Annotated in this window: 55 protein-coding genes (1 of these 55 running past the window's edge); 36 read left to right on the forward strand and 19 right to left on the reverse strand. The window is 64.5% G+C overall.

Annotated elements, in window-relative coordinates:
- The 3 genes from proP to G3N99_RS02740 form a co-directional block, all read right to left on the reverse strand.
- Positions 1-1,351: glycine betaine/L-proline transporter ProP (gene proP / locus G3N99_RS02730; RefSeq protein ID WP_206121575.1), on the reverse strand; the 1,351-nt coding region annotated here is incomplete at its 3' end.
- A 450-nt stretch (positions 1,352-1,801) separates the two neighbouring features.
- Entirely contained in the window at positions 1,802-2,056 is a 255-nt protein-coding gene (locus G3N99_RS02735; RefSeq protein WP_206121576.1) for a hypothetical protein, read from the reverse strand.
- Positions 2,057-2,317: 261 nt separating this feature from the next.
- Positions 2,318-2,752 (reverse strand): hypothetical protein, encoded by a 435-nt coding sequence (locus tag G3N99_RS02740; protein ID WP_206121577.1) that lies wholly within the window; start codon positions 2,750-2,752, stop codon positions 2,318-2,320.
- A 249-nt stretch (positions 2,753-3,001) separates the two neighbouring features.
- On the opposite strand from G3N99_RS02740, the gene G3N99_RS02745 reads away from it, so the two are divergent.
- The 14 genes from G3N99_RS02745 (at position 3,002) to G3N99_RS02810 (ending at position 18,273) form a co-directional block, all read left to right on the forward strand.
- A complete protein-coding gene (locus G3N99_RS02745) occupies positions 3,002-4,072 on the forward strand; it encodes a helix-turn-helix domain-containing protein (RefSeq protein ID WP_174933803.1) in 1,071 nt (356 codons plus the stop codon).
- 809 nt (positions 4,073-4,881) lie between these two features.
- Positions 4,882-5,970 carry a sugar transferase gene (locus G3N99_RS02750; RefSeq protein ID WP_206121578.1) on the forward strand — a complete coding sequence of 363 codons (1,089 nt, stop codon included), beginning with the start codon at positions 4,882-4,884 and terminating at the stop codon, positions 5,968-5,970.
- A 169-nt stretch (positions 5,971-6,139) separates the two neighbouring features.
- Positions 6,140-7,315 (forward strand): polysaccharide biosynthesis/export family protein, encoded by a 1,176-nt coding sequence (locus G3N99_RS02755; protein ID WP_206121579.1) that lies wholly within the window; start codon positions 6,140-6,142, stop codon positions 7,313-7,315.
- Entirely contained in the window at positions 7,312-7,746 is a 435-nt protein-coding gene (locus tag G3N99_RS02760) for a low molecular weight protein-tyrosine-phosphatase (protein ID WP_174933411.1), read from the forward strand. The genes G3N99_RS02755 and G3N99_RS02760 overlap by 4 nt, the downstream gene beginning before the upstream one ends.
- Positions 7,747-7,798: 52 nt before the next feature.
- Entirely contained in the window at positions 7,799-10,036 is a 2,238-nt protein-coding gene (locus G3N99_RS02765) for a polysaccharide biosynthesis tyrosine autokinase (protein WP_206121580.1), read from the forward strand.
- A gap of 51 nt (positions 10,037-10,087) precedes the next feature.
- On the forward strand, positions 10,088-11,320 hold the full coding sequence (locus G3N99_RS02770) for an oligosaccharide flippase family protein (protein WP_206121581.1): 1,233 nt from the start codon (positions 10,088-10,090) through the stop codon (positions 11,318-11,320).
- Between the two features lie 28 nt (positions 11,321-11,348).
- Positions 11,349-12,548, forward strand: coding sequence for a capsular biosynthesis protein (locus tag G3N99_RS02775; RefSeq protein WP_206121582.1), 1,200 nt, complete (start codon positions 11,349-11,351; stop codon positions 12,546-12,548).
- A gap of 1 nt (position 12,549) precedes the next feature.
- Entirely contained in the window at positions 12,550-13,080 is a 531-nt protein-coding gene (locus G3N99_RS02780) for a serine acetyltransferase (protein WP_206121583.1), read from the forward strand.
- Entirely contained in the window at positions 13,077-14,036 is a 960-nt protein-coding gene (locus G3N99_RS02785; protein ID WP_206121584.1) for a glycosyltransferase, read from the forward strand. Before G3N99_RS02780 ends, G3N99_RS02785 begins: the two co-directional genes overlap by 4 nt.
- Positions 14,033-15,112, forward strand: a complete 1,080-nt coding sequence (locus tag G3N99_RS02790) for a glycosyltransferase (RefSeq protein WP_206121585.1) — start codon at positions 14,033-14,035, stop codon at positions 15,110-15,112. Before G3N99_RS02785 ends, G3N99_RS02790 begins: the two co-directional genes overlap by 4 nt.
- Before the next feature lie 73 nt (positions 15,113-15,185).
- Complete coding sequence (gene kdsA, locus G3N99_RS02795; protein ID WP_206121586.1) at positions 15,186-16,031, forward strand: 3-deoxy-8-phosphooctulonate synthase; 846 nt, start codon at positions 15,186-15,188, stop codon at positions 16,029-16,031.
- Positions 16,028-16,579 carry an HAD family hydrolase gene (locus tag G3N99_RS02800; protein ID WP_206121587.1) on the forward strand — a complete coding sequence of 184 codons (552 nt, stop codon included), beginning with the start codon at positions 16,028-16,030 and terminating at the stop codon, positions 16,577-16,579. Before kdsA ends, G3N99_RS02800 begins: the two co-directional genes overlap by 4 nt.
- On the forward strand, positions 16,563-17,360 hold the full coding sequence (gene kdsB, locus G3N99_RS02805) for a 3-deoxy-manno-octulosonate cytidylyltransferase (protein WP_206121588.1): 798 nt from the start codon (positions 16,563-16,565) through the stop codon (positions 17,358-17,360). Before G3N99_RS02800 ends, kdsB begins: the two co-directional genes overlap by 17 nt.
- Entirely contained in the window at positions 17,341-18,273 is a 933-nt protein-coding gene (locus tag G3N99_RS02810) for a KpsF/GutQ family sugar-phosphate isomerase (RefSeq protein ID WP_174938572.1), read from the forward strand. Before kdsB ends, G3N99_RS02810 begins: the two co-directional genes overlap by 20 nt.
- A gap of 42 nt (positions 18,274-18,315) precedes the next feature.
- On the opposite strand, the gene G3N99_RS02815 is transcribed toward G3N99_RS02810, so the two are convergent.
- From G3N99_RS02815 to galU, 4 genes are all read right to left on the reverse strand, one after another.
- On the reverse strand, positions 18,316-19,518 hold the full coding sequence (locus G3N99_RS02815) for a sialidase family protein (protein WP_206121589.1): 1,203 nt from the start codon (positions 19,516-19,518) through the stop codon (positions 18,316-18,318).
- The gene (locus G3N99_RS02820; RefSeq protein ID WP_206121590.1) at positions 19,515-20,708 is read right to left on the reverse strand and encodes a hypothetical protein; all 1,194 of its coding nucleotides are present in this window, start codon (positions 20,706-20,708) and stop codon (positions 19,515-19,517) included. Before G3N99_RS02820 ends, G3N99_RS02815 begins: the two co-directional genes overlap by 4 nt.
- 330 nt (positions 20,709-21,038) lie before the next feature.
- Positions 21,039-21,626 carry a phosphatase PAP2 family protein gene (locus tag G3N99_RS02825; protein WP_206121591.1) on the reverse strand — a complete coding sequence of 196 codons (588 nt, stop codon included), beginning with the start codon at positions 21,624-21,626 and terminating at the stop codon, positions 21,039-21,041.
- Positions 21,627-21,649: 23 nt separating this feature from the next.
- Entirely contained in the window at positions 21,650-22,534 is an 885-nt protein-coding gene (gene galU, locus G3N99_RS02830; protein ID WP_174933802.1) for a UTP--glucose-1-phosphate uridylyltransferase GalU, read from the reverse strand.
- A 429-nt stretch (positions 22,535-22,963) separates the two neighbouring features.
- On the opposite strand from galU, the gene G3N99_RS02835 reads away from it, so the two are divergent.
- Both G3N99_RS02835 and G3N99_RS02840 read left to right on the forward strand, forming a co-directional pair.
- A complete protein-coding gene (locus G3N99_RS02835) occupies positions 22,964-23,125 on the forward strand; it encodes a flagellar transcriptional regulator FlhD (protein ID WP_241011439.1) in 162 nt (53 codons plus the stop codon).
- Between the two features lie 130 nt (positions 23,126-23,255).
- Entirely contained in the window at positions 23,256-23,564 is a 309-nt protein-coding gene (locus G3N99_RS02840; RefSeq protein ID WP_174938580.1) for an H-NS histone family protein, read from the forward strand.
- A 231-nt stretch (positions 23,565-23,795) separates the two neighbouring features.
- On the opposite strand, the gene G3N99_RS02845 is transcribed toward G3N99_RS02840, so the two are convergent.
- A complete protein-coding gene (locus G3N99_RS02845; RefSeq protein WP_206121592.1) occupies positions 23,796-24,719 on the reverse strand; it encodes a LysR family transcriptional regulator in 924 nt (307 codons plus the stop codon).
- Positions 24,720-24,836: 117 nt separating this feature from the next.
- Between G3N99_RS02845 and G3N99_RS02850 the strand changes: the two genes are divergently transcribed.
- The 3 genes from G3N99_RS02850 to G3N99_RS02860 are packed head-to-tail and all read left to right on the forward strand — an operon-like array spanning position 24,837 to position 26,923.
- Positions 24,837-25,415 carry a YceI family protein gene (locus G3N99_RS02850; protein WP_206121593.1) on the forward strand — a complete coding sequence of 193 codons (579 nt, stop codon included), beginning with the start codon at positions 24,837-24,839 and terminating at the stop codon, positions 25,413-25,415.
- Positions 25,416-25,436: 21 nt separating this feature from the next.
- Complete coding sequence (locus tag G3N99_RS02855) at positions 25,437-26,042, forward strand: FMN-dependent NADH-azoreductase (protein ID WP_206121594.1); 606 nt, start codon at positions 25,437-25,439, stop codon at positions 26,040-26,042.
- Between the two features lie 35 nt (positions 26,043-26,077).
- The gene (locus G3N99_RS02860; RefSeq protein WP_174938587.1) at positions 26,078-26,923 is read left to right on the forward strand and encodes a pirin family protein; all 846 of its coding nucleotides are present in this window, start codon (positions 26,078-26,080) and stop codon (positions 26,921-26,923) included.
- A 48-nt stretch (positions 26,924-26,971) separates the two neighbouring features.
- On the opposite strand, the gene G3N99_RS02865 is transcribed toward G3N99_RS02860, so the two are convergent.
- Both G3N99_RS02865 and G3N99_RS02870 read right to left on the reverse strand, forming a co-directional pair.
- Positions 26,972-29,320 (reverse strand): sensor histidine kinase, encoded by a 2,349-nt coding sequence (locus G3N99_RS02865; RefSeq protein ID WP_206121595.1) that lies wholly within the window; start codon positions 29,318-29,320, stop codon positions 26,972-26,974.
- Positions 29,313-30,149: a response regulator gene (locus G3N99_RS02870; RefSeq protein ID WP_011350064.1), complete on the reverse strand. Its 837-nt coding sequence runs from the start codon at positions 30,147-30,149 to the stop codon at positions 29,313-29,315. The genes G3N99_RS02865 and G3N99_RS02870 overlap by 8 nt, the downstream gene beginning before the upstream one ends.
- A gap of 1,442 nt (positions 30,150-31,591) precedes the next feature.
- On the opposite strand from G3N99_RS02870, the gene G3N99_RS02875 reads away from it, so the two are divergent.
- The 6 genes from G3N99_RS02875 (at position 31,592) to G3N99_RS02900 (ending at position 42,042) form a co-directional block, all read left to right on the forward strand.
- A complete protein-coding gene (locus G3N99_RS02875; RefSeq protein WP_206121596.1) occupies positions 31,592-36,523 on the forward strand; it encodes a YadA-like family protein in 4,932 nt (1,643 codons plus the stop codon).
- A 125-nt stretch (positions 36,524-36,648) separates the two neighbouring features.
- Complete coding sequence (locus G3N99_RS02880; protein WP_174983677.1) at positions 36,649-37,311, forward strand: OmpA family protein; 663 nt, start codon at positions 36,649-36,651, stop codon at positions 37,309-37,311.
- Between the two features lie 256 nt (positions 37,312-37,567).
- Complete coding sequence (locus tag G3N99_RS02885) at positions 37,568-38,458, forward strand: LysR family transcriptional regulator (protein ID WP_174933366.1); 891 nt, start codon at positions 37,568-37,570, stop codon at positions 38,456-38,458.
- A 137-nt stretch (positions 38,459-38,595) separates the two neighbouring features.
- Positions 38,596-39,267: an epoxyqueuosine reductase QueH gene (locus G3N99_RS02890; protein WP_206121597.1), complete on the forward strand. Its 672-nt coding sequence runs from the start codon at positions 38,596-38,598 to the stop codon at positions 39,265-39,267.
- 737 nt (positions 39,268-40,004) lie between these two features.
- Entirely contained in the window at positions 40,005-40,988 is a 984-nt protein-coding gene (locus G3N99_RS02895; protein WP_174983673.1) for a DUF1852 domain-containing protein, read from the forward strand.
- Positions 40,989-41,013: 25 nt separating this feature from the next.
- Entirely contained in the window at positions 41,014-42,042 is a 1,029-nt protein-coding gene (locus tag G3N99_RS02900; protein WP_174938597.1) for a methionine synthase, read from the forward strand.
- Between the two features lie 7 nt (positions 42,043-42,049).
- Here G3N99_RS02900 and G3N99_RS02905 read toward each other — a convergent pair whose 3' ends face one another.
- On the reverse strand, positions 42,050-42,304 hold the full coding sequence (locus tag G3N99_RS02905) for a hypothetical protein (protein ID WP_206121598.1): 255 nt from the start codon (positions 42,302-42,304) through the stop codon (positions 42,050-42,052).
- Between G3N99_RS02905 and G3N99_RS02910 the strand changes: the two genes are divergently transcribed.
- Entirely contained in the window at positions 42,303-42,812 is a 510-nt protein-coding gene (locus tag G3N99_RS02910; RefSeq protein ID WP_174933358.1) for a flavin reductase family protein, read from the forward strand. The genes G3N99_RS02905 and G3N99_RS02910 overlap by 2 nt on opposite strands.
- A gap of 323 nt (positions 42,813-43,135) precedes the next feature.
- Positions 43,136-43,471: a hypothetical protein gene (locus G3N99_RS02915; RefSeq protein ID WP_206121599.1), complete on the forward strand. Its 336-nt coding sequence runs from the start codon at positions 43,136-43,138 to the stop codon at positions 43,469-43,471.
- 287 nt (positions 43,472-43,758) lie between these two features.
- Here the strand turns inward: G3N99_RS02915 and G3N99_RS02920 are convergent, their stop codons facing one another.
- The gene (locus G3N99_RS02920; RefSeq protein ID WP_174933354.1) at positions 43,759-43,947 is read right to left on the reverse strand and encodes a hypothetical protein; all 189 of its coding nucleotides are present in this window, start codon (positions 43,945-43,947) and stop codon (positions 43,759-43,761) included.
- A gap of 309 nt (positions 43,948-44,256) precedes the next feature.
- On the opposite strand from G3N99_RS02920, the gene G3N99_RS02925 reads away from it, so the two are divergent.
- From G3N99_RS02925 to G3N99_RS02965, 9 genes are all read left to right on the forward strand, one after another.
- Positions 44,257-44,472 (forward strand): DUF3820 family protein, encoded by a 216-nt coding sequence (locus tag G3N99_RS02925; RefSeq protein ID WP_043184321.1) that lies wholly within the window; start codon positions 44,257-44,259, stop codon positions 44,470-44,472.
- A 209-nt stretch (positions 44,473-44,681) separates the two neighbouring features.
- The gene (locus tag G3N99_RS02930; RefSeq protein WP_174933352.1) at positions 44,682-45,191 is read left to right on the forward strand and encodes a DUF1269 domain-containing protein; all 510 of its coding nucleotides are present in this window, start codon (positions 44,682-44,684) and stop codon (positions 45,189-45,191) included.
- 216 nt (positions 45,192-45,407) lie between these two features.
- A complete protein-coding gene (locus G3N99_RS02935; RefSeq protein WP_174933350.1) occupies positions 45,408-45,923 on the forward strand; it encodes a hypothetical protein in 516 nt (171 codons plus the stop codon).
- A gap of 104 nt (positions 45,924-46,027) precedes the next feature.
- On the forward strand, positions 46,028-47,212 hold the full coding sequence (locus G3N99_RS02940) for a cytochrome c oxidase subunit II (RefSeq protein ID WP_206121600.1): 1,185 nt from the start codon (positions 46,028-46,030) through the stop codon (positions 47,210-47,212).
- The gene (gene ctaD, locus G3N99_RS02945; protein ID WP_174933346.1) at positions 47,209-48,969 is read left to right on the forward strand and encodes a cytochrome c oxidase subunit I; all 1,761 of its coding nucleotides are present in this window, start codon (positions 47,209-47,211) and stop codon (positions 48,967-48,969) included. Before G3N99_RS02940 ends, ctaD begins: the two co-directional genes overlap by 4 nt.
- Positions 48,966-49,577 carry a cytochrome c oxidase subunit 3 gene (locus G3N99_RS02950; protein ID WP_206121601.1) on the forward strand — a complete coding sequence of 204 codons (612 nt, stop codon included), beginning with the start codon at positions 48,966-48,968 and terminating at the stop codon, positions 49,575-49,577. Before ctaD ends, G3N99_RS02950 begins: the two co-directional genes overlap by 4 nt.
- Positions 49,574-50,293, forward strand: a complete 720-nt coding sequence (locus tag G3N99_RS02955; RefSeq protein ID WP_206121602.1) for a heme-copper oxidase subunit III family protein — start codon at positions 49,574-49,576, stop codon at positions 50,291-50,293. The genes G3N99_RS02950 and G3N99_RS02955 overlap by 4 nt, the downstream gene beginning before the upstream one ends.
- An 8-nt stretch (positions 50,294-50,301) precedes the next feature.
- A complete protein-coding gene (locus tag G3N99_RS02960; RefSeq protein WP_174933340.1) occupies positions 50,302-50,643 on the forward strand; it encodes a cytochrome C oxidase subunit IV family protein in 342 nt (113 codons plus the stop codon).
- Positions 50,644-50,812: 169 nt separating this feature from the next.
- Complete coding sequence (locus G3N99_RS02965; protein WP_174933338.1) at positions 50,813-51,133, forward strand: high-potential iron-sulfur protein; 321 nt, start codon at positions 50,813-50,815, stop codon at positions 51,131-51,133.
- 381 nt (positions 51,134-51,514) lie between these two features.
- Here G3N99_RS02965 and G3N99_RS02970 read toward each other — a convergent pair whose 3' ends face one another.
- From G3N99_RS02970 to G3N99_RS03000, 7 genes are all read right to left on the reverse strand, one after another.
- Complete coding sequence (locus tag G3N99_RS02970) at positions 51,515-52,366, reverse strand: hypothetical protein (RefSeq protein ID WP_206121603.1); 852 nt, start codon at positions 52,364-52,366, stop codon at positions 51,515-51,517.
- 425 nt (positions 52,367-52,791) lie between these two features.
- Positions 52,792-53,121 (reverse strand): H-NS histone family protein, encoded by a 330-nt coding sequence (locus G3N99_RS02975; RefSeq protein ID WP_174938807.1) that lies wholly within the window; start codon positions 53,119-53,121, stop codon positions 52,792-52,794.
- Between the two features lie 229 nt (positions 53,122-53,350).
- Positions 53,351-53,497 carry a hypothetical protein gene (locus G3N99_RS02980; RefSeq protein ID WP_174933331.1) on the reverse strand — a complete coding sequence of 49 codons (147 nt, stop codon included), beginning with the start codon at positions 53,495-53,497 and terminating at the stop codon, positions 53,351-53,353.
- Positions 53,498-53,612: 115 nt separating this feature from the next.
- Positions 53,613-54,863 (reverse strand): MFS transporter, encoded by a 1,251-nt coding sequence (locus G3N99_RS02985; protein WP_206121604.1) that lies wholly within the window; start codon positions 54,861-54,863, stop codon positions 53,613-53,615.
- 22 nt (positions 54,864-54,885) lie between these two features.
- A complete protein-coding gene (locus tag G3N99_RS02990) occupies positions 54,886-55,734 on the reverse strand; it encodes a hypothetical protein (protein WP_206121605.1) in 849 nt (282 codons plus the stop codon).
- Between the two features lie 134 nt (positions 55,735-55,868).
- Positions 55,869-56,873 (reverse strand): AraC family transcriptional regulator, encoded by a 1,005-nt coding sequence (locus tag G3N99_RS02995; protein WP_206121606.1) that lies wholly within the window; start codon positions 56,871-56,873, stop codon positions 55,869-55,871.
- Positions 56,874-57,035: 162 nt separating this feature from the next.
- Positions 57,036-57,671: the 3' portion of an alpha/beta hydrolase gene (locus G3N99_RS03000; protein WP_206121607.1), read on the reverse strand. It continues 174 nt past the right edge of the window; only the last 636 of its 810 coding nucleotides appear in the window; its start codon lies off the right edge, out of view; its stop codon occupies positions 57,036-57,038.

Below are 57,671 nucleotides of genomic sequence, written 5' to 3' on the forward strand. Positions count from 1 at the left end.
TCGGCTGGCGCGCGGTCTCGCGCAGCGCGAGCACCGACACGATGCCGATGAACGATGCGCCCATCAGGTAGTACGCGGGCATCATCAGGTCGCCGGTGCGATCGACCAGCCATGCGGTCACGAGCGGCGTCGTGCCGCCGAACAGCGACACCGACACGTTGAAGCCGATCGCGAGCGCGCCATAGCGGATGCGAGTGGGGAACAGCGCGGGCAGCGCCGACGGCATCACGCCGGTAAAGCACGACAGCAACACACCGTAGATCAGCATCCCGCCGAACACGGGCAGCATGCCGCCGGTGCGGATCAGCATCAGCGCCGGCACCGCGAGCACGAGCAGGCCCACGCAGCCGGCCATCATCACCGGCTTGCGGCCGACCTTGTCCGACAGGTGCCCGGCATAGAGCGTCATCGGCATCATCAGCACCATCACGAGCAGCACCAGGAACAGGCCGTGCGATTCGCGGAAGTGCAGCGTCGCCGACAGGTAGCTCGGCAGGTACGACAGCGCCATGTAATCGGTCACGTTGAAGATCAGCACGAGACCGACGCATTGCAGCAGCGGCCTCCACTGTTCGACGAGCAGCGTCGCGAAGCGTTGTTTCGGCCGCGACCGTTCGTCCGCTTCGCGTGCTTCGGCTTCCTTCTTGAAGGCGGGCGTTTCCTCGAGTTTCAGCCGGATATAGAGCCCCACGAGACCGAGCGGACCGGCGATGAAGAACGGCACGCGCCAGCCCCACGACAGCAGCGCTTCCTGCGACAGCGACGCGGTGAGCAGCGCGACCGTCGCCGCGCCGAGCGTATAACCGATCAGCGTGCCGAATTCGAGGAAGCTGCCCATGAAGCCGCGGCGCCTGTCCGTCGAGAATTCGGCGATGAAGGTGGCTGCGCCGCCGTATTCGCCGCCGGTCGAGAAACCCTGCACGAGGCGGGCGACGAGCAGCAGCACGGGGGCCATGATGCCGATCGACGCGTAGCTGGGGATCAGGCCGATCGCGAACGTGCCCACCGCCATCATGATCATGGTTGCGGCCAGCACGCGCTGGCGGCCGATACGGTCGCCGAGCGGGCCGAACACCATGCCGCCGAGCGGACGCACGAGGAACGCGGCCGCGAACGTGCCGAAGGTCGCGAGCAACTGTGCAGACGGGCTGCTGGACGGGAAGAACACCTTGCCGAGCGTGACGGCGATGTAGCTGTACACGCCGAAGTCGAACCATTCCATCGCGTTGCCGAACGCCATGGCGCCGACCGCGCGCTTGAGGACGGCAGGGTCGACGATCGTGATGTCATCCAGCTTGACGGACTTGCGCGAAGACCGGGCTTTCGCGGGGTGCGCTTGCGACGGGCTCAAAGAACTCTCCTGGAATTGCCTTGGCAGCCGGCCGGGCGGGTGAGCAGTGGAGTCGTGCGGGCCGATGGACAGCGAAGGCGGGTGTCTCGGGGCGCCTCGATGTCGGGGGAGTGACGCGCGTTGCGGGCGACACCGGGCAGGTTTGTTGTGAGAACCAGTTTAGAGAAACGGGCGCAGCCGACTATCGGTCATGCGCCCGGAACCCGGTTGTAAACGACATCGACGATGTTGCACGAGAACGTCGGGAATGACCGGGCTGGTTCATGCGGTCGCGCATGCGAGGCGACCGCGCCTTTTCGTGGAATACGACGAGATGCGACACGATGCAGAAAGACGTCGTGCACGATGCGTTGGTACGAATGCATGCCCGCGCAACGACTTTCCGTCATCCGATGGAATTAAAAAGTTAATTCGGAATGCGAATGTTATGTAGAGGCGAGTAAGCGCGGGTCAGGCGGGCGGCCATTCCCGCATCGGAACATGCGGTGGATCCAAGGACTTGCGCCGGCAGTCGGGTCGGTTGCCGAAACACGCATTGTCGATCCCGTGCTCGATGTTCATTGCACCCTGGCTGTTGACCGTCGCGACCTGCTCGGACTGCGCAGCGGCCCTCGTCAGGCTGTAGCGGATGCCGACGGCCTGGCGCTGTCGAATGGGCGAAGGCGGCTCTTGAAGAACATCCGTGCGCGACAACGTCGCGTTCATCACGCTTCGCGACGACGCACGGGGTCGAGATATTCGACAGGAGCGTGACAATCCTGACGTGACGCGACAGGTCTTCAGGGCTGTCCGTCCGTTCGGTCATCAGGCGCGTTTTGTATGAAGAATAGGCGTCGATGGTCGCGATAAATCGCGAGGAATTTCGCACCGCACGAACCCGCGCACTCGGTCATACGCGAATTTTCATAAATGCGAACGTTTGCGTGCCGCTATGCTGGAATATTCGACGATGAAACCGGCATTTCATTACCGATGTGAAGCCGCGGACAATTTGAATGTCCAATAACGTTCGATGAAAATTCCTGTCACGAACACATACACGAAATCGAAGTGTGTACGATGCCGGCACGCCATTGCCGATTCGCATTCAGCGATTCCGGATGGCGCCTGGTCAACGCCACCGACAGCTGCAGTATTACGCCAAATTACGGCGAACCCGGTGTTGACATAAAACTTTCCGAAATGCGCGATTGACCGGCACAGCGATGGGGATCGAGGCCCGGCAGCGCGCGGCGAAGGGCGCCGCGCGGCACGCGTTTTTCCGAACACGATCGATCGATGGCAATGCGTGATTCGCGCGCGACGCTGCAGTGCCTGCGCGTTGATCGCGCATTCATTCGTGCCGGCCGTGCGTGCCGGCAATTGCGGTGCATTCAACGGAATCGGCTTCCTGGCATTCATCCGGAGGTCGATCTGCCGTCGCTATCACGGCGCTAATTCCGAATCATTGAGGCACATCTATTTTTGGTGGATTTGAGTGAATGCGTTGCGGTTGATATGAAGAATCTTTAAAAAAGGGGCCATACCGTCTGCTTGATTGATTCCGACAACAACACGGCGAAAACAGACATTGACAAATCGGCGGACAAAGGCCGCCCATATGATGCGGCGCAGAAAACCAGAAATGTAAGAAATTGTCAAAGGTCCGTAATAATGCAGACAGTGTCGAATCATTCATCGACGGGGTTAAGCGTGAATCGTGGCAGAGGCCCCGGAAACGGGCATCAACGGGCAAGCGTAATCGTACTGCTGCTCGAGGGTTTTCCCATTATGCAGATGGGCAAGCTGGCCGCGGTTTTCGAACTCGCCAATCAGCTTGGCCGTGAGGATGGCGCATTCGTCGACCACTACGAATTACGGCTCTATTCCGTGCATGGCGGGCCGGTTCGCTCGTCGTCGGGTGTCGGGATCTGGACGGAGGCAGCCAGTACGCTGGACGCCAGCACCGTGCATGCGATGTTCGTCCTGAGCGGTCAGGGCGGGATCGACAAACTCGACGAGCAGCTGATCGTGTGGCTGAGGTATGCGCATCAGCGCGCACGCGTCGTGAGGGGCAGCAGTGGCGGGCGGAAGTTGCTGACGCAGATTCACCTGGCCCAAAAAGAGGTGGAGCGCGCATCGCCCGAGATGGACGCCGGCGGCGCATGGCAAGTCAGACGCGACGACTTCGACTACGCGGGCGACGAGGACGATGGGCCGTTCTCGGATGCGCTGTCGATCGTCCGGGTGGACATGGGCTACGAAATCGCGCAGGAAATCGTGATGTGCATGGTGTCCGGCGCGAACCGGAAGCTGACCGACGTGCTGTTCGGCGCACGAGTCGCGCGGGCGAGCACGCTGATTCGCATGGCGGCACATCATCTGCGCGTGAATAGCGAAAACCGCATCTCCATCGCGGACGCGGCGCAGGCCGCGGCGATGAGCGAGCGCAATTTCCTGCGGCGCTTCAAGAATGAAATCGGCGTGACGCCCACCGAGTTCGTGTTGAGGATCCGCCTCGAAAAAGCATGCCGCATGCTGATCGAGACGGATCTTCCGGCGGACAAGGTCGCGAGACGAACCGGCCTGGGCAGCGGCGACCGGATGGCGAAGCTGTTTCGCCAGCACTTGCAGACCTCGCCGACCGAATACCGGGCCGCCGCGCGAAAAGGCGGCGACGCATCGGCCGAGATGTTGTACGCGTCGGATCTGAGCGGCTGGATGAGCGGCGCGACCTCCTAGGTCACACCATCGCGGCTCGCGACCCGCGATCGATCCGCGGAATTCAATACCGTGCGTGTCATCCCTATCGGGATATTCGTATTTCGTTCGAATGACAGGGCCGTCGTTCCGGAATCAAGACCCGGATATCGGCTAATCGAAATGCGACGAAGGCGGATTCAGCCACAATCGTGGCGCAGTCCGACACGGCGCGTCAAAAGCGCGCTTCCACTGGATTAAGTTATCGACTGGCCTTTCGAGGAGGCGGCACCCCGGTACTCCTCGGAATTTTGCCTGCCGTGTCGTCGTGAGCGCACTGTGCAGGCCTTTTTATTCGTCGAGCCAGCATTCGTGCCGATCCTGTTCGGTCGATGCTTGCCCGCATGTTCCGGGCGGCGATCCGGTGATGCGATCGCTGCCCGATGCGCCGAGACGACCGGCGCGATCAATCCACTTTCAACGGTCAATTGCGCGTCGCGATGGCGAGCCCGATTCGGGAATTTCGCATCGCGATCGCTCGGCATTCCCGTCCGGAATTTCATCGCGTCATGCGTGAAACGGATCGAATGATATTGAGTGGAAACCCGCCTTGATTTCTTCCGCCATCAACAAGGCGGATTCGGACGCACGCGATAAAAGCGCGAATCGCGACGAATATGATGCGCTGCGGAAACATTGAAGCAGCGACGTCGCGACGGTCGCGTCGCGTCGAATGCGCTTCGCATCCGGCCGGATCGGCCACGGTGGATTCGAGCGGCATGAGGTGAAGACGTGAGGCGCCGATGCGCCGCGCGAACGGGTGTTGGACGATGAATTAGGAGTTCATATCAATGAATTCGTTGATCAATCGAGCGACCGATATCGGACTGATCGTGCTGGGCGCGTTCATTCCGGCGTTGATCGGCGCCACTGGCGGTGCGCGAGGATCCCTGTTCGACGGTGCGCTGGTTGCGTTCGCCGCGGCGCTGGCATTGTCGGTATTCCCCGCCTGCGGCATCTACGAGCCGGTGCGGACGCGATCGCTGTTGCGCGTGCTCGGCCGGACCGTGCTCGCGTGGATCGTCGTGCAGGGCATGAGCACGGCGCTTCTGTACGTGCTGCATCGTGCCCACGTGCTGTCGAACGAATGGTTCGTGTACTGGACGCTCGCGAGCGGGATCGGCCTGATTGCCTTCCGTGCGCTGACGCTTGCGATCTTCGGGATGATCGCGCGGGCTGGCGGCCAGGTTCGCGCGGCGGCGATCGCGCATGCAGACCGGCACGGCCAGCAGGCGCGCACGCACCGGCCGGCTGCGCGGATCAAGCGGGTGATCAGGCGGACGGTCAAGCGGAGCTTCGACCTGGTCGGTGCGTCGCTGCTTCTCGTGTTGCTGGCGCCCGTGCTGCTGGGCATCGCATGGGCCGTGCGGCGCGATGGCGGCCCGGCGATCTTCGGTCACGAGCGGGTCGGCCGCAATGGCCGGCCGTTCAAATGCCTGAAGTTCCGTTCGATGGTGGCGAACGCCGATGTGGTGCTCAAGGCGCTGCTGGAGCGCGATCCCGACGCTCGCGCGGAATGGGATCGCGAGTTCAAGCTGAAGAACGACGTCCGCATCACGCCGATCGGCCGGCTCCTGCGCAAGACGAGTCTCGACGAGTTGCCGCAACTGATGAACGTGCTGAAAGGCGACATGAGTCTGGTCGGGCCGCGCCCGATCGTCGAAGCCGAGCTCGAGCGTTACGGAACCGACGTGCGCTACTACCTGATGGCGAAGCCGGGCATGACCGGGCTCTGGCAGGTCAGCGGCAGAAACGACATCGACTATTCGACGCGTGTATCGCTCGACGTGTCATACGTTCGCGAATGGTCGTTGCGTCGCGACATCGGGATTTTGTTCAGGACGATCAACGTGGTGTTGCGAGGGTCGGGCGCGTACTAGGCGTCGCGGGGCCGCCGGGCGGGATGCCCACCGGCGGCGCGTCGCGGCGGCACGCGCCGGGTTTGGCAGTGCAGGCAGCAGGTCCGATCTCGACAGGGGTGCTGTACGCGCGTCGACACGGCGCGCGGCGATCGGAGCAATTTCCAATTAAAACAGGTGTGAGGTCGTCATGCAGAGGTTGCGTCAAATGGAGTCGGTGCGCTCGTCCGCGCCGCGATGGCCGGTGCGTGCCGGTTCGCTGGCGGCGATCCTGCCGCTGTGTGCGTTGCTCGGCGCGTGCGGCATCGCGCCGGGCATGCGCATGGAGCAGCCTGCGTCGATTCCGCTGCAGAGCGGCGCCACGCCGGCCGACAGCGTCGCGCTGCCGGTTCCGGTCACGAACATCGACGTGTCGCTGATCCGGCGCATGCGTGAGGCGGAACGCGGCCCGCGCGGCGACGCGCACGATATCGTCGCGCCGCCGGACACATACACCATCGGGCGCGGCGACGTGCTGCAGATCACGGTATGGGACCACCCCGAACTGGCGGCCGCGCTCGGCGCGCCCGCACAGGCCGCGCCGCGCGCGGCAGATGCGCCGCCGGGTTTCGTCGTCGACCAGGACGGCACGCTGCAGTTTCCCTATGCGGGCCGGGTGCAGGTTGCCGGACTGACGGCCGAGCAGGTGCAGACGCAGCTCACGCGCCGTCTCGACAAGACCTTCCGGAATCCGCAGGTGACGGTGCGCATCGCGTCGTTTCGCGCGAAGCAGGTCTATATCGAGGGCGAAGTGCACACGCCGGGCTCGCAGCCGGTGAACGACATCCCGATGACGCTGTACGACGCGATCGGCCGCGCGGGCGGCTTTGCGGCGACGGCCGACCAGAGCCGGATCGTCCTCGTGCGCGACGGCGTCGAGCGCCGGATCGACCTGACCGAGATGGCCGAGCAAGGGCGCAACCCGTCGAAGATCGTGCTGAGGAACGGCGACCTGGTACGCGTGCTGCCGCGCGATGAAAGCGGCGTGTTCGTGATGGGCGAAGTCAACAAGCCCGTGACGGCATTGCCGATGCGCAATGGCCGCCTGACGCTGAGCGAGGCGATCTCGCAGGCCGGCAGCCTCAATGCGAACACGGCCGATGCCGCGCAACTGTACGTGGTGCGCGGCATGCAGGACGAGCAACCGCAGGTCTATCACCTCGATGCCCGATCGCCGGTGGCCATGGTGCTGGCGAATCAGTTCCAGCTGAAGCCGAAGGACGTCGTGTACGTCGACGGCAACGGGCTCGTCCGGTTCAGCCGCGTGCTCAGCCTGTTGCTGCCGGCCATCAATGCCGGCCTGACCGCGGCGATTGCGACCAAATGATCGAATCCATCCTGATCGTCTGCGAGGGAAACATCTGCCGCAGCCCGATGGCCGAAGCGATGCTGCGCGGGGCGATGCCCGGGCGCCGCATCGTGTCCGCCGGCCTGAACGCACTCGTCGGCATGCCGGTCGCGCCGTATGTGCACGACGTGATGCGCCTGCGCGGCTTCGACGTGTCGACGCATCGTGCGCAGCAAATCGGCCTGTCGCTGTGTACCGACGCCGACCTGATTCTCGTGATGGACCGGCGGCAGCGCACGTCGCTCGAAGGCCGGTTCCCGTTCGTGCGCGGCCGCGTGTTCCGCATCGGCGAGTACACGGATTTCGACGTGCACGACCCTTACCGCCAGCCCCGGTTCGTCTTCGAACGCTGCGCGCGACTGATCGAGCTCGGCGTATCCGAGTGGTCGAAGCGCCTTCGCATCGTCTGAACCGGCCGCCGGTCGACGCCCCACTGGAACCCATTCGCTCCCTATCGTTGCCATGACTCAACCCTCCGCCCCGCCGCAGCAAGCCGCCGAAGACGGCAGCGAGACCGATTTCGTCGCGGTGCTCGACATCCTGATGGAAAGCCGCTGGCTGATCGCGACCATCACGTGCATCGTCCTGGCCGCGGGCCTGGCGTACGCGATACTCGGCAAGCCGGTGTTCGAAGCGAACATCATGGTCCAGGTCGAGGACAGCCCCGATACGTCCGCCGCGAAGTCGTTGCTGGGCGACGTGTCCGCGCTGTTCGACGTCAAGTCGTCGGCCGCCGCCGAGCAGCAGATTCTGGCGTCGAGGCTCGTCGTCGAACGCGCGGTGGACAAGCTCCACCTCTTCATCGACGCATCGCCCAAGCGCTTTCCGGTGATCGGCGACTGGATCGCGCGCCACGGCGACGGCCTGTCCGATCCCGGCCTCGCCGGAATCGGCGGATACGCATGGGGCCGCGAGCGCATCGACGTGCCGCAGTTCGACGTGCCGCGAAAGAACGAAGGCGACACGTTCACGCTGACGAGCCTGGGCGGCAAGCGCTACCGGCTCGAAGGCGGCGATTTCGACGCCCCGGTCGAGGGCACGGTCGGTACGCTCGAGCGGTTCCGGTCGCCGCGCGGCCCGATCCTGCTGCGCGTCGACGCGATCGTCGCGAAACCCGGCGCCGAGTTCGTGCTCGTTCGCAACTCGCGGTTGAAGACGATCGAGGATATCCGGGACCGCCTCAACGTCCAGGAGCGCGTCAAGCAATCGGACGTCGTCGTCGCCAGCCTGCAGGACACCGATCCGAAATGGGTAAGCGACACGATGAACGAGATCGGCCGCCAGTACGTCCGCCAGAACATCGAGCGGAAATCGGCCGAGGCCGCCCAGTCGCTCGAGTTCCTCAACGCGCAATTGCCGCAGCTCAAGCAACAGTTGACCGATTCCGAGGCGCGTCTGACGAAGGTGCGAAACGAGCGCGGGACGGTCGACCTGACCGAGGAAGCGAAGCTCGCGCTGGCCCAGACCGCGGACGCGAAGACGCGCCTGCTCGAACTGCAGCAGAAGCGGCAGGAGCTGATGTCCCGCTTTACCGAACGGCACCCGAGCGTGACCGCGATCGACGAACAGATCGCGGCGCTGAGCGGCTATCGGAACGCCGCGGAGCTGCAGATCCGGCGCCTGCCGGACCTGCAGCAGGAAACCGTGCGCCTGATGCTCGATGTGAGGGTCAATACCGATCTCTACACGGCCTTGCTGAACAACATGCAGCAGTTGCAGCTCGTGCAGGCCGGCAAGGTCGGCAACGTACGCCTCGTCGACACCGCGGCGGTGCCGGAAGTGGCGGTGCGGCCGAAGAAGGCGCTCGTCGCGGTGGCGGCGCTGCTGCTCGGGCTGCTCGCCGGCTGCGGCACCGCAGTCGTTCGCTCGATGCTGTTCCACGGCATCTCGGACCACAACGAGATCGAGCGCCGGCTCGGCCTCGCGGTCTACACGACCGTGCCGATCAGCGACCACCAGCGCGACCTGGCCGAAGAGGCCGCGCGCAAGAGCGGCCACAAGTCGATCCTGTCGATCGACTTCCCGAACGAGCCGGCGGTCGAGTGCCTGAGAAGCCTGCGGACCGCGCTGCAATTCGCGATGCTCGAGGCGAAGAACAACGTCGTGCTGATCGCCGGCCCGGCGCCGGGCGTCGGCAAGACGTTCATCTCGTCGAACCTCGCGGTCGTGATGGCCAGTGCCGGGAAGCGTGTGCTGCTGATCGACGGCGACATCCGCAAGGGGCGCCTGCACGACTATCTCGGCTTTTCACGCGGCCGCGGCTTGACGGAACTGATCGCCGGCAGCGCGCGCGTGGACGACGTGCTGCATCGCGAGGTGGTCGAGGGCCTCGATTTCCTCTCGACCGGGACGATGCCGAAGAACCCCGCCGAGCTGCTGCTGAACCGGAACCTCGCGTCGCTGGTCGCCGATCTGTCGTCGCGTTACGACATCGTCATCGTCGACTCGGCGCCGGTCCTTGCCGTGCCCGATACCGGGATTCTCGGCGCGTTCGCCGGCACGACGCTGCTCGTCGCGATGGCGGGCAAGACGAAGCTCGGCGAGATCGGCGAATCGTCGAAACGATTCGCGCAAAACGGCATCCGGCTGAACGGCGTCATCTTCAACGGCGTCAATCCGCGGCTCGGCCAGTACGGGTACGGCTCGAAGTACGGCGGGTACCGGTACGTCGCTTACGAATACGGGATGCACGATGCGTGACGCGCGCATGACCGCAGGCGGCCCGGCACGCGAGCGCTGCAGGGGGGCGCGATGATCAATCCCCGGGATTCGGTCGTGTCGCTGGCCGGTGTCGTGATCGGGCAGATCGCGCTGTTCGCGTGCATCTTCGTGATCGGGCGACGGTTCGGGCCGGAATCGCTCGGCCACTTCAACTACCTGCTCGCGCTGGCGACCTTCGGCGGCACGCTGCTCGCCTTCCGCTACGAACTCGCGTGCGTCGACGACAACCCGCGCGAGTCGTTCAATGCGTTCGTCAACGTGACGGCGCTGGGGCTGGCCGTCGTGGCCGTGTCGGTGGCGGCGATCCGCATCGCCGGTCGCCCCGACCTGGTCATCGTCGCGGTCTATGCGCTGGCGTCGTTCGTGCAACTGGCCGCGGCTTCGTACCTGAACAGCATGAGGCGGTACGGCTGGATCGCGCTGTCGCGCGTGGTCGTCAACGGCGCGTTTCTCGTCGGGCTCGTGCCGGCGCTGGCGTGTCACGCCTGCGCGGGCACTGGCGTATTCGACCTGTATGCGTGGGTGAGCGCGGCGGCCTCGCTGGCGATGGCCGGTGCGATCCTGCTGACCGGCTACCGGGCCGGCCATTCGTTCCGGCTGTCGCGCGGCTTCTTCGTGCGGAACCGCCGCTTTGCGCTGTACATCCTGCCATCGACGCTGTGCGCGTCGGTGCTGACGTACGCGTTGTCGATCGCGATACCGCACTGGTTCGACGCGCAGAGCGCCGGCTACTTTGCCGCGGCTTACCGGTTCGGCTTCTTTCCGGTTTCGCTGATCGCGCAGAGCGTCGGCGGGGTGTTCCGGCGCGATGCCATCGGCGCGATGGCGCGGCCGGATGCGGCCACGACGGTGCCGCAGGTGTACCGCACCTACGCCCGCGCGCTCGCGGGGCTCGCGGCCGTGTACATGGCGGGCGGGCTGCTGCTGTTCGGGCCGCTGGTCGGCCTGTTCTTCGGCGAAAGCTGGCGGGGCGCGGTCGGGTTCTATCAGAGCCTGATGCCGCTCTTCGCGCTGCAACTGATCTACGTGCCGCTGTCGCAGATCTTCCTCGCCACGCGCGCGCAGCGCGTCGATTTCCTGTTTCAGCTCGCTTGCGGCACCTGTCTCGCCGGCGCGCTGGGCGTGGCGAGACTGATGCACCTGTCGGCGCCCGCAAGCGTGCAGATCTTCTCGCTGACGGGCGCGGCGCTGATGGCGGGCGGCATCGCGCTCACGTACCGGGTACTTGGCGCGAACCTGTCCCGATCCCGCGCGCCGGCGTGACGGCGCCGCTACGAAGAACGAACCCACCATGATCCTGATAGTCGTCGATTCCCTCGAGCGGTACTTCTTCGTCACCCGCCTGGTGAGCCCGGTCAGGCACGAGTACGAGTTCGCGTTCCTGACGAGCGAGCCCGTCGCGCATCTCGGCCTGCTGCTGGGCGGCTATCGGTCGGTGTACCTGAACCGCCTGATGCCGATCGACATGCCGGACGCGCAGGCTGCCGACCGGACGCCGTACCGGCTGTCGATCGAGGTGCTGAACGGGCAAATGACGGAGGCGCGCGCGAAGCGCGAGTCGGCGGCGATTTTCCATCTCGCGTCCGAGCTGTTGCGCAGCCGGCGAGTCGAGCAGTGCGTGATGTGGAACGGGCAACAACTCGTGTGCCGGGCGGTTCGCCAGGCATGCACCGTGTACGGCGTGGCGACGCGGTTCATCGAGATCTCGAATCTCCCGGGCAAGCTGTTCGTCGACTCGCTGGGCGTCAATGCGCTGTCGACGATCAGCCACCACCCCGAAGTCATCGATGGCCTGCCGCTGCCCGACGAGGAGACGCATGCGCGGTGGCTGTCGCGCTACGAGCGCGACAAGCGGATGCCGTTGCCGCAGGCGCGGACGTCGCTTGCACGCAAGGCGATGTCCGCGACCAACTACCTGCTGAAGGTGGTCAGCCGCGGGGTGGCCCGCAAGCGCCTCGCCAGCGTGCGCGCGCGCAACGGGATGCCGGCGCCCCGGCAGGCGGCGAATCTGTCGACCGATACGCTGTCGACCAGCCGCTACGTGTTTCTGCCGCTCCAGGTGTCCGGCGACACGCAGATCAAGCTGCATTCGGACGTCGGCAATCTCGAGGCGATCCGTCACGCGTTCGAGTTCGCGGGGAACGAGAGCGCCGACCTGTTCGTGAAGCTTCATCCGGCCGAGACCGATGCGGCCGAGATCGACGCGATCGTGCGCCTGCAGGACACCTACCACTTCGAGATCGTCACGTCGCCGACCACGGATCTGCTCAAGCACGCGTATGCGGTCGTCACGATCAATTCGACGGTCGGGCTGGAGGCGATGCTGTACGGCAAGCGCGTGGTGTCGCTCGGCCGGTGTTTCTACAAGGAATTCGACCGCGAGCGCCTGCTGAAGTACATCCATTCGTTCCTGGTCGACGGAATCGACTACTTCGGCACCTCGCGCATCCCGGCCGACGCGGCCCGGCGCGTGTTCGCGAGGCCCCATTGAGATGACCGTCACGTTGCGACAGACCGCCGAGGCGATCGCCGAAGACTGCCGCCGCAATGCGTTCGTCAAGACGCGCTGCGTCGTGGTGTTCTACCGGATCGTGCATTACCTCGCATGCAGGAGCCGGCTCACGCTGCTGGCCGGCGCGCCGCTCATCGTGCTCTACATCGTGCTGTGCGACTGGCTGATGGGCATCGAGATTCCCGTGAAGACGAGGATCGGCAAGGGGCTCACGATCTATCACGGCACCGGCCTCGTGATCAACGGTTTCGCGGTGATCGGCGACTACTGCACGCTGCGTCACGGCGTGACCATCGGCAACACCACCCGGCAGGACGGCACGATCGACGGCGTGCCTACGATCGGCGATCACGTGGAGTTCGGCGTGCACAGCGTCGTGCTCGGCCCGGTTCGGGTCGGCGATCGCGTGCGCATTGGCGCCGGGGCCGTGGTGCTGAGGGACGTGCCCGACGGCCGCGTCGCCGTCGGCGTCCCGGCGCGCATTCTCGACAACGGACAGGAGCCGCAATGAAGGTGTTCATTCTGCATCCCGGCAAGGCGAACTACCCCGAGATCGCCGCCTACGGGCATTGCCTGGGTGCGCACGGATTCGAGGTGTTCGATGGCGATCTCGACGCCTACGCGCGTTTTCCGGATCGGGACGCCTGCATCCTGTGGTGCATCATGGGCTTCTATCGCGCGTTGCCGCCTGCCCGGTACGTGATTCACGACTATCGCTCGCTGTCGGTCGGGCGGCTCGCCGCCGTCAAGGATCGCGTGAAGCGCGCGCTCAATGTCCGCCCCGATCTGCGGATCTTCCAGAATGCGCAGATGCGCGACGCGATGGCGTTCCGCGACGACGTGCGGACGTTGTTGCTGCCGATGGGCGTGCCGGACTGGATCTTCGATCCGGACGGCGCCGACGCAGGTGCCGCGCACACGCCGTCGGGCCGGTTCTGCTACATCGGCGAAATGAGCCGCGAGCGCGGTTTCCACAAGGTGCTGGCGGCCTATCGCGATGCGCGGCGCGACGAGACGGACACGCTCGTGCTGGTCGGCCAGCCGGAGCCCGAGATCCGCGCGGCGTTCGGCGATACGCCGGGCATCCGGTTCGTCGGCCGCGTGCCGCAGCCGGAGGCGTTGCGCATCGTCCGCGAAAGCGAATACGCGGTGTGCTTCTTTCCGTATCACCGGCCGCACTGCTTCCAGACGCCGACGAAGCTGCTCGAATACGCATCGCTCGGCAAGAAGATCGTCTGCAACGACGCGCCGTCGAACGTGCGTACTGCGAACGAGCTCGGCATCCAGTGCCACGTCACCGGCGCGACGATTTTCGACGAGCTGTTTCCGCTGTCGCGGATTCGCGCGAACGGCACCGACCCGGCCGCGATGAGGTCGCTCGAATGGGGGCGCGTCATCGAGCGCTCGGGCGTGCTTGCGTATCTCGGCGCGGCCGCGGCGCATCGTTCACGAGGCGCAATCCGATGAAGATCGTCCACCTCGTCGAATCCAGCGCCACCGGCACGTTGTCGATGGTGTGCCTGATCGCGAATCGTCTCGCCCGCGACGGCCATGACGTGCACGTCGTCTACTCGGTGCGGCCGGATACGCCCCCCGGGCTCGCCGCACTGTTCGATGCGCGCGTGGCGTTGCATCACGTCCAGATGAAGGGGGCCGGCCCGTTGCGGACCGTGTTCCGGCTGCGCGCGACGCTGACGGCGCTCGAGCCCGACGTCGTGCATCTGCATTCGTCGTTCGCCGGTTTTCTCGGGCGGCTGTCGACGCTGTTCGCGCTGCGGAAGGCGGCGTTCTTCTACAGCCCGCACTGCATTTCGTTCATGCGCCGCGACATCTCGACCCTGAAGCGGCTGGCATTCGTCGCGCTGGAGAGGATCGCGTGTGCGCGGAAGTGTCTTTACGTGGCCTGCTCGGAAAGCGAAGGCCGCGCGATCCGCGCATGGCTGCGTCAGCCGGTCGTGGTGATCGAGAACGCGGTCGGCGGCGCGCCGCACGTTCGTCCGGACGACGCCGCGCGGCCGTCGAGCGGCCCCCTGTGCGTGACGACCGTCGGCGGCATTCGCACGCAGAAGGATCCGGTGCTGTTCGCGCAGATCGCGCAGGGCATGCGCGCGCGCGGCATGCGCTTCGTCTGGATCGGCGACGGCGACGATGCGTTGAAGGCGCGGCTGGCCGAGGCCGGCGTCGAGGTGACCGGGTGGTTGCCGCACGACGAAGTGGCGCGCCGGCTCGACCGCGCGGACGTGTATCTGTCGACGTCGTCGTGGGAAGGCATGCCGGTGTCGGTCATCGAGGCGATGCTGGCCGGCCGGCCCGTCGTCGTGTCCGACTGCGCCGGCAACGTCGACGTCGTGCGCCATCTGCAAACTGGTGTGGTCTATGCGACGGCAGCCGAGGCGGTCGCGTGGCTGGCGCGCCTCACCGGCGACCGTGCCTTGCGCGGGGAGCTGGGCCGGCGGGCCGGCCGCGAGGCGCGCGTGCGCTTCGGCGAGGAACGCCTGTATGGAGAGCTCGCGCCGCTCTATGCGGCCTGGGCCGCCCGTTGACCGTTGTCGCCGGCAGCGCGATCGGGCGGTGTCCGCCGGCGCTCGACGCCGATTCAATTTCGTGGAGAACTGTATGAATGTTTCGATTACGCCGGACGTCACGGTCGGCAACAGCTTGCCGTTCGTGCTCTTCGGCGGCCTCAACGTGCTCGAGAGCGTCGAGTTCACGCTGTACGTCTGCAGCCGCTATGTGGAAGTCACGCGCCGCCTCGGCATTCCGCTGGTGTTCAAGGCTTCCTTCGACAAGGCGAACCGCTCGTCGATCCACTCGTATCGCGGCGTCGGGTTCGACGAGGGGCTCAGGATCTTCGAAGAGATCAAGTTGCGGTTTGGCGTACCCGTGATCACGGACGTGCACGAGGTGTGGCAGGCCGAACCGGCCTCGCACGTCGTGGACGTGCTGCAGGTGCCGGCGTTCCTCGCGCGCCAGACGGATCTCGTGGTCGCGATCGCGCGGACCGGCAACGCGGTCAACATCAAGAAGCCGCAGTTCATGAGCCCGACGCAGATCGAGCACGTCGTATCGAAGTGTCGTGAAGCCGGCAACGACAAGGTGATCCTGTGCGAGCGCGGGGCGTCCTTCGGCTACGACAATCTCGTCGTGGACATGCTGGGGTTCCGCCAGATGCGCGACGCGACGGGCGACTGCCCGGTGATCTTCGATGTCACGCACAGCCTCCAGATGCGCGATCCGCACGGCGCCGCATCGGGCGGCCGGCGGCGCCAGGTGCTCGATCTCTCGCGCGCCGGGATGGCGGTCGGGCTGGCCGGCCTGTTCCTCGAAGCGCATCCGGAGCCCGACCACGCGCGCTGCGACGGCCCGAGCGCGCTGCCGCTCGCGCAACTCGACGCGTTCCTGCAGCAGGTCAAGGCGGTGGACGATCTGGTCAAGCGGTTTCCGCCGCTCGATATCCGGTGAGCGGCGCGACGTATCGCGGGCCCGTGCGCCTGGTGCTGTTCGACGTCGACGGCGTGCTGACCGACGGCACGTTGCACGTGACGGCCGACGGCGAGGTCATGAAGCGCTTTCACGCGCATGACGGCGTGGCGGTGGCGCTGCTGCGCGCGCACGGCATCCGCAGCGGCATCCTGTCGGGCAAGCACAGCGGCGCGCTGGCGTGGCGGGCGGCGCAGCTTCGCGTCGACGTGCTGGTGACCGGGTGCGACGACAAGGCGGCCGGCTACGCGGACATCAAGGCGCGGGAGCGGATCGACGACCGCGAGATCGCGTATGTCGGCGACGACGTGAACGATCTGCCGGTCATCGAACGCGTCGGCGTGTCGTATGCGCCGGCCGACGCGCATCACCTCGTCCGGGCGCGCGTCGATCATGTCGCCGGCACGGCCGGCGGCCGCGGCGTGGCGCGCGAGGTGGCCGAACATGTGTTGGTCGGCGCGGGCTTGTCGCTCGACGATGCGTACCGGCCGTTGCTCGAACAATGGAGCGGTCATGACGTCATTCAATAACGGGCGCCCGCTTCATGTCGTGATTCCGGCCCGGTACGGTTCGACCCGCCTGCCGGGCAAGCCGCTCGTCGACCTGGACGGCGAGCCGATGATCGCCCGCGTGCATGCCCGTGTGAGCCGCGCGCTGCCCGGTGCGGACATCGTCGTCGCGATCGACGACGCCCGCATCGCGGAAGCGCTCGACGCGCGCGGCATCCGTTTCGCGATGACCGGCGCCCATCATGCGTCGGGCACCGACCGCGCGGCGGAACTCGCGCGTGCGTCCGGCTGGCCCGACACCGACGTGGTGCTCAACGTGCAGGGCGACGAGCCGCTCGTGCCTGAGACGCTGCTGAAGGCCTTCGCAGGTTTCTGCGTGGCGGCGCCGGACCTCGGCATCGCGACGGTGGCGTGCCCGATCGGCGATGCCGCGCTGCTCGACGAACCGGGCATCGTCAAGCTCGTCGTCGATCGCCGCGGCCGTGCGCTGTACTTCTCGCGCGCGGCGATCCCGTTCTGTCGCGACGGCCGGCCGGCGGGTGCGAACCTCGGCGGGCACCTGCGGCATATCGGTCTGTACGGTTATGCCAATGCAGCGTTGCAGGCACTGGCGCATACCGCGCCCTGCGAACTCGAGCAACTGGAGCAGCTCGAGCAGTTGCGCGCACTGTGGCTCGGCATGCCGATCGACGTGATGCGCTGGCCCGATGCGCCGCCGGCCGGCGTCGATACGCCCGACGACGTGGCTCGCGTCGTCTCCCTTCTCAAACGGCAAACCCAAGATGAGACAGAACCATATTGAATCCGCCCGGCAGGTCTTCGAGATCGAATCGCGGGCATTGGCCGGCGTCGCCGCGCGTCTCGACGCGAATTTCGACGCGGCGGTCGAGACCATCCTCGGGTCGCGCGGCCGCGTCGTCGTGTGCGGCATGGGCAAGTCCGGTATCGTCGGCCGGAAGATCGCCGCGACGCTGTCGAGTACGGGGACGCCCGGCTTCTTCATGCATCCGGGGGAGGCCTATCACGGCGATCTGGGCATGGTGACGCCGGACGATACGTTTCTCGCGATCTCGAATTCGGGAGAAACCGACGAGGTGATCAAGCTGATTCCGTTCCTGCGGAACAACGGCAACGACCTGATCGCGCTGACCGGCAATCCGTCGTCGACGCTCGCGAGCGCCGCGCGGGTCCATCTCGACATTGGCGTCGAACGCGAGGCGTGCCCGCTGCAGCTCGCGCCGACCGCGTCGACGACGGCGACGCTCGCGATGGGCGACGCACTGGCGGTCACGCTGATGCGGGCGCGCGGTTTCCAGCCCGAACACTTCGCACGCTTCCATCCCGGCGGCTCGCTCGGCCGCCGGCTGCTGTCCACCGTCGACGACGAAATGGCGTGCGGGGACCTGCCGTTCGTGACGGAGGACACGTCGACGCTCGACGTGCTGGACGCGATGACGCGCGGGCGGCTCGGGCTCGCCATCGTGAAGCGGGACACCGGCTGGGGCATCGTGACCGACGGCGATGTCCGCCGCGCGATCGAGCGGCACGGCGATGGCGTCCTGCGGCGCACGGCGGCCGACCTGATGTCGATCGAGCCGTCCACGGTGCCGCCCGGCACGCGGGTCGAGGATGCGTTGCTGCTGATGCAGCAGCAGCGGATCGGCGCGTTGCTGGTGTCCGACGGCACACGCATCGTCGGCGTATTCAAGAAGTAGGCGCGGGCGCTCGACGCGCGCCCGTGCACGGGCGGCGGCGTGCTACTGCAGGCTTTGCGTCAGCGCCCTGGATGCGGCGTCCTGGCGAAAGCGGGGGACGCGCAGGAACGTAATGAAATTCGAGTCGTGCTGGCTCGCCGCACCGCCTTCCGGGTCGTCGAACGCGACGCGGAGCACCGCGACGAGGTCGTCGCCGTCGAATTGCCAGTCGACGTACTGGAAGCCGTGCCGTTTTGCGTCGGCGTGTTGCAGCAGGACCCGCCGGGCGGTCCACTGCCTGAGATCGGCGGAGGACAACAGCACCAGCGTGTTGCGGACGCGCTCGAGGTTCGTCTGGCCGACGCTTTTCGGCACCGCGTTCGTGATCGTCCAGTACTGTTTCGACCGCGGGTCGAAGCGAATCGTGAATTTCTTTCCGGCGCCCGGCAGGTCGACGAAGTCGCGCGCCGGGTCGAACGACAGCGTCCGGCCGTCCCCGCCGGTCGCGACCAGCGCGGCCTTCTCCGGGCCGTTCGCGGTATTCACGCGAAGCATGACGGCGGGTGCAGCGCCTGGCCTGCCGACGACGTTGCCTTCTTCCCACGATTCGAACTTGCCGTCGAGCCAGCGCTTGTCCGACGGCAGATGAACGGACGCGCGCCAGTTGCGCGCATCGAGCAGATCGCGATCGGCGGGCGCGGACATCACCAGCGCGCGCAGGTCGCCGTCCTCGACGCTTTCGTACGCGCGCCAGACCCGCCCGCGGTCGACGAGCACCGGAACCGGCCCGGTGATATAGCGGCCCGGATACGGCAGCATCCCGGTGGCCGCATCGACCGGTGTGGTCCAGGTTGCGCCGCCGTCGTCGGATCGGCGAATCGACGGCGTGCCCATCGAGCGGTTGGTGCCCATCAGGTACAGCGCGCCGTTCAGCACGAACAGCGACGACCAGTATTGATCCGGCACGTCGCCGAGCCTGGACCACGTCGCGCCTTTGTCGTGCGACGTGAACACGGACACGTGGTTTTGCGACGCGGCGGCGCCGAACGTGTCGAAGGTCGCGACATAGTCGCCGTTCGGCAGCACGGCCAGCGACGGCGAGCCGAGATAAACGCGCGTGGCCGCCCGGCTGTGCGCGACGACCTGGCCCGGCGGCGCGGGCACGGGCTCGGCGTGCGATGCCGTCACCGTGCCGCACACGCACAGCACCGCGAGGATCGACCGCGTCGCCGCGACCAGGGACGGCGGATATCGGTATGAGGTCATGTCATGTGTACCAGCGGTGTGCCGCCGGACGCGCTCGGGCCCGGGCGTTCGACGATGCGCCTGCGTGGCGCGTCCTGGTCGGCCAGCACGACGAACAGCAGCAGGGTGAGCCAGAGCATGCCATAGAGGACGTGATACTTGAACAGCAGGATCGGCAGCAGATAGAGCAGGTATTTCCGTCTGCCCTTGCGACGAAACAGCACGAACAGCGTACCGAAGAACGCGGCGAAACCGCCGGCGCCCGCGGCGAACACGAGGTAGATGTAGAACGAGCTGTCCCGCACCTGGTAGCCGCGCAGGTGCGTTTTCCCGACGTTGTTCCGTTCGTCCCAGAACAGGCCGCCGCCGAACACGCCGGCGACCGCGTCGCGCTCGGTCAGTTCGGTCAGCACGAGCGTCCGGCTGCCGACCGCATCGTAGTCGACGGACTGGTTGACGCGCTGGTCGTACACGCTGTAGAGCCATGGCACGCAGGCGAGCGCGACGACGATGACGGCGATCCGGGTCCGCAGCCGCCCGCGCCCGGTGAGGACGTGCAGCCCGCACAGCGCCGCGCATACGGCCATCGATGCGACCGAGAAGCTGAGCAGCGCGGTGGCGAACCCAACGATCGGCGCGAGCGTCATGCGTCGCTGCGACAGCAGCAGGATCACCGCGCTCGGCACGACGGTCATCGCATAGAAGGACGGTTCGGAATACAGGCCCAACGCGCGGATCGAAATCAGGCTGTCGCTCAGTGCCTTGGTCGCGTAGAGCGCTTCGGAGTCGGATTCGCGGATATAGCTGTCGAAGTCGATGAAGTTGCCGGTCGCGAGGTAGTAGACGAGTTGAAACGTGAAGAACACGGCGTGGACGTAAATCAGCGTCCTGCACGCCACGTCGAGCGAGTGCCGCGTGAGTACGCCGCCGGCAAACATCCAGTAACTCAGTGCGATATACGTCTGGATCAGCAGGAACTTGATGTAGAAGTTCACGTAGAAATCGCCGAACGCGGACAGGATGAACGCGACACAGGTGCTGATCAGCCAGTACGCGCAAACCGGAAACAGGTGCCGCTGGCGCGTCATCAAGGTCGGCGCCCGGAGAAACGCGAGCGCGCAGAGCAGGAAGTACGCGACGAAGGTCGCCCGTACGCTGAACGCATTGAGGGAGAAGAACAATACGCTGGCTGAAAATAGCAAGGTCGACATGCGTGCGCCCGATCGGGGAATCCGGATGTGCCGCATGCCGGCCGTTCCGGCGCCGCGCGGCGAGTGGCCGTGCGACATGGGCGGGACGCCCGTCAGGCAGGGCGGGCTCGCCGGTTCGCACGAGGCATGCGCGCCCGCGGTGCGGGACGGCGGGCGCGCATTCAGGCGAACAAGCATAGATGGCTCGACGGCCGGGCGAGCCAGGTTGTCCGATCGCGGCGAGGTTCTGTCTCTTTCCGGCGGGATCGGCCACGCGGATCGGGCGCGCGCCCGCCGGTCGAGCGGACACTTCGCGTCGTCGCACGGCACGGCCACGCGGAGTTGCGACCGTCAGGGCGGCATGACGAAGCGCCCGCACAGAAATGGCGAGTACAGCTCGATCGCGGCCTGGATCGGCGCGTGACGGCCATAGGCGACGGCCGACACGGCAAGCAGCGACCCGGTGGCGAGCAGGCGATACCGGGCGTCGACGCGCGGTGCACCGTGCCGCCACACGAACGACAGCGCGACCATGGAGCCGACGATCCAGCCGGCGACGACTTCCGACGGCGTATGCGCATCGTCGAACACGCGGGCGACGCCGATCAGCGCACCGAGCGCCAGCCCGAGCGACAGCGACGTGCCCGGCCGGATCGGCGTGCAGCCGGCCAGCGCAAACGCACAGGTCATCGGCCATACCGCCGACGCCAGCATCGTGTGTCCGCTGATCACGCGGAAATCGAGCGCGCGAACCTGGATGCCGCAGCCGGCATACAGCAACTTGGTGGCGCCGACCAGCGCCATGCCCGCGGCCAGCATCAGCGTCCACGCCGCCGCGCCGTGCCGCCCGGCGTTCGAGCGCGTCAGCCAGACGATGCACGCGACGGCAAGCGGCAGGGTCAATGCCGCGTCGCCGAGATCGCTGACGGCCGCCCACATGACTGCGTTTCCGACGGACGCGCTCAGGCAGCCTGCAGCGCCGACAGGCGCATGGCCAGATAACTCTCGAAATCCGCGGCCACCTCCGGGTGACGCAACGCGAACTCGACCGTCGCCTTCAGATAGCCGAGCTTGCTGCCGCAATCGAAGCGCGTGCCGTCGTAGCGATGCGCGAGCACCTGCTCGTCGGTCAGCAGCGACTGGATCGCGTCCGTCAACTGCAGTTCGCCGCCGGCGCCCGGCCGCAATGCACGCAGATGTTCGAACACCTTCGGCTTCAGCACGTAGCGGCCGACCACGCCGAAATTCGACGGCGCCTTCGCAGGCTCCGGCTTCTCGACGATCCCGGACAGCTTGAAGAGGTTGTCCTCCCAGCGCTTGCCGTCGATGACGCCATAGGATTTCGATGCCTCGGGCGCGATTTCCTCCACGCCGATCACCGACGCGTGATAGTGATCGAATACGTCGATCATCTGGCGCAGCACGGGCGTGGGGCCGTCCAGCAAGTCGTCGGCGAGGATCACCGCGAACGGCTGGTCGCCGACGAGCTTTTCCGCGCACAGCACGGCATGGCCGAGCCCCAGCGCTTCGGCCTGGCGCACGTAGAAGCAGTCGACGTGGCTCGGTTTGATGCTGCGCACGAGCGACAGCAGTTTTTCCTTGCCGCGCGCTTCGAGTTCGGCCTCGATCTCATAGGATTTGTCGAAGTGGTCTTCGATCGCCCGCTTGCTGCGGCCGGTCACGAAGATCATTTCGGTGATGCCGGCGTCGATGGCTTCTTCGACCGCATATTGAATGAGCGGTTTGTCCACGACAGGCAGCATCTCTTTCGGGCTGGCCTTGGTCGCAGGCAGAAATCGCGTGCCGAGACCGGCAACCGGAAATACGGCTTTCGTCACTTTCAACATGATTTTCGGATTCCATCCGTTCAGGACTGTTACCAACAATGCCGATGGCAGGCGGCGACGCGCGAATACCGTCGTCGGTCGCCGGCGCTGCGCCGATCGCGCGAACGGGTCCGCGCGCCGTCGGAAAATCGTAGGGGCGTTCGGGTTTCCGGAGGTGACCGAATCTAGGCTGAATCCGCCAGCGGCGAATGTCGATTCGCGAAATGCGAATGCCGGTTTCCAGTGTGTCGGATGCCATCTAGGAATTGTCGGGATGACGCCGGCCGCATGACATAGATTCGGGCATCTACTATTGGACGGAACGGTCGCGGCGCCACATTTGGCGGCCACGGAACCGCCGTCGGCTCGGGAGCGGCCATGACCGGACAGGGCGATATCTTTGATGCAATCGCGGAATTCAACCGCGCCTATCTCGTGTTGGCGCAGCGCATGTTGCGAGCCGATTACGAGCAGGGCAAGCGGCAATTGGGTATCTCGGACGACATTGCCGCGTCCATCGTTACATTGACGCCGGATCAGATCGAGGCAATTGCGGCGAGCGGCGAGTTGTTCTGTGAATTTCGCATCGAGCACGCGCCGGGGCGCGCGTGATCCGCTTTCCGGGTTTCCCGAATGGACGTTCCGGCTTCGCGAGTCGCGACACCGCGTTGCGCATCGCCGGCGCCACGTCGGTCGCGCCCATTCGGTCTTTTATAACGCAATGAAAGTGTGGAGGAAGTGCATGTCCGGTTATCGCGAATTGAAGGCGCAAGCCGACGAGTTGATGAAGCGTGTCGAGGAAGCGCGGCTCGCCGAACTCGAGGTCGTCATACAGGAGGTTCGCAACCGTGTCGCCGAATACGGGCTGACCGCGAGTCAGATATTCGGCCGCCCGGGCGGCACCGGAAAGAGGGGCGCGCGAGGGACCGCGTCGGTGCCCAGGTATCGCGATCCGAAGACCGGCGCGACCTGGAACGGGCGCGGTCGTGAGCCCGGCTGGATCAAGGGTGGGCGCCGGGAACGCTTCCTGATCGAGCACAACGCCGGTTGAGCGCGTAACGGCGAAGCGGGCGGCGGCGCGTACGGCGAAGCGTCGATCTGGCGAACGGGGCATCTGCTGATTGTCGGCCGCGGGATGGCCCGTTGCCGGGGGCGATCGACGCCGTCGCCGCCACGCAGTTGCGCGAACCGAGCGAACTCAGCGAACTCAGCGAACTCAGCGAACAACTCGCGGATCGTCGCTGAACCGCGACGTCGGCGTTGCCGTAGCAACTACGGAACGTTATCGACCAGCAGCATTCTTCACCTGCCCGGGCATTGCTTCGCCCAGCTTTTCCAGCAGGAAATCGGCAAACACCGTGACGGCGGGCGCCAACGGCGGCCGGCTCGTATAGACGAGCTGCAGCCCGAGGTCGCTGCTCGACCGTCGATAGGAAGGCAGCACGCGCACCAGCTTGCCCTGCTCGATGCCCGGTTCGGCGAGCAACTGCGGCAGCAGCGCGACCCCGAGCCCGGCGATGCAGGCCTGCACCACCACGCGCATGTCGTTGACCGAGAAGCGGCTGTCGATCGAGATTTCCTGGGTGCCGCGCGGCCCTTGCAGGCGCCACATGCTGCGGCCCTGGCGGCCGGACACCGTCAGGCAGTCGTGGTCGGCCAGGTCGCGCGGCGTGCGCGGCGCCCCGCGCCGTTCCAGATACGCGGGGCTGGCGGCGAGGATCATCGTGCCCGGTGCGATCCGGCGCACGCGGAAGCTGCCGCCGGTCTCGATCCCCATGCGCAAGGCGAGATCAATGCGCTCGCCGATCAGGTCGGACGGCGTGTCGTCGAGCAGGAAGTCGATGCTGATCTGCGGATAGCGCGCATAGAACTCCGCCAGCCATTCCAGCCGGAAAATTTCGAACAGGCCGGCCATCGCGGTCACGCGCACCGTGCCGGACGGTTCCTGCCCGTCCGCATGCAGTCGTTCGATCTCGAAGATCCGGTCGAGCGCCGGCGCATAGCGCTCGAACAGCGCCTGCCCCTCGGTGCTCGGCGCGAGCTTGCGGGTCGAGCGATGCAGCAGGCGCGTGCCGAGCTGCCCCTCGAGCTGGTCGATGCGCCGGCTCAGCGTATTGGCCGGCATGCGCAGGCGGCGCGCGGCCTCCGAGAAGCTGCCGGCGCGGACGACCTGGACGAACAGCGCGAGGTCATTCAGATCGAGCATCGGATTCCTCCAAAAATGGATTAATCAAATCCTATTTATCCGTCTAGTGTAAAGCAGCTTCCATCGCCATACTCCTCTCACGCTACAGACGAACCTTTACGTTCCAGGGAGAAAGAGTTGAAGAAGCATTGGATGATTGCAGCGGGCGCACTGGCCGCTTCGCTGTCGCTGTCGGCCTTTGCCGAAAGCGCGACCTACCAGTTCGACCCGAGCCACACGTACCCGAGCTTCGAGGCCGACCATATGGGCGGCGTGTCGGTCTGGCGCGGCAAGTTCGACAAGTCGAGCGGCACCGTGACGCTCGACCGCGCAGCGAAGACGGGCACCGTCGACGTGACGACCGACATCGCGTCGATCCACACCGGCAGCACGAAGCTCGACGAGCATCTGCAGACGGCCGAGTTCTTCGACGTCGCCAGGTTCCCGCAGGCGAACTACAAGGGCGCGATCAAGTTCGACGGCGACAAGCCGGTGTCGGTGGTCGGCAACCTGACGCTGCACGGCGTCACGAAGCCGGTCACGCTGAAGATCGATTCGTTCAAGTGCATGCCGCACCCGATGCTCAAGCGTGAAGTGTGCGGTGTCGACGCCGTCGGCGAATTCGACCGCAGCGATTTCGGCCTCGACTACGGCAAGCAGTACGGCTTCAGGATGAAGACGAAGCTGCTGATCACGGCCGAAGCGCTCAAGCAGTAATTCCGTTCGGAGAACACACGTATGAACCTGCTCCATATCGATTCCAGCATCCTCGGCCAGGGCTCCGTCAGCCGCGAACTGTCGGCGGAAGTCGTCGCGACGTTCCGTGCCCGCGATCCGGGCCTTACGGTCACGCGCCTCGATCTCGCCGCCACGCCGATCGGCCATCTGACGGCGGACCATCTGGCCGCCGCGCAAGGCGCCCCGATTTCCGACGCGCTGAAGGCGGACGTCGAGATCGGCCAGCGCGCGCTCGACGCATTTCTCGCGGCGGACATCGTCGTGATCGGCGCACCGATGTACAACTTCGGCATCGCCTCGCAACTGAAGGCGTGGATCGACCGCATCTCGGTGGCCGGCACGACGTTCCGTTACGGCGAGAACGGGCCGGTCGGGTTGTGCGGCGGCAAGAAGCTGGTCGTCGCATCGTCGCGCGGCGGCGTGTACAGCGAAGGGTCGCCTGCTGCGGCGTTCGATCATCAGGAAACCTATCTGAAAACCGCGTTCGGGTTCCTGGGCATCACGGACATCACGTTCATCCGTGCGGAAGGCGTGGCGATGGGGCCCGACCTGCGCAGCGGCGCCATCGCCTCGGCGAAGGAAGCGGCGGCCGCGCTCGCGGCCTGACGCCACGCGACCGAGCCGACCACCGGAGAATCACCATGTCACATGCCACGCAGCCCGCCGACGTTGCCGTCGCCGGCCGTCACGTCATCTTCCGCACACGCGGCCGCGCACACGGGCCGATCGTGCGGATGGTGAGCCCGTCCGACGTCGGCGAGATGATCAAGCCGTTCGTCTTTCTCGATCTGGTCGATACGCAGGCGTCGCTCGGGTCGGGCTTCGGCTGGCATCCGCATTCGGGGATCGCCACGCTCACGCTCGTGATCGACGGTCGAGGCAGCTATGCCGAATCCACTGGCCACCAAGGCACGACCGTCGCGGGCGACATCGAATGGATGAGCGCCGGGCGCGGAGTCTGGCATACCGGCACCGTCGTGCCGCCGGTCAAGGTGTTCCAGCTGTGGGTCGCGTTGCCGCCGGAACGCGAGCTGGCGCCGGCCTTCAGTCAGCACCTGTCGATCGCCGACATCCCGTCGGACGGCCCGGCGCGCGTGCTGCTCGGCCGCAGCGGCGACGCGGTCAGCCCGATCGATGCGCCGCCGGGCATGCACTACGTCGTCGTGCAGCTCAAGGCCGGCGAGCGCTGGACCTGCCGGCCGCAGCCGGGCTGCACCGTCGGCTGGACCGCGGTGATGGACGGCAGCTTGCGCGTTCCGGATCCGGTCGGGCAGGGCGAACTGGTGGTGTTCGATGCGTCCGACGCCCCGATCGAATTCGAGGCGGCGACCGATGTGCGCTTCGTGGTCGGCACGGCCGTCCCGCATCCGCACGACCTGCATCTGGGCAACTACTCGGTGCACACGAGTGCAGCCGCGCTGGTGGAGGGCGAGCGCGAAATCGTGCGCATCGGCCACGAACTGCGCGCGAAGGGCGCGTTGCGCTGATTCGCCCGCGCGGCATCCGGTCCGTATGGAACCGGGTGCGCGACGGATTCAGGCCGGCCCGGCGGTGTCCGTTTCGGCGTCGAACGACGTAGCGGCGCCGCGCGCCTCTTTCAGCGAGCCGGCCAGCTTCCCGATCGCGTCCAGGTCCAGTGCATCGAGGTGTTCGCGCACGTCCTGCACGAAGGCCGCGTAATCCGGCTCGTCCGCATACTGGCCGAGCCATTCCTCGATATCGGTCAACTGCCCGTTGTCGGCCAGCAGGATCAGTTGGTCGAGCGCCGCGTCGGGCGGGCACGGCATCGCGGGCGCGGGGAGCGCCGGTTCGCCATCGCTGTCCGGATCAAACCGCCGGACGAGTTCCGATACCGGCACGAGCGCGTGCCCGACGGCCGGCGCGACGATCGCGAACGAGAAGGCCGTGCCGACGCCCGGCTGACTGGCCACGGCCAGCTCGCCACCCATCGCGCCGACGATGCGCTGCGCGATGAACAGGCCGAGCCCGGTGCCGCCGTTCACGGCCTGCACCTGCTGGTACGCACGGAAGATGTCGCGGTTTCCGCTGATGTCGATCCCGATGCCCGTATCGGCCACTTCGAACCGCACGCGCCACGTGTCGCCTTCGCGCGCGGCATGAATCGACAGCGTGACCGTGCCGTCGCGCGTGAACTTCGACGCATTGGACAGCAGGTTGAGCAGCACCTGCTGCAGCCGCATGCCGTCGATCGACACCGTGCGCGGCAGCGGCGTGGCCGGCCGGTAGACGAACCGGTTGTCCTGCTGCGCGCACAGCGCGACCGCGTAGTGGCCGATGTCGTCGAGCAGGCCGGGCAGGTCGGTTGCATCCGGCGACACGCCGAGCGGCTGCAGCTCGGCCTTCGTGAACGCGAGCAGCTCGTCGATCAGCGTGAGCTGGTAGCGGATGCTGCGGTCGATCGACCGGATCAGCCGCGCCTGACCGTGCGTCGCGCCTTGCAGCAGCAGCTTCGCGTAACCGTTGATCGTGGACAGCGGCGCGCGCAGGTCGTGACTGACGTAGCCGAGCGTCTCGATCTTCTGCTGCATGTGGGTCGTCACCTGTTGCAGCGCGTCGTTGAGCGCGAGCGTGCGTCGTGCGACTTCGTCGCGCAGGCGATCCTGTTCGGTGAGCTGCCAGTGCTCGAGCCGCTTCCTCGCCTCGGTGCGCTGGCGGCCGACGTGGTGGATCCATGCGGCCAGCACCAGCAGGTGCGTGGCGAGACCGATGACCGCGATGACGGGGTTCGGGAAGATGTCGGATTTCAGCCAGTTGAGCGCGGGCGGCAGCGTGTTCATGCCGTCGAGCACGCGGATCAGCATGTTGAAGGTGGCGATCGCGATGGCAATCAGCATCACGCGGCCGGTCGGCGTCCGGCGGATCGCGAGCATCAGCGCGAGGCTGATGTTGACGATCCCGACCAGCGCGTTCAGCCGCAGACAGAACCACGTGAACGTCAGCAGGTCGCCGCACGCGGCGCCGACCAGGCCGACGGCTTCGAGCGCGAGGAACGCCATGTAGATCGCGCGCATCGGCAGCTTCGTCTGCTCGCGCCGGGCGACCATCAGGATGAACACGATGAAGCAGGAGACCGCCAGGTACGCGAAGATCACTTCGCCGCGCGCCGACCATTCACGCAGCGCAGGCGGCAAGGCCATCGCCAGATAGCCGCGGTAAGCCGCTTCGAACAGCGTCGTGCCCAGCGCCAGCGCGGCCAGCACGTGGAACACGCCGCTGCGCGAAAAGAACCCGACCAGCAGCGCGCACCACATGAGCGCGAGCAGCCCGCCGAAGAAGCCGAAGTCCCACATCGTCGCGCGCCGTTCGAGCGCATCCCACGCCGCATGCGTGAACGCGGCCGGCGCGAGCCGCATTTCCTTGCGCGACGTGACGCGGATCAGCACGGGGAGGCTTTCGCCGGCGCGCAGCGTGACGTCGAGCGTCGGGTAGCGCGACGGCGGCCCGGCGACATCACCGCCGGCGCTGGTGGCCGGGAAGCGGCTGTCGAGTGTCCACCGGCCGTTCTGGCCGATATAGAAATCCACCTGGTCGACGCGCGCGTCGCGAATCGCGAGCACCAGCGGGCGCGCGGCGCTGTCGCGGTTGGTCAGCGTGGCGCGGATCCACCACGCCGATCGCGAGAACTCGACGTTGAACGACGACGTGCCGGCCACCGGCGTGCCATGAACCGGATCGGCGAGCCGTGCGGCGACCTGATCGGCGGACATCGTCGTGCTCGCGTCCTCGAATACCGACACGGCGTCCAGTTGCGCGGGATTCGGCGTCGACGCGGCGCGCGCCGTCGCGCAGGTGACGGCCATCGCGAGCAGAAGCAGCAGCATCGCGCGACATCCGGCTGCCCATGCCGCGTGGCGCCTAAACATCGTGGTGGTGCTCCCCGGGTGTGGCGGGCGGGGCATTGACCGCATGGCGCTGGCGCCGCCAGTCGGACGGCGTGATGCCGAAGCGTTCACGGAAGGCGGTCGCGAAGTTGCCGGGCGTGGAAAAGCCGATTTCCTCGGCGATGTCGCCGATCCCCATCGACGTCTCCGCGAGGAAGTGCATCGCGGCGCGCAGGCGCGTGTCGCGCAGATATTCGAACACGGTCTGGCCGAGATGGTCGCGGAACACGCGGGACAGGCGCTTTTCGTGCGTGCCGACCTGTCGGGCGAGCTCCTCGAGCGCCGGCGGATGGCGCAGGTCGCGCAGCAGGACCTCGGACGCCGCGCGCACGAGGGCCGCATCGGGGTTGTCGGGCAACTCGGGCAGATGCGCGAACGGCTGGCTGCGCCGCGCCCGTTTCAGGTGATTGCGGATCCGGGCCAGCACTTCGGTCGGCTCGAACGGCTTGATGATGTAGTCGATCGCGCCGGTTTCGAGCCCGGCGATCCGATCCTCGAGATCGCCCGCGGCCGTCAGGATGATGACCGGAATCGATTGCGTCGAAGGCGTCGACGCCAGCAGGCGGCACGCTGCGAAGCCGTCCATGCGCGGCATGCGGACATCCATCAGGATCAGGTCGGGCGCGATCGCCTGGGCGCGGTGATACGCCTGCAGCCCGTCGAACGCGACGCTGATCCGGCACCGTGCGGCGCGCAGGATTTCGGTCAGGAGCCGCAGGTCGTTCGGGCGATCGTCGACGACAAGAATATGTGCGTCAGCAAGATCAGGCGTGGGACGAGGCGACGCCGAACTGGACGAGCGGGATGACATGGTTGCGGATGCGGTGGAAGGGTGGCCGGTCAGGATGAGGCATCGCTGTCTGCGCGATTGTTGCGAAAAATTATATGCCGACAACAGCTCATATTGTGAGGATTCCGCGCGCCCCGTGGGGGCTTGTGCGACAGGGCGTTGCGTGTCGGTCGCCTCGGCGTTCCGTCAAATGAAATGGGGGCGGAAAAACGTGCCGAATTGATTTTTAATGATCGGTCTTTATTTCCGGATTAATTTGTAGCAAATTGAATTGCCGCAGGTGAGGAATCAATTTCTCGGGCGTCTGCAAGTTGATGCGTTCCATGTAAAGAATATGAAGTAGATGTGGTTTGATTGATTAATTTTTTTACAATGAATGATTGGAATCGTGTTAGTCAGGAAATCGCAATTTGCTCCGGAATGTATTAATGCAAATGCCGTCCGCTCCGGAAAAGTATTTTTCCGCTCTGGAAAAGGTTCGTTCCGGCGGATGCCCGCACACTAGCCCCGGCGCGGCTGGAATCGGTTCTTTGAAACGGTCTGGATCGCGTGGGTCGCAGGCCGAGGTTCAATTCCGATGCATGCGATACCAATGAGACATTGATTGATGCGCGATCCCATGATATGGGATCGCATCGACAAACGAATGGCGGGCACGAGGATAAAGCAGATTTCATCATTCACCCAATACGTTGCTATATAAGAGAAGTTGGTGAGTGGTGGAGTGTGGTTGGGTATGGGGCGCCGGTCGAGACGAAATCGTCAAGGAAATTCGCTCGATTAATTCGGTGCAGGGGTCGTCCGGCAAGTCATCGATGCTGTTCCGGGAATCCGGAAAATGCGTTTGAATGCCGGACGGAAAGGGTGAGTGGCTGCGCATGGGCCGTCCGAGGGTTCGATCCATCGGGGGACGGTCGCGCGCGGCGCGCTTTCGAATCAGGCGGGCACGAAAACGATGAATACAGCAGGCATGACAGGCCAACGCACCGGTTCGCACGATCCGGCGGCGCGTGCTTCAGTCCCGGGGATCGCATGGCGTCATCCTCCTCCTGAATGAAACAGGGCGGGCCGCCCTCGGGTGCGGGCCGGCTTCCGCCCATCTGGCGTCCGAGTGACGCTTTCCCATGAGATTCGAGGTCGTCGCGGGTTCGGCGCGATGGCGCACGCGCGTGCGGTTGAACTGCACGCCCAGCGTCTTGCTGCCGGGCTTGCCGTGTCGGCTTCCGTGATTCGATAACCGGCGATCGTCGCCTTGCATCGTGTCGACCGGCACGGGCGGCGCACGATTGCGTGATCGCGATATCCATCGCGCGTGTCGTGCAGCGTTACCCGGCTGTTTAGTTAGTGATCCAAAGTGAGTAGCGGGGCGTCGCGAGACGGATGGGAATGTGTAGAGGACGTTCTCGCCGGCTGCCGTGTTCGCCGTTGCGTCATCCAGCACATGAGAACCGAGGGAAGACAAGATGAACAAGTCGTTCAAGTCGATCTGGAACGAAGCATTGGGAGCCTGGGTTGCGGCTTCGGAGCTTGATCGTGCGCGCGGCAAGCGCGTCGCGTCGTCGCGTGGCACGCCGGAGCGTGCGGTGGACGGAGGAGCCGCGGCGCGCGCGGGCACGCCTTCGGCTCCGACGCTCAGGCGGCTCACCGCGCTGATGGCGTCCGCGTATTTCGCGCTGTTCCATGCCGGCGCGCACGCGCAGTACAACCCGGATGGCGGCACGGCCACTGGCGGCGTCTCGTCGATCGCGATCGGTGTCGGCTCGAGTGCCGCGCAGACGAATTCCACCGCATTGGGCAACCTGTCGACGGCACAGGGCGTGTCGGCCACGGCACTCGGCCCGGGCGCGCATGCGATGGGTGATGCATCGACGGCCGTCGGCATCAACGCGCAGGCGACCGGCGTCAACAGCGCGTCGATGGGCGTGCAGGCGATCGGGTCGGGCGATTACTCGGTTGCCATCGGCAACCTCGCCAGTGCGACGCAAAGCGGGGCGACGGCGATGGGCAGCGGCGCGGCGGCGACCGGCGTGTCGGCCATCGGGCTCGGCAACAATGCGCTGGCTTCCGGCCAGTACTCGGCCGCGCTCGGGCTCGGGGCGAGCGCGGTCGGTGCGCAAAGCGTCGCGCTCGGCTATGCGACGCACGCGACCGGTACGGGCAACGTCGCGATCGGCAACCAGGCGACGAGCACGGGCGCGTCAGGCGTCGCCGTGGGGAGCGGCTCATTGGTGACCGGGAATTCCAGCATCGCGATGGGCATCAACAGCGGCGCGAAGGGCGTGACGTCGATCGCGATCGGCTGGGGCGGGACGGCCGGCGTACCGGGGTCGGGCACGCAGTCGCTCGGCACCAGTTCGATCGCGCTGGGCTCGGCCACGACGGCCGGCGCCGATACCGCGATGGCGTTCGGCCTGAACGCCAACGCGTCCGGCGTCAGTTCGATCGCGATGGGCGTGCAGTCGAGCGCGACGCAGCAGTTTGCGACCGCGCTCGGCAATCTCGCGCTTGCGAGCGGCGTGTCGGCGAGCGCCCTGGGGCCCGGTGCGACGGCGTCGGCCACGAATGCGACGGCCATCGGCATCAACAGCGTCGCGGCGGCGGGTTCCACCGTGGCGATCGGCGATAGCAACTCGGTCGCGGCCGCGGCGGGCGCAGGCTCGATTGCCGGGGGCAACAACTCGAAGGTGCTGGGCGGCCTCGGTGCCGTTGCGCTCGGTCTGGGACAGACGGTTAGCGGCAACGGTGCGGTGGCGATCGGCGACCCGAGCACCGCGATCGGCACCGGCGCGGTCACGGCCGGGTCGAACAATACGGCGAACGGCGACGGCGCGGTTGCCATCGGCAATTCGAACATCGCGCAGGGCACCGGCTCGCTCGCGCTCGGCAATACGTCGACGGCCGCGGCGGCCGGTGCGGTCGCGTTCGGTGCGTCGGCCGTCGCGAACAATGCGGGCGATGTCGCGCTCGGTTCGGGTTCGACGACGGCCGCGCCGAATCCGACCGCAAGCGCGACGATCGGCGGCGTGACGTACACGTTCAAGGGCACGACGCCGACCAGCGTCGTCAGCGTCGGGGCGGCAGGCACCGAGCGTCAGATCACCAATGTCGCGGCCGGGCGCATCAGTTCGACGAGCACGGATGCGATCAACGGGTCGCAGCTCGATGCGACGAATCAGGCGGTGAATTCGCTGTCGACTTCGACGGCGTCGAGTGTCAGTTCGTTGTCGACGGGGGTGTCGTCGTTGTCGACCGGGTTGAGTTCGACCAACAGCGCGGTGACTTCGTTGTCGACTTCGACGTCGACGGGGTTGTCGTCGGCCAATAGCGCGATCACGTCGCTTTCGACGTCGACTTCGACGGGCATCAGCTCGCTGTCGACGGGGTTGAGTTCGACCAATAGCTCGGTGACGTCGTTGTCGACTTCCACGTCGACGGGCCTGTCGACGGCCAATAGCGCGATCACGTCGCTTTCAACGTCGACTTCAACGGGCATCAGCTCGCTGTCGACGGGGTTGAGTTCGACCAACAGCTCGGTGACGTCATTGTCGACGTCCACGTCTACCGGATTGTCATCGGCCAATAGTGCGATCACGTCGCTGTCGACGTCGACCTCGACCGGCATCAGCTCGTTGTCGACGGGCTTGAGCTCGACCAACAGTTCGGTGACTTCGCTGTCCACCTCGACCTCGACGGGTATCAACTCGCTGTCTACCGGCCTGAGCTCGACCAACAGCGCAGTGACGTCATTGTCGACGTCCACCTCAACCGGCCTGTCGTCGGCCAACAGTTCGATCGCATCGCTGTCCACGTCGACGTCGACAGGCATCACGTCGTTGTCGACGGGGTTGAGTTCGACGAACAGCGCCGTTAGCTCATTGTCGACGTCCACGTCGACCGGTCTGTCTTCGACCAATAGCGCGATTACGTCACTGTCCACGTCGGCTTCGACCGGCTTGAGTTCGACCAACAGCTCGGTGGCTTCACTGTCGACATCCACGTCGACCGGCGTCAGTTCGCTGTCCACGGGCCTGAGTTCGACCAACAGTTCGGTGACGTCGCTGTCGACTTCGACGTCGACCGGCATCAGTTCGCTGTCCACGGGCCTGAGTTCGACCAACAGTTCGGTGACGTCGTTGTCCACATCCACGTCGACGGGCATCAGTTCGCTGTCCACGGGCCTGAGTTCGACCAACAGTTCGGTGACGTCGCTGTCCACATCCACGTCGACGGGCATCAGTTCACTGTCCACGGGCCTGAGCTCGACCAACAGTTCGGTCACGTCGCTGTCGACATCGACCTCGACCGGCATCAGCTCGTTGTCCACGGGCCTGAGTTCGACCAACAGCACGGTCACGTCGCTGTCGACTTCGACGTCGACCAGCATCAACTCGCTGTCCACCGGCCTGAGCACGACGAACAGCAACGTCACGTCGCTGTCGACCGCGACCTCGACGAGCATCGGGTCGCTGTCGACCGGGCTCAGTTCGACCACGAGCTCGATCGCGTCGCTGTCGACGTCGACCTCGACGACCGTCGGCTCGCTGTCAACCGGCCTGTCGAGCACGAACAGCAACCTGACGTCGCTGTCCACCGCGACGTCGACCGGCATCGGTTCGCTGTCGACCGGCCTCAGCTCGATCGCCAACAACAACACCAACCTCGGCAACAGCACGGCGGGCGCGATCGGCGGCGGGGCCACCTACGATCCGACGACCGGGAAGATTTCCGCGCCGTCTTACGTGACGTACAACAGCGACGGCTCGACGACGATCAACAACAACGTCGGCTCGGCGATCGACAACCTCAACGCGCACGGCATCAAGTATTTCCACGCGAACTCGACCGCGCCGGACAGCCAGGCGCTCGGCGTCGACAGCGTCGCGATCGGCCCGAATGCGATCTCGAAGGTGGACGGCAGCATCGCGCTCGGTTCGGGTTCGGTATCCGACCGTGCGACGACGCCGGCGTCGGGCATCATCCGCAACGGCACCGCAGCGATCCCGTTCAACACGACGGACCAGACGCTGCTCGGCGCGGTGTCGGTCGGCGACGCGACCAGCAAGACGTATCGCCAGATCACCAACGTCGCGGACGGCACCGGCCAGCAGGACGCGGTCACCGTGCGGCAGCTCACCGGTGCATTGCAGTCGTTCGCGGTCACGGGCCAGAAGTATTTCCACGCGAATTCGACGGCGGCGGATTCGCTCGCCGTCGGCGCGGAATCGGTCGCGGTGGGGCCGACGACGGTCGTCAACGGCGACAACGGCGTGGGCATCGGCAACGGTGCGATCGTCGACCAGACCGCCCCTGGCGGCGTCGCGATCGGGCAGGCGGCGAGTTCCGCGCAGGCCGACGCGGTCGCGCTCGGCAGCGGCGCGACGGCGTTGGGCGCGCAGTCGGTTGCACAAGGCGCCAATGCGAAGGCGGTCAGCGTGGGCAGCGTTGCACTGGGTTCCGGCGCGCTCGGCAACGCGACCGATGCGCTCGCGCTCGGCGCCGGTGCGTCCGCGACGTTCGCGAACAGCGTGGCGTTGGGCGCAGGTTCGTTGACGACGGTCGGCGCGCTGACGAACTACGTTGCGTACGGCCTGAGCAGCCCGCAATCGTCGGCCGGCGAAGTGAACATCGGCAACCGGCAGATCACGGGCCTCGCGGCCGGCAAGAACGGCACGGACGCGGTGAACGTATCGCAGCTCGATTCGGTCGCGAACCAGCTGACGACGCTGATCGACCAGCGCACGACCAACCTCGGCGGGCAGTACACGACGAACCCGAACGGCACGAACGTGCCGCCGGGTTCGACCGGCCCGAATTCGTCGGCGGGTGGGTCGGGCGCGGTGGCATCGGGCTCGAACAGCACGGCGGTCGGCAACAATGCGCTCGCATCGGGCAACGGTTCCACCGCCATCGGCGTGGGCTCGACGGCGTCGGGCAACAATTCGGCCGCGATCGGCACGGGCAGCAACGACGGCGGGCGGTCGAACGTCGTCGCGGTCGGTTCGACGGAGTCGGCGCGCCAGGTCGTCAACGTCGCAGCCGGCACGCAGGGCACGGATGCAGTGAACGTGAATCAGCTGAATGCGGTGTCGAACCAGTTCACGCAGTCGCTGAACACGGTCAACAACCAGCTCACGCAGATGCAGCAGCAGATCCAGCAGACCGATTCGATGGCACGTGAGGGGATTGCGGCAACCGCCGCGATGGCGTCGATCCCGCACATGGACCGCGACTCGAACTTTGCGATGGGGGTCGGTACGGCGACGTTCCAGGGGCAGAAGGCCATGGCGGTCGGCGTGCAGGCGCGCGTCACGGAGAACCTGAAGGCGACGCTGAACGGCGGCTTCGCCGGCAGCCAGCGCGTCGTCGGCGCGGGCATGCTGTATCAGTGGAAGTGATCGCGCGCTGCGGTTCGTTCCGGCACGCACTGCCGGGGCGGACCGCGCCGAACGCAAACGCACGCGGACGCGGCTGCGCCAATGCGCCGCACGCGCCATGCCCATCGCATTTTCGGAGTAATCAAGTGAAAAACATCCATCTTGCCCTGCTGGCGTCCGTCGTTTCCCTCGCGGCCTGTTCGAGCGCATCGGGACCGACGTACAACGCATACGAGCTTCAGCCGCGCGACGGCATCCGGACTTTCCGCGTCGACTGCCACGGCATCCTGTCGAGCGCCAATACCTGCATGAAGGTCGCGACGCGCATGTGCGGCAACGAGGCCGTGCGCACGGTCGATTCCACGACGCCGTACCGCGACGGCGCCGATCCACACTCGATCGTATTTCAGTGCGGTGCGGCACCCGCGCCGGTCGCTGCGGCGGCCGCGCCTGCGCCCGCCGCGGTCGAGAAGGTGAGCCTGACCGGCGATGCGTACTTCGCGACCGACTCCGCCGTGCTGACGTCCGCCGCCACCGCCGCGCTCGACACGCTGCTGAACCAGCAGGGCGACAAGCATTTCTCGCGCGTGGAAGTGGACGGTTATACCGACGCGACCGGCTCGGATGCGCACAATCAGGCGCTGTCGAAGCGCCGCGCCGATGCGGTCGCGGGGTATCTGCGCGAACACGGGCTGAAGGCGGAATCCTTCGCGGCGACGGGGCATGGAGAAACCAATCCGGCCGCATCGAACGAGACCGCCGAAGGGCGGGCGCGCAATCGCCGGGTGGAAATCTCGCTGCAGAAGTAAGACGTCGCTATCGGGTGGCCGCAGGCGTGGTCGTCGCGACCGGACGGCTCGCTTGCGGCTGCGGCGTTTCGCCCGCCCCGTACGACGCCTGTGCAGATATCAGTTCACGCTTCGAGCGCGATGCGCGGAAAGCCGACGGTGTGACTGGTGGCCGTGGCCCGCTCCCCAAGCATCGTTGAACCGGCGGATCGCAACGACGCAAACGATGAAGTAAAATTGCCATATCTCAATAAAGTATGAATTTTACTCATCCACCATGCTTGATCGTATTCACTTATCCATCGTGCAAGAGGTGGAAAAGCAAGGTTCGCTGACCGCAGCCGCAGGCGTCCTGCACGTGACGCAGTCGGCTTTGAGTCACAGCATGAAGAAGCTGGAGCAGCAGCTCGGCACCGACATCTGGCTGCGCGAAGGCCGCAGTCTGCGCCTGACGCAGGCCGGCCAATACTTGCTGGCGGTGGCCAACCGGGTGCTGCCACAGCTGAACCTGGCCGAAGAACGCTTGCAGCAGTTCGCCCAGGGTGAGCGAGGCACGCTGCGCATCGGCATGGAATGTCACCCGTGTTACCAGTGGCTGTTGAAAGTCGTGTCGCCTTATCTGGCCGCGTGGCCGGATGTGGACGTAGACGTCAAACAGAAATTCCAGTTTGGCGGCATCGGCGCGCTGTTCGGTTACGAGATCGACCTGCTGGTCACCCCCGATCCGCTGGACAAGCCGGGCCTCGTATTCGAACCGGTATTCGACTACGAGCAAGTCCTGGTCGTGGCCGGCAATCACAAGCTGGCCAAGGAGGAATACGTCCAGCCCAAGCAGTTGAGCAACGAGGTGCTGGTGAGCTACCCGGTGCCGGTCGACCGCCTGGATATCTACAGCATGTTCCTCACGCCAGCCGGAATCACGCCCAAACGGCATAAGGCCATCGAGACCACCGACATCATGCTGCAGATGGTCGCCAGCGGCCGCGGCGTGGCTGCGCTGCCACGCTGGCTGGTGCTGGAGTACGCGGACAAGATGGATGTGGTGCCAGTACGGCTGGGTGAAAACGGCATTGCGAAACACATCTATCTGGGTGCTCGCGAGGCGGACGTGGGGACTGATTATCTGCGTGCATTCATCGAGCAAGCGAAGGGGCGTGGCACGGCTTGATTCGTCGTGGCAGCCGATTCCATGAATGGCGCTCATGGGAACATGAAAATATATCCATTTTCATTTGTCCCGGTCGGAGGCCACAATTCGCGGCTGCCCAGTTCGATGGACGCGGGTGTTATTTCAAGGGTCTTCTCATGGCATCCACGATCGAACGCAAGCCGTTGGCTTTACCCGGCGGGCACAAGAAAGTGCTGCTGCATTCCTGCTGCGCGCCTTGCTCGGGCGAAGTGATGGAGGCGATGCAGGCGTCCGGCATCGATTTCACGATCTTCTTCTACAACCCGAATATCCACCCGCTGAAGGAATACGAGCTACGCAAGCAGGAAAACATCCGGTTTGCAGAGCAATTCGGTATTCCATTCATCGATGCCGACTACGATCGCGACAACTGGTTCGAGCGTGCCAAGGGCATGGAAAACGAGCCGGAGCGCGGCATCCGCTGCACCATGTGCTTCGACATGCGTTTCGAGCGCACGGCGTTGTATGCGCATGAACACGGCTTCCCCGTCATCACCAGCTCGTTGGGCATCTCGCGGTGGAAGAACATGCAGCAGATCAACGAGTGCGGTGTGCGCGCGGCGTCGCACTATCCCGACATGCTGTATTGGGAATACAACTGGCGCAAAGGCGGCGGCTCGGCGCGCATGATCGAGATCAGCAAGCGAGAAAACTTCTACCAGCAAGAATATTGCGGCTGCGTCTACTCGCTGCGCGACACCAATCGACATCGCGTTGAAAGCGGCCGGGAACGCATTCAGCTGGGTGTGAAATTCTACGGCGACGACGACTCCGCCATCGAATCCTGAGCTTGTCATCCGTACCCGGACGAGTGAGCAGGGCGGTTTGAAAGCGCCGTACCTTGGCAAGCCCTTGGTCGTGCCGCGTACCGTGTTCTGTCCGACACCTGTCACGTAGCGCCGTGGCGCAGGCCTCGATGCTCCGCTGGAGCATCCGACGCGACGCGAAACTGACCTGCGCCTCTTATCTGCTGCGATTCAGCACGGGATCGAACCGGCTTTCGGCCATTCCATTCGCCGCTCCTGGTCCACGCCGTGAGGGGCGTCTCTTCCACGCGCGCCTCATTTCATGGTTCGCCGTCAGATTCAATCCGAAGCAAACGAACCCTCTTGTCGCGCAGGCATTCGCCAAGCACGCTCCATGACTTCGCCATCAGGCTTTCTGCCTGGCTGATCGCCGGGGCGGTCAAACCCTGCAAGCCAGGCCTCTGAGGCGGATGCGTCTGGACTCGAGCGCGTTGGGGCATGAAGGGGCGTATCCGCGCAGCTGCCTTGGGCAGGCCATGAAGCGGTGAATCGAGGGGCTGGTCTGCGGGCAAGCCAGCCGGCACGCCACACCATGAACGTGGCTAATGGGTCGATGAGATTAATTCACTTTTTTTCATCGATGGCTCCGCATAGAATTTGTCTTCAATGCCGATATCGCAAAGATTTCTGAGCAAAGATCAGAAAATAAAATCGGAAAGCATCGAATAACCAAGGGATGAATCCAGTCTTCATCTCGGAAATCAGGGCGTCAGATCAAAATGAGTAAAGATTTTACTTTTGCCATCAAGCGCATTTGCTTCGATGAAGACTATCGGCCGTCTGACAGTACGCGTATCACGACCAACTTCGCCAACCTGGCCAGAGGAGAGAGTCGTCAAGAGAATTTGCGCAACACGTTCAGGATGATCGACAATCGTTTCAATGCCCTGGCGCATTGGGACAATCCTGAAGGTGATCGCTATGCCGTCAAGCTGGAAATCATTTCCGTCGAAATGAGCATTGATGGCGAGGGCAGTGGCAGCTCCCTCCCTCTGATCGAAGTATTGAAAACGAATATTGTCGATCGAAAGACCGGTGAGCGCATCGAGGGCATCGTAGGGAACAACTTCTCCTCTTACGTGCGAGACTATGACTTCAGCGTCCTGTTGCTGGAGCACACGAAGGACCAGGCCAAATTCAGCACGCCGGAGAATTTTGGGGATCTGCACGGGAAGCTGTTCAAGTGCTTCGTGAATTCAAGCGCCTACAAGGCCAATTTCAACAAGCAGCCCGTCATCTGCCTGAGTGTCTCCAGCAGCAAGACCTATCATCGGACCGCCAATCAGCACCCGGTATTGGGCATCGAATACTTGCAGGACGAGTACTCCCTGACTGACGAGTACTTCAGGAAGATGGGCTTGAAGGTTCGCTACTTCATGCCGCCGAACAGTGTTGCGCCTTTGGCTTTCTATTTTTCCGGCGACCTGCTTGGCGACTACAGCGATCTCGAGCTGATCGGCACCATCAGCACGATGGATACGTTCCAGAAGATCTACCGGCCCGAGATTTACAACGCGAATTCCGCGGCAGGGAAATCCTATCAGCCAAGTTTGAAGCACCAGGATTTTTCGTTGACTCGAATTGTTTACGATCGGGAAGAACGCAGCCGGCTGGCGATCGAGCAGGGAAAGTTTGTCGAGGAGCACTTCATCAAACCGTACCACGCTGTTCTTGAGCAGTGGTCCGCTAACTACGCTCTTTGATTATTCAAAAAACAAGGTCACTATTGTGAAGAAATTGCTACCGACTTCTACTGCTGGCAGCTTGCCCAAACCCTCCTGGCTCGCACAGCCCGAGACACTGTGGTCACCCTGGAAATTGCAGGATGAGGGGTTGGTCGAGGGCAAGCAGGATGCGTTGCGTTTGTCATTGCAAGAGCAACAACATGCAGGCATCGACATCGTCAGCGACGGCGAGCAAACGCGCCAGCATTTTGTGACGACGTTTATCGAGCATCTCGACGGCGTCGATTTTGCGAACCGCAAGACCGTTCGAATCCGTGATCGCTATGATGCAAGCGTGCCGACGGTCGTTGGTGACGTTGCTCGACAAAAGCCGGTGTTTGTTGAAGATGCCAAATTCTTGCGCCAGCAAACCAAGCAACCCATCAAATGGGCGCTGCCTGGCCCGATGACGATGATCGATACGCTTTATGACGATCATTACAAGAGTCGCGAAAAGCTGGCTTGGGAGTTCGCCAAGATCCTGAACCAGGAAGCGAAGGAACTGGAGGCCGCCGGCGTCGATATCATTCAGTTCGACGAGCCCGCCTTCAACGTCTTCTTTGACGAGGTGAATGAATGGGGCGTTGCGACCCTGGAGCGGGCCATTGAAGGTCTCAAGTGTGAGACCGCCGTGCATATCTGCTATGGCTATGGCATCAAGGCCAATACGGATTGGAAGAAGACGCTGGGGTCGGAGTGGCGGCAGTACGAAGAAGCCTTCCCCAAGCTGCAAAAATCCAGTATCGGGATGGTTTCGCTGGAATGCCACAATTCGCATGTTCCAATGGAGCTGATCGAGCTGATTCGAGGCAAGAAGGTGATGGTCGGGGCCATCGATGTCGCAACCGATACCGTTGAAACGCCCGAGGAAGTCGCCAACACGTTGCGAAAAGCCCTTCAGTTTGTCGATGCCGACAAGCTTTATCCTTGCACCAACTGCGGCATGGCCCCGTTGTCCCGTGCAATCGCACGAGGCAAGCTCGAAGCTTTGAGTGCAGGCGCAGAAATCGTCCGACAGGAACTCTCGAGCTGATTTCGAGCTAACGCGGGAAATGATGCCCGGGAGGATTGAGGGCGGTGTGGGTTTCAGGGCGTGTCTCGCGGAGACGCCCTGAATCTCTTTGAATACGCTTCGGTTGCCCGAGTATCCAGATGAAGCAAGGATCCTCGCCGACTTCGATTGATCCGATAAGCGCAGGCACGCCCGTACGTTGTTTCTGATCGAAATGGATCGGGCGACGTGGCAGGGTTTGCTTGCGCTGATCGAGCCGCACCCAGCATTCAGTATCTACCATGTCACTTTCCAGCACTGCCATCGAACCGTTGAGCTTTCGCGAAGCGCTCGGGCACTATGCATCCGGTATCACGGTGATTACATCGCACACGGATGGCGAGCCGATTGGCTTCACTTGCCAGTCGTTCTACAGCGTGTCGATGAGCCCGCCGCTGGTGTCATTCAGCGTCATGTCCAGTTCGGGCAGCTATCCAGGAATCCGCCAGGCAGGTCGGTTCGCAGTCAATATCCTGTCGGATGAGCAAGTCGCGATTTCCAACCAATTCGCGCGACGGGGCACGGACAAGTGGCGCGGAGTCGAATGGCACGAATCGCCGCTGGGCAATCCGATCATCGCCGGCAGCCTCCACTGGGTCGACTGCGAAATTTATGCCGAACACGCCGCAGGTGATCACCTGATCGTGATTGGTGAAGTGAAAGCGTTGAACCTGAAAGAAGCGGCTGCTACGCAGCCATTGCTGTATTTCAAAGGGCAGTATCGCAACATCGCCGAGCATGGCGCGGTTTGAGCGTTGACCTCCATCGGCCTCTTCGAAGCGTCAAGCGATTGAGCGCGTGACCCTCTCCGTGCGTTTGCTTGACACCGGAGCAAACGCGGCACTAAATACTCCCGTCAAACGGTGAGCCGGGTGGCGATCACGCCCGGTATTCCGTCGGTCTCGAGCGGAACCACCCTTGCCAGACATTCGAAGGATTCCAGAGTACGTCGGTGGCTGGCCGCTGCTTGCCTGTCGAGCCCGCGCATTTGATTCGACGCAAGCGCGCAGCAATTGCGTCTCGCGTGTTCGCAATGGCGAGTACACTGAAAATGCCCTAGAAACAGGAGAATGCGATGATCGACGCTGGCCCCCAAAGCACCTTCCGAGGGCTGCCGCTGACCGTGGAGCAGGACTCGGAAGTGAGGCACTACATCAAGGATCGGACTCGGCGTGGGCTGCCATGGGACACGTCGGAGTTGAGCGCGATGCTCAAGGACATGCTGCATCCCCCGGGCGACGGCGACGATGATGGCGAAGGTGAGGGTGATGCTGCCACCGCGCCAGACGAAACCAGAGCCGCCGCCGAGCGCGCGACGGCTTCGATTGACGAAGCGATGGACCCCATCGAGGCGAATGAGGAGTGGAATGCGGCCATGGAATCGGAGGGCATGAAAGGGCCCAGACGATAAAACCGACGCAGCGACGCTCCGGTTTCCGGTAGCGCCGCATACGGCGCGTGTGCGACGGATGCCAAGCGTTTCAGGAACGGCACGTTCCGCGTTGCGTGTGCGCTGCGTCGTACTGGATACGGCAGGACTGCCGACGCGCCCGGCGCCCCCATCGTGCGCATCCCGACACGCCATCCGTCCGTTCGCAGGTCATTTCGGACGCAACCAACCGCGGCACCCATGTTGCACGGCGCCAGCGGAGCTGCGAACTGTATCTCTTCGCCTAGCGCCCGGCAGCGGGCGCGATCTCAGTGTCTGAGCACGCAGACGGCCACGATTTCGTATCCGGGGTCGGCATGCACGTGCGCCGTCTTTTCCGCTTCCTCATACGAATGAAACGACGTGGCATCTTCAACCGCCGGTGCCATGCCGATATCGCCATCCTCGGCGGTGCAGAGGAACTGCTCGCCGGTCTTCACGACGTAGACGGACAACATGATTCCCTCCATCGTTTGCAGGGGGGAATTCCAGTCTAGCAGGCCAGAAAAGGGGCGCAGGCGGTTTGCAGCGTCCTTTCCGTGAGGTCTCCGCGGGAGGCATGCCTGCCTCGATGTCCGTGCGTGATTCCGGTCTACTCGCCTGTCTTCATCGGGGCTCGATCTGACGGGTAATCGGCCAGCATTCGCCGGACGTGAGCGATGACCATCGACCCGATTCGGCCCCCGTGAAAGACCGGATTCACGACCTCCATCCGGCCGGACTGACGCGGCACGCGACAGGACCGAAAAGCCGTGCACAATACCTGCATGCAAAATCCAGACCTCGAACACCTCGTCACCGTCACCATGCCCTTTGGAAAGTACAAGGGCCGGCTCATTGCCGACCTGCCCGGGCCGTACCTCAATTGGCTGGCGCGCGAAGGGTTCCCGCGCGGCGAAATCGGCCGGCAGCTTGCGCTGATGCACGAGATCGATCACAACGGCCTGCGGGACTTGCTGGAGCCGTTGCGCAAGCGCGGATAAAGTCAATCCGGGGGAACGCCCCAGGCGCCCGCATCGATCGACCGTGACCGACGACCACCCCCGCTCTCCAGCCACACCTGCGAAGCGTGCTCAACGCACGCGTGCGGCCCTGGCGCTGGCCCGCGCGCACCTAGCGCGCCGCCGATGCTGACATAGAATAGAAAACAGTCCCTTGAGGACGAGTTGATGGCAAGAAAAGGGGTGCCAACATGAGACGCCTTTATTTCCTCGTACCCGATACGCAGATGGCGAAGGCCATCGTCGACGACCTATTGCGCGCACGCATCATCTGGCGCCATATCCACGTTCTCGCCGACCACAGCGTCGCACTCGATCAGTTGCCCGAAGCATCGTTGCTGCAAAGCAGCGATGTCGTGCATGCGCTCGAGCGCGGCGTCGCGCTCGGCGGCGCGGCCGGTGCGCTGATCGGCCTCGTCGCGCTGGTATTTCCGCCGGCGGAACTCGTGATCGCGGGCGGCGCCGTCGTCGGGTTGACGTTGGCCGGAGCCGGTTTCGGGGCGTGGACCGCCGCGATGATCGGCATCGCCGAGCCGAACGCGCGACTCCAGCGATTTCGCGAGGCCATCCAGGAAGGCCAGATCCTGATCATGGCCGACGTGCCGGCATTGCGAGAGCAGGAAATCGAAGAGATGGTCGCCCAGCATTTTCCGAAGGCGGACCTGGAAGGCGCCGAGCCTACGACACCGATCTTCCCCTGACGCGCGACAGCAAGCCGGCCTGCCCGACCCCCGCGTTCATCGACGCGTGTCGTCGAGCGCACGGCCGCGACCACAGGCCGCGCGCGGAGCGGGTCGTTCGCACGTTGCGCAGGCAACCCTGCTCGCCATTCCGAATCGCGCAAGAGACGCAGGCCCGACCCGCGTGACGCCTTCGGAACCGAAGCGCCGACGTCGAACCGTCGGCAAGGAGGTCGTATGGAACTGCACATTCAATCGCACCATTGGGAGCGTCGCAAGCCCGACTGGGTCGCCGCTGCCGTGGCCGGTCTCGCGGGCGGCGCGCTGGTGATCGCGCTGGAATTCGTCTGGTCGACCCTCGTGCTCGGCTCGAGCCCGTGGCAACCGACCCACAAGATTGCGGCGATGGTGATGGGCCTCAGCGCGCTCGGCCAGATGACGCAATTCAACCTCGAAATCGTGGCGATGGCGCTGCTGCTGCACTACGTGCTCGGCGCGATCATGGGGATGATGCTTGCCGCGATCATGGCGCCCTTCCGCTTCGATTCGAGCGTGGGCATGGAAGCCGCCATCGGGCTGGCGTTCGGGATCGTCGCGTATGGGTGGAACTTCTACGTCATGACGGCCGTGTTCCCGTGGTTCGTCTCCGAGCGGGGTTCCGGGCCGTTGCTGGCCAACCTGTTGTTCGGCGTGGTGGCGGCCATCACCTACGGCAGGCTGGAGCGATTGCGCAAGCAGAACGCGGACGACTGACCCATCGCGTTTCCCGCCGCGCCGAGCCTGACCACGCGGCGCCCGCGGGAGACGCGGAACCTGGTGTCGGCGGCTCCGGCGAGTGACATGCAGCGAGGCGGCCTATGGCCCTTGCGATTGCCCTGGTCCTGATCATCCTGTTGGCGGTGGGGTTTCACTTTGCCAGTCCATGGTGGATCACGCCGATCGCGTCGAACTGGGTGCGCATGGACGACATGCTGACGATCACGCTCGTCATCACCGGCGCATTCTTCATCGCCATCAACCTGTTCATCGTGGTCGCGCTGGTGCGTTATCGCCACCGCAGCGGGCACCGTGCGGCCTACGAGCCGCACAACCGGAAACTGGAATGGTGGCTGATCGGCCTGACCGCCATTGGCGTCGCAGCATTGCTGGCGCCGGGGCTGTTCGTCTACGCGGACTACATCCGGCCGCCGCGCAACGTGCTGCAGATGGAAGTGCTCGGCCAGCAATGGCAATGGCGCTTCCGCTTCGCCGGCCCCGGCGGCAAGCTGGGCACGACCGACGTGCGCTACATCAGCAACGACAACCCGTTCGGCCTGAATCCCGCCGACCCCAACGGCCGTGACAACTACCTGATCGAAAGTCCCGAGGTGCACCTGCCGCTCAACCGGCCGATCCAGGTCCTGACACGGTCGCGCGACGTGCTGCACGACTTCTACGTCCCGCCGTTCCGCGCGCGGATGAACATGGTGCCGGGCATGGTGACCACCTTCTGGTTCACGCCGACCAAGGCAGGGCGTTACGACATCCTGTGCGCGCAGCTTTGCGGGATCGGGCACTCCGGGATGCGCGGCGTGGTGGTGGTGGAAGACGAAGCCGCGTTCTCGCGCTGGCTGGCGCAGCAGACCACGTTCGCGCAGCAACAGATGGCCCACGTGCAGGCTGCACCGGCTGCGGCCGGCGGCAGCGCGCAGGCGCTGGCCAACCTGGGCAAGACGCTCGCGGCGGCCAAGGGCTGCGTCGCCTGTCATACCGTGGACGGCAGCCCGCTCGTGGGCCCGACCTGGAAAGGCCTGTACGGCAAGACCGAAACGATGGCCGACGGCAGCACCGCGAAGGTGGACGAAGCCTATCTGCGCGCGTTCATCCGAAATCCGACGGCGCGCGTCGTGAAGGGCTTCTCGCCGATCATGCCGCACTTCGACCTGAGCGAGCAGGAACTGACCGCGCTGGTGGCCTATATCAAGGCGCAAGGCGGGACGCCCGCCGGCGCCGCGGCCCAGCCCGTGGCGGAGCAGACGAAGCAGACGGAGCAGACGCCATGACCTACGCGCACACCGACCACGTCCCGCACAGCTTCTGGACCCGCTATGTGTGGAGCCAGGACCACAAGGTGATCGCCGTGCAATACGCGCTGACGGCCATCGCGATCGGCCTGGTCGGCCTCGTCCTGTCGGACCTGATGCGGCTGCAGCTCGGCTTTCCGGGCAAGTTCGCGTTCATCGACGCGAACCACTACTACCAGTTCGTCACCATGCACGGAATGATCATGGTGATCTACCTGCTGACCGCGCTGTTCCTGGGCGGCTTCGGCAACTACCTGATCCCGCTGATGCTCGGCGCGCGCGACATGGTGTTCCCGTTTCTCAACATGCTGAGCTACTGGGTCTACCTGCTGGCCGTGCTGGTGCTGGTGTCGAGCTTCTTCGTGCCGGGCGGGCCGACCGGCGCGGGCTGGACGCTGTATCCGCCGCAGGCGATCCTGCCGGGTACGCCGGGCGTGGAATGGGGCATCGTGCTGATGCTCGTATCGCTGGCGATCTTCATCGTCGCGGCCACGATGGGCGGCCTGAACTACGTGACCACCACGCTGCAGGCGCGCACGCGCGGCATGACGCTGATGCGCATGCCGCTCACGGTGTGGGGCATCTTCATCGCGACCATCATGGCGCTGCTGGCGTTTCCGGCGCTGTTCGTGTCGGCGGTGATGATGCTGTTCGACCGGACGCTCGGCACCAGCTTCTTCATCCCGGCCGTGGTGTCGATGGGGCAGACGCTCAAGCATGCCGGCGGCAGCCCGCTGCTGTTCCAGCACCTGTTCTGGTTCTTCGGGCATCCGGAGGTCTACATCGTCGCGCTGCCGGCCTTCGGCATCGCGTCGGATCTCATCAGCACGCACGCGCGCAAGAGCATCTTCGGCTACCGGATGATGGTGTGGGCGATCGTCATCATTGGCGCGCTGAGCTTCGTGGTCTGGGCGCACCACATGTTCATCGCCGGCATGAATCCGTACTTCGGTTTTTTCTTCGCCACCACGACGCTCATCATCGCCGTCCCGACCGCGCTCAAGGTCTACAACTGGGTGCTGACGCTGTGGCGCGGCGACATCCACCTGACGGTGCCGATGCTGTTCGCCATCGGCTTCATCAGCACCTTCGTGCTGGGCGGGCTGACCGGGCTCTACCTCGGCAACGTGAGTGTGGACATCCCGCTGTCGAACACGTATTTCGTGGTCGCGCACTTCCATATGGTGATGGCCGTGTCGCCGATCCTCGTGGTGTTCGGCGGCCTCTATCACTGGTACCCGAAGGTGACGGGCCGCATGCTCGACGACACGCTCGGGCGCGCGCACTTCTGGATCACGTTCGTCGGCACCTATGCGATCTACTTCCCGATGCACTATCTCGGCATCCTGGGCATGCCGCGGCGGTATTACGCGTATCAGGGCTACAGCTTCATTCCGCATTCGGCGCAGACGCTCAACACGTTCATCACCCTCGTCGCGCTGATCGTCGCGGCGGCACAGTTGCTGTTCCTGTTCAACCTCGCGTGGAGCCTCAGGCACGGCCGGCGTGCGGACGGCAACCCGTGGCGGGCCACCACGCTCGAATGGCAGACGCCGCAAACGCCGCCGGTGCACGGCAACTGGGGGCCGACGCTCCCCGTCGTCTACCGTTGGGCGTACGAATACAGTCCGCCCGGGCAAGAGGAAGACTTCGTGCCGCAGAACCAGCCGCCGGCGACGGCCCCTGAACCTGAAGCGCCCCATCCGACGCTGCACCCCGGTGAGGCACACGAATGACCACGCTGCCGCGCCCCTTCGTTCCCGACGCGCCCCCCGGCTTGCCGAACGCGGGCCGCACCGGCCTGGTCGTTTTCATGGCGGTTGCCACGACGCTGTTTTCGCTGCTGTTGCTCGCCTATGCGATGCGCATGCGTGAATCCGACTGGCAACCGATCCCGCATCCGGCGCTGCTGTGGTGGAACACCGGCGCACTGGCGCTGGCCAGCATCGCGATGCAGCGCGCCCGGCGGATAGGCCCGTACCGCACGGTGTGGCTGGTATCCGGCGGCATGCTGGCGGCCGTGTTCGTGATCGGGCAACTGACGGCGTGGCACGTGCTGTCGGCGGCCGGAGAGACCGTCACCGTCAATCCGTCCAACAGCTTTCTCTACCTGCTGACGGGCCTGCACGGGTTGCATGTGCTGGGCGGGCTGGCGGCGTGGGGCGTGACGATCGCGCAGCTTCGGCGCGCGGACCCGTTCCGGGCCCGACAGGCCATCGCGCTGTGCGCGCTCTACTGGCATTTCCTGCTCGCGGTCTGGCTCGTGCTGCTGGCGGCGATGTGGTGGCTTACCCCCGGGATCGTCGCGGCCCTCTGCGGGCCGCTGTATGGAGCCGCGCCATGACCGCGCCCACGATCCACACCGAATCCGCGGCCGATTCGCCTGCGGCTTCGACCGCCGACGCGCGGCCCGACGGATGGCGCGGCATCGTCACAGACTGGTCGTCCGACCGCGAAGCCTTCAGGGTGCCGTGGGGCAAGGCGATGATGTGGATCTTCCTGCTGTCGGACACCTTCGTGTTCAGCAGCTTCCTGATCGGCTACATGACGGTGCGCATGTCGACCACGGCGCCGTGGCCCGATACCGCGAAGGTGTTCGGGCTCAGCGTGGGCGGCGTGGAAGTGCCGTTGCTGCTGATTGCGATCATGACGTTCACGCTGATCAGCAGCAGCGGCACGATGGCGATGGCCGTCAACTTCGGCTACCGGCGCAACGCACGGCCGGCCGCCGCGCTGTTGCTGGCGACCGCATTGCTGGGCGCGACCTTCCTGTCGCTGCAGGCATTCGAATGGAGCAACCTGATCTTCCGTGAAGGGATCCGCCCGTGGGGCAACCCGCTGGGCGCGGCGCAGTTTGGCGCGTGCTTCTTCACGATCACCGGGTTCCACGGCTTTCACGTGACCTGCGGCGTGATCTACCTGCTGCTGATCGCGCGCAAGATCCTGCGGCCGGGGTTCACCGAACACGGCAACTTCCAGATCGTCGAGATCGCCGGCCTGTACTGGCACTTCGTTGACCTGGTGTGGGTGTTCATCTTCGCGCTGTTCTATTTGTGGTGAGGCTGGGCATGGAACACACCGATCCCGCCGATCGTCCCGACGCCGCGCACGGCCAGCAGCATCCGATCGGCCTCTACCTGAAGATCTGGGGCCTGCTGTTCGTGCTGAGCACGTTCTCGTACCTGGTCGACTACTTCAACGTGCAGGGCGTGATGCGCTGGGTGCTGATCGTCGTGCTGATGATCGCGAAGGCCGGGCTGATCGTGTCGATCTTCATGCACATGATGTGGGAGCGGCTGGCGCTGGTGTACGCGATCCTGATACCGCCGCTGTGCCTGCTCGTGCTGATGGTGCTGATGGCGGCGGAAGCGCATCACACGTTCGGGATGCGGGAGCTGTTCTTTCGTTGATGCGTTCGCCGGTTGTGCGTTGGCGCGACGGGCGCTGCGCATCGCGATGGGCGCGATGCGTGCGATACGTGCGCCATCGACGGACGCTGTTGCGGAGCGGTCGGCGCCACGTCATCGGGGAACGACGCTTCCCGGACGTCCGTTCACGCAAACCTGAAGGGAGGACCCCATGAAATTTTCACGTCGACGTTTTATTGCCGTCACCACCGTTCTCGCCTCTGCGCTCGCCGTTGGACGTCGCGCGGTGGCGGCGGATGCCGGTGCCGGCGTCGTGCAGGAAACCGATGCAAACGCGCAGGCGCTTGGCTACAAGACGGATGCCAGCCGGGTCGACCATGCGAAGTACCCGAAATTCCAGGCGGGCGAGGCCTGCGCGAATTGCCAGTTCTTCCAGGGCAAGGCCGGCGCGACGACGGGGCCGTGCGCCGTTTTCGGCGGCAAGCAGGTCAGTGCGAAAGGCTGGTGCAACACCTATACGAAGAAGGCGTAGCGAAGGAGGGACGGCCTGGCGAGCCGCGGTCTTGCTCATTCAGCGCCTCGCCAGTGTCGGGATTCACGCTTTCCAGATCCTTCGTGGCAGGTTGATCTCGCGAGTTCTTGTACGCAACCCCACCTTCGCGCGTTGAGTCTTTACTTCTACGCGGGCCGTGCGGCCAGACCTTTGTGGCGGCAGCCGACCCGAAGCGGCCGTTTGGCGTGGCACAAAGTAACGGCCGCTTTCGAAGCATCACGCACCTTGCTCATTCCCCTCAAGGATTTGACGCCGCGCAAATTCGTTCGGCAACACAGCCTTCGGCCGTACGCCGAAGGCTCATGAAAGCTTGAACGCTGCACCCTCTATCCAGGAAACAGGGGGATGGGCACCTTGTTATCAACCCAGCGCAGCATAAGTAACCTGCCATTCGAACCAATCGATGGTATCGCGAGGGTCAGTGGCTATCGCATGAATCGTGAAGCTTTGTGGCGTCGGAAAGTCCACGCGCAATCCGGGCCAGGGTTCCGGTTTGGGATCGTTCTTGTAGATATGAATCGGCAAGACCGTCACCGAAACAATACCGAAACCCGGTGGAATCGTCGGGTTAATGCGTGCGGGCAGATCGGCGGTACCTGTTACGCCGGAATTCCAGCCAATGCGGGTCGGGCTCGCGCCTTGACGTCCCAGAAAAGTCTGCCATATGAACCAGTTGATACCGTCGCGCGGTTCCGTCCCGTCCGAACTGAGAAATATCGAGCCGGACTCCGTAAATTCTGCAATCAAGCCGGGCCAAGGCTCGGGATTCGGATCATTGGAGTAAATGTGAATGGGTAGAATCGTGACCCCGGCAATGGCGTCATTGGGGGAGAGCTGGGTACTGATTTTTTGTGGCAGCGAAGCGTTCGAGGTCACGCCGGATTTCCAGCCTCGCGGCTGATAACCCGCCGGTGCAGTCCCATACGTAACCTGCCACATGAAAAACTGGATTGAATCGCGCGGATTATAAGGCTCTGCCGCCAATATGAATCCGCGTCCGTCGGTCGTGAAGTTGGTCTGTAGCCCGGGAAACGGCTCGGGATGTGGGTCGTTGGAATAAAGATGAATAGGCAAGACCGTCAGCCCCAAGATGATCGTGCCAGCTGGTAACGGCGGAAGTACCGATATAGAGCCCTTTTGCTGCAGAGTGTTGTCGACCGTTCCGGAAATCCATCCAGAGGGAGAAAATCCGGATGCTCGATTGTCTGACATAGCATGCTCCGTTGTGAAAGGTAGTTTAAGAAGCCCTTCAAGTACGTTTACATTGCTGCTACAACAGCTGCGCTAAATCTTTGTGTGACTCATTTTCAAAAATCGATCGATTATTTTTTATTTCGAATGCAGGGATAGTAGTTATGAAAATGACGTAACGATACCTGTCAATCTTGGCAGGACGAGGTCGATGATGTGGCGCGCATTATCGTTGCGCGAGCGGCGGATAACCGATGCGAAGTTAACGTCCAGATTTCGGGTCAGCGAAATAGGCGAACGACGCTACATGGCCGAATCCAGTCGGCTGTCATTGCGATATTCGCGACGAAGTCAAACTGGCGGAATTCGATTATCGGCAGGGGGTAATCGGGATGGAGATCCGCGAAACATTCAGTCCGCGTTCCCACCAGGCGCAAGCGCCACCTTCACGTATCATCGCCAGGCCACAACGGCAGTGGCGTGCTGTCGATCGCGTAATCGGCGAGCGCTTTGCCTTCCAGCCATTTCGGCCGCGGGCCGAGGCCTGACCAACTGCGGCCCGACGACGGATCGTAGTACTTCGCCGCCGCGCGCTTCGCCTTCGTCGGCACGTAGCCCAGCGCCGACAAGACTTCCTGCTCGGTGATTCCGTACAGCGCGACCTGCTCCCTGAAGATTGCCAGAGCGGCTTTCTTTTCCGCCACCTTCGCCTGGGCCAATTGAAGATCGACCTGCCCCAGTTCGAGTTGCAGTGCGTGAAGGGTCAACGTTTCCATAGGTCCTGTTCCGCGCCTTGTCTCAAGGTAGTGTCGTGCGTTCATTCCGTATGTCTCGCACGTCGAACGCCGGATCGAACAGCCGCACCGGCTTGATACTGTCACCACGCAGACAGGCCATGATCGGCTCGATGTGCGACGCGCGCGCGTTCCGCATCCGGTCGCGCGTTCGCGCGACGCAGCTTGTCCGCCGTTGCCGGTCGTTCGTCCTGAAATCGCGAGACGCGCCTTAACCGAAAGGCGTCACCGACTGGATCGCGAGCCTGAGCGTGAAGATGACGGCTGCTGTCGCCAACAACGCCAGCAGGCCACCGAGACATTGATAGGCGATCGGGTACCAATGGTCCTTGAACGTCTCGATCTTCGTCCCTTTCATTCTCTGTCTCCTGAGATCGCTTTCAAACAGGAATACAAGCACTCGGCAACATCGATCGTCAGCCATCCGCATTTGCGCGCGACCTACGTTCGCGCGTCGCTCCATCCGGGCCGCGTCACCGCAAAGGCTGGTACTTCCTCGCATCCCGGCTATCGGTGCCGCCGCCGTCAGGCGATGCGCCGCGTTCCTTCGACGATGCCCGAAGCGTCCATGCGAAAGCGAGGCCGAGCAGACCGGAGATGCAGTACCACGGCAGGGCAGGGGCGGGCACGACGTCGGAGACGAAACCGAAAATCGCGGGAACGGACGCAATCGCAATCTGGTTGATGGCCATCGCAGCACCGAGCACTTCACCGACCTGCCCCTCCTCTGCGCTGTCCGACAGCCAGACCACCCACGGGCCGTACCAGCCGAAACAGCACACGCCGATCAGCGCCGAGAACGTGACGACGACCCACGTCGCCGAATGCGCGGGCAGCGATGCCGCGGCGATCAGCGCAACGGGCGTGATGCCGAGGCACAGCGTGACGAACCGGCGCTTGCCGTCAGCGATGCGATCGCTGATCGCCGACAACACGATCCGGCCTGCCGAGCCGCTCAATTGGACGACGAACAACACCCACGCGGCATCGGTCGGTGAATAGCCGAAACGACGCTGCGCGAAGATCGCCCAGAAAATCGAGATCGCGGTCTGCGCGCCGACGAGCACGGCACCGACTACGGAGATTCGCCGGAATCCGGCGTCGCGGAGATGGTGTTTCAGGCCATCCAGCGCAGACGTGGACGCACGCTGCGCGTGCCGCGGTGAATTCCGGAACACGGCGCCGTACACGATGGCGGATGCTGCGAGCACGGCACCCGCGGCGAGCATCGCGCGCGTCCAGTCCGTGTGGATGAGCAGCGCAGGGAAGAACACTGCCGCCAGTGCACCGCCAAGCGGCAGCGCAGCCTGCCTGACGCCCATCGCGAGGCCGCGTTCGCCGGGCGGAAACCAGTGATAGATCGCCCGGCTGCCGCCCGGCTGAACCGGGCTGTAGCCGACGCCGATCATCACCATGCCGGCAACGAGCCCGGCGTAGCCGGAGGACAGCGCCACGAGCGTCATCGCGACGCTCAATATCGTCAGGCCGAGGACGACGGGCCAGCGCTCGCCGTATTGATCCAGCACGCGCCCGACGAGCGCGAGCCCGAGAATGGGGACGACGTTCGAGAACGTCGCGAGGCCGCCGATCTGGCCGAGCGAAAGTCCGAACGTCTTCTGCGCGAACGTGCCCCACACACCGATTCCCTGACTCGCGAGCGCCGCGGTCAGTTGCGTCAGTGTCGATACGCCGAGCACGTACCACCGATAGTCTGCTGACTTCAACCGGACAACTCCGTTGCAAGGCTCATGCGAATTCAGGTTGACGCGGGCTCGCGAGGCGGCCAGCCTCGGCATCGTGCAGGTGGCTCGACAATTTGCGGTAGTAGCGAGCCATGTCGTTCAGCAGGTCGATGCTCGATTGCCGCAGGAGCGACCAGTCCGGCACGAATTCGGTCGCCGAACAGAAATCGTCGAATCCCTGGACGAGCGATGCGAAATGCCCGCGCTCCGTTTCGCCGAGATGATCGTGGATGAAGGCGAGATCCTGCTTCCACGTGTCTTCCGGACGCTTCAGCACATCGCGGTGCCAGCGGGAAAAGCGTGACGCGGCAAACGTGAATTCCGCGTGGTTGTACAACTCTTCCGGCAGCGAGATCAGCATGGCCCTGCCGAGATCTTCGCCGTTCTGGCGATAGCGTCGCGATGCCGGGATGACTTCCTTGAGCCCATGGATCGCGTAACGGTCCAGTTTCCACGCGTCGGTACCCGCGAGACGGTTGGCAAAATCGTCGTAGAGTTGCTGATGGTCGACGCCGCCGATGCCGACATCTTCGTGCGACACCTCCGACAGGCGCGTCGCGCAACGATAGAGGACATCACGGTGCGTCGCCGATTCCGTCTGCTCCGCGGTGCCGAGCAACCGGAACGTCAGCGCGCAGAAGCTCGCCGCGCCCGTCCCGGGGCTGCGCCAGTTCTTGAAGAAGAGGCAGCGTGCGGTTTCATTCCACGCGCGCGCCGTGAATTCGTCGAAGAAGGATTCGATGACTGCCGTCGCGTCGGATGCCTGCTCGTACGCTTCGTATAGCGCGTTTCGTACTTCGGGATTGGACACCAGCGCGATCTCGACGCCGGCGATCTTGCTCATGTTGCTCATTCGCTAAGCCTCCTAACACTCGCTATCAAGTGGGCGACGGAGCGCGGATGGACGCGTGCGGCTCCGCTTGTGCGACGCGCGGCGGTCGGGCCGCGAACGTCAGCCTGATGAGCGTAAGGGGGCGTGTCGATGCGTTATGTCGATGGCAGGTCAGGACTGTCGATTTCCTGCCGCTCGGCCGCGCCCCGGCGCCGCAGATGTCGCGGCGAGAGGCCGAAGGCCTTGCGCATCGAATAAGCGAAATGAGGGGCCGACGCGAAGCCCACGGTGTTCTGGATGTCGACCACCGGCAACGTGGTCGAGAAGAGCAGCCGCTTCGCTTCTGCGAGGCGAGTGTCGAGTACGTACTGGCCGATCGATTGACCCTGTTCGGCGTGGAACCATCTCGACAGCGTCCGTTCGGATGTGCCGAACTGACGCGCGAGCGTCGCGCAGGACAGGTCGCCGTCGAGGTGTTCGCCGATATGAATCCTGACCTCGCGCACGACGTCGGCCGGCTCGCGCGAGCGCGACGGCAGGACGGAGGTCATGATGCGGCCTGCCTCCTGCAGGATGAGCAGGTCGAGTTCGTGTGGGCCGAGAAGCGGGCCGGATTTTCGGGCGAGATGCGCGCGCACGCGCAGCAGGTCGGAGAGGAGCAGCGACGTTCCCCATTTCTCCGACTGTTGTATGGGCGAGCGCAGGTCCGCATTGCCCTGCGACATCAGGTTGTCGATGTTCAGGTAGTAGCAGAGATGGCGCTGTCCGGGCGTCGCGGACACGTGGTGGATGTGCCGTTCGGGGACGAACCAGAGACTCCCGCTCGCCAGGACATCGCCGCGCGCCTGGCGCGGCGACGACACCGAAAAGATGCCGTCGAGCGGGACGAACAGCATGTCGTACGAGTGGGCATGCGGGCCATTGGAATAATGGCCTTGATTGTCGCAGACGACGTCGAAATCGATGTTCATTGCAACGCTGCGGTTAAAAGGAACAGGTGAAGTGTAGGACGAAAGCGGGAAGGGAGCGTTGCCACCGGATTCCCGAGACTTCGGATACGGATGGCAACGGGAATTCCGCAGGATGGAAACCGGAAGCCAGGTACAGGGGCAGCCGGGAAACCGTATTCGGATGCAGTCGGAAGCGGCGAAGCACGGCATTCCGACGGGTCGCGACTGCACAAGGCGAGTGTCGAGAAGGCGATACAACGTCGCATGGCGGACGCGTACTTGCCTTCACATCCACGACCTGGTTGACAAGGCCTTTCCGCCTGGGGGTATCTTCGTCGGCGTTTCGCTACTTGCTTCCACCATTGCCGAACATTACAGTGATCCGATGAAATCCACGATCCTGCCCGTGACTTCCTGAGGCCGCTCAAGGCTCGGCAGATGGGCGGTACCTGATATCGGGTGGAAGATTCCGTCAGACACGGTATTCGCGACGTAACGGCTCCGCTCCTGAATGCCGGGAAGGTCAAGCTCGCCGCACATCACCAATGTCGGGACTGAAATTTCTTCCAGTCGCCCATAGGCAATCGGTGCATCCGTGTTCATGCCTACCGGGGGCAAACCGAGGGCGATAGCGTTCATCTCGTCAAACAGCTTGCGAGCCTCACACTTCACGCGCCCTTCGTGCTGAAGCGGTCCGTCAAGCCAGAGACTCGCGCGTATTGCAATGGCTTCTTCAATGTGGCTGTTGGCTTCAGCGTCGGCTAAACGGGCAATCAAATCGTCAACCTGCGCCGCATGGATTATTTTTGGCGCGCCGGTCACATTCGGCGCAACAAGAACCAGAGCGCGAACACATGACGGATATCGAAGCGCTGCGTCGAGTGCTATGCCCCCTCCTTGAGAGCAGGCCACCAGTATTGCAGGGGTGCCGTCTGTCACCGACTTGATAACGGCGATCAAATCGTCAACCGAAGAATGGCTTTCTGCTTCAGCAACTGTTTCTCCAAA

Origin of the sequence: Burkholderia sp. Ac-20392 (assembly GCF_017104585.1) — a bacterium.
In the GTDB taxonomy this organism is placed as follows: domain Bacteria; phylum Pseudomonadota; class Gammaproteobacteria; order Burkholderiales; family Burkholderiaceae; genus Burkholderia; species Burkholderia lata.

Coding starts and splice junctions, on each gene's coding strand:
- G3N99_RS02735 (WP_206121576.1), bottom strand. CDS start 2,056: ATGAACGCGACGTTGTCGCGCACGGATGTTCTTCAAGAGCCGCCTTCG.
- G3N99_RS02740 (WP_206121577.1), bottom strand. CDS start 2,752: ATGAATGCCAGGAAGCCGATTCCGTTGAATGCACCGCAATTGCCGGCA.
- G3N99_RS02750 (WP_206121578.1), top strand. CDS start 4,882: ATGAATTCGTTGATCAATCGAGCGACCGATATCGGACTGATCGTGCTG.
- G3N99_RS02755 (WP_206121579.1), top strand. CDS start 6,140: ATGCAGAGGTTGCGTCAAATGGAGTCGGTGCGCTCGTCCGCGCCGCGA.
- G3N99_RS02760 (WP_174933411.1), top strand. CDS start 7,312: ATGATCGAATCCATCCTGATCGTCTGCGAGGGAAACATCTGCCGCAGC.
- G3N99_RS02765 (WP_206121580.1), top strand. CDS start 7,799: ATGACTCAACCCTCCGCCCCGCCGCAGCAAGCCGCCGAAGACGGCAGC.
- G3N99_RS02770 (WP_206121581.1), top strand. CDS start 10,088: ATGATCAATCCCCGGGATTCGGTCGTGTCGCTGGCCGGTGTCGTGATC.
- G3N99_RS02775 (WP_206121582.1), top strand. CDS start 11,349: ATGATCCTGATAGTCGTCGATTCCCTCGAGCGGTACTTCTTCGTCACC.
- G3N99_RS02780 (WP_206121583.1), top strand. CDS start 12,550: ATGACCGTCACGTTGCGACAGACCGCCGAGGCGATCGCCGAAGACTGC.
- G3N99_RS02785 (WP_206121584.1), top strand. CDS start 13,077: ATGAAGGTGTTCATTCTGCATCCCGGCAAGGCGAACTACCCCGAGATC.
- G3N99_RS02790 (WP_206121585.1), top strand. CDS start 14,033: ATGAAGATCGTCCACCTCGTCGAATCCAGCGCCACCGGCACGTTGTCG.
- kdsA (WP_206121586.1), top strand. CDS start 15,186: ATGAATGTTTCGATTACGCCGGACGTCACGGTCGGCAACAGCTTGCCG.
- kdsB (WP_206121588.1), top strand. CDS start 16,563: ATGACGTCATTCAATAACGGGCGCCCGCTTCATGTCGTGATTCCGGCC.
- G3N99_RS02810 (WP_174938572.1), top strand. CDS start 17,341: ATGAGACAGAACCATATTGAATCCGCCCGGCAGGTCTTCGAGATCGAA.
- G3N99_RS02815 (WP_206121589.1), bottom strand. CDS start 19,518: ATGACCTCATACCGATATCCGCCGTCCCTGGTCGCGGCGACGCGGTCG.
- G3N99_RS02820 (WP_206121590.1), bottom strand. CDS start 20,708: ATGTCGACCTTGCTATTTTCAGCCAGCGTATTGTTCTTCTCCCTCAAT.
- G3N99_RS02825 (WP_206121591.1), bottom strand. CDS start 21,626: ATGTGGGCGGCCGTCAGCGATCTCGGCGACGCGGCATTGACCCTGCCG.
- galU (WP_174933802.1), bottom strand. CDS start 22,534: ATGTTGAAAGTGACGAAAGCCGTATTTCCGGTTGCCGGTCTCGGCACG.
- G3N99_RS02835 (WP_241011439.1), top strand. CDS start 22,964: ATGTTGCGAGCCGATTACGAGCAGGGCAAGCGGCAATTGGGTATCTCG.
- G3N99_RS02840 (WP_174938580.1), top strand. CDS start 23,256: ATGTCCGGTTATCGCGAATTGAAGGCGCAAGCCGACGAGTTGATGAAG.
- G3N99_RS02845 (WP_206121592.1), bottom strand. CDS start 24,719: ATGCTCGATCTGAATGACCTCGCGCTGTTCGTCCAGGTCGTCCGCGCC.
- G3N99_RS02855 (WP_206121594.1), top strand. CDS start 25,437: ATGAACCTGCTCCATATCGATTCCAGCATCCTCGGCCAGGGCTCCGTC.
- G3N99_RS02860 (WP_174938587.1), top strand. CDS start 26,078: ATGTCACATGCCACGCAGCCCGCCGACGTTGCCGTCGCCGGCCGTCAC.
- G3N99_RS02865 (WP_206121595.1), bottom strand. CDS start 29,320: ATGTTTAGGCGCCACGCGGCATGGGCAGCCGGATGTCGCGCGATGCTG.
- G3N99_RS02870 (WP_011350064.1), bottom strand. CDS start 30,149: ATGTCATCCCGCTCGTCCAGTTCGGCGTCGCCTCGTCCCACGCCTGAT.
- G3N99_RS02875 (WP_206121596.1), top strand. CDS start 31,592: ATGAACAAGTCGTTCAAGTCGATCTGGAACGAAGCATTGGGAGCCTGG.
- G3N99_RS02885 (WP_174933366.1), top strand. CDS start 37,568: ATGCTTGATCGTATTCACTTATCCATCGTGCAAGAGGTGGAAAAGCAA.
- G3N99_RS02890 (WP_206121597.1), top strand. CDS start 38,596: ATGGCATCCACGATCGAACGCAAGCCGTTGGCTTTACCCGGCGGGCAC.
- G3N99_RS02895 (WP_174983673.1), top strand. CDS start 40,005: ATGAGTAAAGATTTTACTTTTGCCATCAAGCGCATTTGCTTCGATGAA.
- G3N99_RS02910 (WP_174933358.1), top strand. CDS start 42,303: ATGTCACTTTCCAGCACTGCCATCGAACCGTTGAGCTTTCGCGAAGCG.
- G3N99_RS02905 (WP_206121598.1), bottom strand. CDS start 42,304: ATGGTAGATACTGAATGCTGGGTGCGGCTCGATCAGCGCAAGCAAACC.
- G3N99_RS02915 (WP_206121599.1), top strand. CDS start 43,136: ATGATCGACGCTGGCCCCCAAAGCACCTTCCGAGGGCTGCCGCTGACC.
- G3N99_RS02920 (WP_174933354.1), bottom strand. CDS start 43,947: ATGTTGTCCGTCTACGTCGTGAAGACCGGCGAGCAGTTCCTCTGCACC.
- G3N99_RS02925 (WP_043184321.1), top strand. CDS start 44,257: ATGCAAAATCCAGACCTCGAACACCTCGTCACCGTCACCATGCCCTTT.
- G3N99_RS02930 (WP_174933352.1), top strand. CDS start 44,682: ATGAGACGCCTTTATTTCCTCGTACCCGATACGCAGATGGCGAAGGCC.
- G3N99_RS02935 (WP_174933350.1), top strand. CDS start 45,408: ATGGAACTGCACATTCAATCGCACCATTGGGAGCGTCGCAAGCCCGAC.
- G3N99_RS02940 (WP_206121600.1), top strand. CDS start 46,028: ATGGCCCTTGCGATTGCCCTGGTCCTGATCATCCTGTTGGCGGTGGGG.
- ctaD (WP_174933346.1), top strand. CDS start 47,209: ATGACCTACGCGCACACCGACCACGTCCCGCACAGCTTCTGGACCCGC.
- G3N99_RS02950 (WP_206121601.1), top strand. CDS start 48,966: ATGACCACGCTGCCGCGCCCCTTCGTTCCCGACGCGCCCCCCGGCTTG.
- G3N99_RS02955 (WP_206121602.1), top strand. CDS start 49,574: ATGACCGCGCCCACGATCCACACCGAATCCGCGGCCGATTCGCCTGCG.
- G3N99_RS02960 (WP_174933340.1), top strand. CDS start 50,302: ATGGAACACACCGATCCCGCCGATCGTCCCGACGCCGCGCACGGCCAG.
- G3N99_RS02965 (WP_174933338.1), top strand. CDS start 50,813: ATGAAATTTTCACGTCGACGTTTTATTGCCGTCACCACCGTTCTCGCC.
- G3N99_RS02970 (WP_206121603.1), bottom strand. CDS start 52,366: ATGTCAGACAATCGAGCATCCGGATTTTCTCCCTCTGGATGGATTTCC.
- G3N99_RS02975 (WP_174938807.1), bottom strand. CDS start 53,121: ATGGAAACGTTGACCCTTCACGCACTGCAACTCGAACTGGGGCAGGTC.
- G3N99_RS02980 (WP_174933331.1), bottom strand. CDS start 53,497: ATGAAAGGGACGAAGATCGAGACGTTCAAGGACCATTGGTACCCGATC.
- G3N99_RS02990 (WP_206121605.1), bottom strand. CDS start 55,734: ATGAGCAACATGAGCAAGATCGCCGGCGTCGAGATCGCGCTGGTGTCC.
- G3N99_RS02995 (WP_206121606.1), bottom strand. CDS start 56,873: ATGCCGTGCTTCGCCGCTTCCGACTGCATCCGAATACGGTTTCCCGGC.